This is a genomic window from Glutamicibacter uratoxydans, from assembly GCF_050753455.1.
Lineage (GTDB): Bacteria > Actinomycetota > Actinomycetes > Actinomycetales > Micrococcaceae > Glutamicibacter > Glutamicibacter uratoxydans_A.
Window position 1 is genome coordinate 2,979,525 of sequence record NZ_CP192736.1, and the last position, 55,499, is coordinate 3,035,023.

The window sequence follows — 55,499 nt, forward strand, 5'->3', positions numbered from 1 at the left end:
GGCGATGACCGCGCAGAGCCATGCCCACGCACGTTCCGACGATGCCAGCCTCCCCCAGTGGCGAATCAATCACCCGGTGGGCGCCATGCTTTTCCTGCAGGCCTTCGGTGATGCGGTAGACGCCACCGAGCTTGCCAATATCTTCGCCGATGAGGATCGCGCGCTCGTTGGCCTGTAGAACTTTATCCAGCCCGGCGGTGATGGCCTTGGCCAAGGTCATAGTGGTGGTCACGTTATTTGCTCTCGTTTCCGGCCTCATCGGCGAATCCTGCTTCGTACTCCAGATGCCACGCCAGCTCTTCCTTGATCAGCGGGTGGGCCTCGGCGTAGACGTGCTCAAAGGCCTCGGCCAGTGGTGGAACTGGGAAAGCCATCGCGTCCTTGCGGACCCGAGCGGCCATCTCATCTCCGTCGACGGCGAGTTGCGCGAAGAAGGCATCATCCACCAGGTTCTGCTCGCGCAGGTAGGTTTCCAGCCGGATCAGCGGATCCTTGGGATCCCAGGCTTCTTCCTCGGCGCTCTTGCGGTATTTGGTGGGGTCATCGGCGGTGGTGTGCGCCCCGAGCCGGTAGGTGATCGCTTCGATCAGCACCGGCCCCTTGCCGCTTCGGGCGTGTTCCAAGGCCCAACGGGTGGCGGCCAGCACGGCCAGCACGTCGTTGCCGTCCACCTGTATTCCCGGCATTCCGTATCCGGCGGCGCGCTTGACCAGCGGCACCTTGGACTGCACTTCGAAAGGCACCGAGATCGCCCACTGGTTGTTCTGACAGAAGAACACCACCGGGGCGTTGAAACTGGCGGCAAAAACCATCGATTCGTGAGTTTCCCCCTCGGTGGAGGAACCATCACCGAAATAGGCCAGCACGGCTTCCCCGTCGGCAGCACGCTTGGCCTCATCCCAACCGTGCTGTTCCAAGTTCAATGCCATCCCGTAGCCCGCCGCGTGCGGTAGCTGGGCGGCGAGCACCATGGTGTACATGTGGAAGTTGTTTTCCCGTGGATCCCAGCCGCCCCCGGAAATTCCTCGAAAGAGGCGCAACATCTCGGAGAAGGACACATCACGGGTCAGCGCAACTCCGTGTTCACGGTAGGTGGGAAAGATGTAGTCGCTGCGCCGTGTGGCACGGCCCGAGGCGATCTGCGCGGCTTCTTGACCGCGCAGTGGCACCCAGAGGCAGAGCTGGCCCTGACGTTGCAGCGCGGTGGCTTCGGCATCAAAGCGGCGAGTCAGCGCCATGTCGCGATAAAAATCGCGCAGCATCTGATCGTCCACATCTTGCAGGTAGGCATCGTAGAACTCATGAGAGTGCCGTGTACCTTCCGGAGTCAATAACTGAATGAACTCCGGCTCGGATGCCTCGGCTGCACTGTGCGGCATACGCTTCCCTTCAATTAAATATGCCCCACGCGGAATGTATTCCGCATGGGACATATACGTCATGTCCTAGTCACAAGCCTAGCGCCCGTCCACTGAGAAATGCGATATTTTGACTCGTTCTATGAGCTTAACAACCCGGCATTCTCTCGGCACAGCGCAAGGAAACGGTCGTTGGCTTCGACTTCGCCGATGGACACTCGAACTCCCTCGCCCGCGAATCCGCGCACGGACAAAGCACGGGCTTCGGCCAACTGAACAAAGTCCATGCTTTGCTCCCCCAACGGCAGCCATACGAAGTTCGCCTGGGTGGTGGGAATCTTCCAGCCCAGTTCCGTTAGCGCCGCCACCACGCGTTCGCGTTCCTCCACGAGCGAGTCCACCCGAGCCATAACCTTGTCCAGATTCGCTAGCGAGGCCATGGCCGCCTGCTGAGCCACGCTGGACACGGCAAATGGAGTGGCAATCAGCCGCAGGTAGCTGGTGATTTCTGGGTGCGAAACCGAATACCCGATGCGGAGGTTCGCCAGCCCGTGGGCCTTGGAGAAGGTGCGTAGCACCACAACATTGCGATGCTGCTGATAGGTCTTAATCCCGTCCACGGCCTCGGCATCGCGCACAAACTCGGTGTAAGCCTCATCAAGGACGATCAGCACATTCTTTGGCACGCGGGCGATGAAGTCGTCGACCTCACGCTGGGTCAGGATTGGCCCGGTCGGGTTATTTGGGGTGCACAACAAGATCACTGAGGTGTTTTCGTTGATAGCCTCGGCCATCGCGTCCAGGTCGTGGCGACCGTCGGACAGCAAGGGAATTTGCACCGGTAGCGCCCCGGCGGACTGCACCACGATTGGGTAAGCTTCAAAGGATCGCCAAGCGAAGATGACCTCGTCTTGCACCCCGTCCTCGTTCTGCCCGGCAAAAGTGGACAGAATCTGGGTCAGCGCGCCAAGCGAACCGGCACCAGTGACGATGTCCTCGGCCGGAACCCCTAAGACGAGAGCCAATTGGGCGCACAATTCGGTGGAGATGGTGTCCGGATAACGGTTGATTCCCAACGTCGCGGCAATCGCGGCGCGCACTTCGTCCAAAGGCTCAAAGGGGTTCTCGTTCGAGGCCAATTTATACGGGGTTAGACCCGGCACGTCCACCGGGGGTTTACCGGCGGCGTATTTGGGCAAGCGAGCCACCACGGGCCGTGGCTGAACGGGATCATGGTTCAAGTTATCAGTCATGAGGCCAGCTTATCGGTGACTCTGCGGGCACGGGGAGAAAATTTACAGGCTCCACGCGGAATCTTATGACAAGGTAGATTTCATGAACTTCTTGATTCGTGTGCTGGTCAATGCGCTAGCCCTAGCCGCGGCGGTGTGGATCGTGGGCGGTATTGAAATCAGCGGCCTCGGCGATGATCTGACGGGCAGGGTGTTCTCTTACCTGATTGTCGGACTAATTTTCGGTCTGATTAACGCGCTGGTGCGCCCGATCGTCTCGCTGTTCTCCCTGCCGATCACCTGTTTGACGCTGGGGTTATTTACCGTGATCATCAATGCGCTGATGCTGATGCTCACCTCTTGGGTTTCACAGTTCACTCCGGTGCGTCTGACCATTGAAACTTTCTGGTGGGATGCCATCGTCGGCACGCTGATTATTTCCATTGTTTCGGCGGTGCTGGGACTATTCGTCGGCAAGGAACGGCGTTAGAGCCTCTGCTTCCGGGACCAGTTTTCCCATTTTAAGTGAGACTCAACATGCCGTTGTGTACGCTAATCTTTCTGCATGGAAAGCCTGCGGAGTCCTTGATTCGAACATCGGTCACCGGCACGCGCTAGAACCACCGAAGACTTTTGGAAATAACGCGTGAGTCGACGTCGGATGTCGAATCCGTCTTTTAGTAGCCAGAGATTCGGGGCTAATGCGGCGGGTTGATTTCGCTGAGTTTGCGGTAATTCTTATCCCGACGGGTCGGGGTGGGTGCCGGTTTCTTCTCTTGACGCCGCAGCCGGAAGCTTCTGAGCTTAAGCGGCCCCGAATCGAAACGTAAGCCGTTGATAATTGGGAGGAGTTCTGGACCCGGCGACGCTTCCAGCCGCATGAGATGGTCGCGATAATTCTGTAACTGGTGGCCTTTGCCGAAGCCTTCCGAATCCAATGCTTCCGGATTAGTCGGCTTGGGAAAAGTGATGGTGAGTTGCCGGGGTTTGCGTCGATTCGGCCGCCCGTCCATCCCCGGTACCGGGTCTGTACTGTCTTCCAGATGCAGTGACTGCACATCATCGGGCAATTCAATGGGTGCAACCGGGGACCCGAGGGTGAGGACCGTCTTGATTTTGAATTTCCGTCGCAACAGTGGATGTTTGGCCAGATTCGCAATGTGAATCCCACCTTGGGAGTGCCCGCTGAGAATGACCTCACTGCCTTCGCGGGCGCCGGAAAACTCAAGGGCCTTGGCGAAAGCTTCGGCGTAGTTTTCCGAGTTATGCCCCAGCGAATCCAAAATGCCTCGCGGATCAAAGGGGTTATCATCCTTCCGCTGGGGTTGGGTACCGGGAACAATCACCAAAAATACCTCCCGGCCTTCGCTGAAAGTGCGGCCAATCAGTATCCGGGAATCTTCTTGACGGGTTAGTTCCTGCAGCCGGATGTAGCTCTCTAGGTTTCCCTCCAGCGGGATCGCATCAAGCTGTTCAACTGCTTCGATGCCGATCGGTTGGCGAGGTACGAGGTTCTGTGAATCCAAAAGTTCGCTGAGTTTGTGCATCACCTCCGGAACCCGTGCCCCGTCAAGTTCGTGGGCTTGCCAAGGCAGAATCTCCACATTCGCTAGCACTGCAAAAAGTTCGATTAAACGCTGCGTTTCCTCGCGCGGTGGCCGCCAGTCATTCTCCCGCGCCCCGGTAAAGCCATCGAGCAGCGTCTGAGGTGCACCCAGCAGGACAAACATGGCCCGGATCTTCTGTTCGGCAGCGCTAGCTCGTTCCATGGCAAGGACCACCTTGGCCGCTAAGGAGGTAGCCAGTGACTCGATCGCGCTGGCCCGGGCCGCCAACTCTTCTAACTGTTCACTCAACTCCCACAGCGCGCCTAACCTCGGAATCACCCCGGCCAGCTGTGCCCGCCAGGACGCTTCGACCCGGCAAGCTACCGCGTGCAGCAGAGATTGCGCGGCCGCCTGCTGGACTTGTTCTGCATGCCCGCAGACCGACCGGCACACCTGTGCGGCATGCGCGTAATCCTCGGCGTTGTAATTGATTTCATACCCCATCGCTACCCCGCTAGCTGGGCAATAATTTCTTCCTCGAGTTCGTCCAGCGCACGAGTGGCGGCCAGCAGCTGGGTGTGCGTCGTACCGATTTGTTCGCGCAATCGTTGAAGCATCTCGGCTAGCTCCGTCGTACGCTCGGTAAACTCTCTGCCCGCTACGGTTTGCCAAGTCAAACCGCTGATTTCGGTCAGTTCGGAAAGCGCGGTGGAGACCGCGTCCTGGGTTTGTCCCAGCCGAATTGCCACCGTATCCAAGGTTGCGTTGAACATGCCCTCGCCCTTCATAGTTCGTGCCCTTCCCGGTGAAGCCCCGGTTGACCACCAGCATGGGCAGCTTTCGGCCACAGTGAACCGGTTGATCGCCCGGATGTGGACTTGTCGTAAAGATGTGTCCGCCGCCAAGTGATGAAAGAATATGGGCATGTCTGAGAATGTGCGTACTTCCCTTGCAAATGAACCATTGGCACTTGGTGCACTCGATGGTCGTTACCGTTCCGCTGTGGCCCCGCTGGTGGACTACCTATCCGAGGCGGCTTTGAACCGTGACCGTGTCCACGTCGAAATCGAGTGGTTGATTCATCTCACCGAACACTCGGTGCTGCCGGGCACTGCCCCGTTGAGCGCCGAACAGGTGGCAGGTCTGCGTAAGATCGTCACCGACTTCGATGCCGATTCGGTCAAAGAACTGGCCGAGATTGAAGCGGTCACCGTGCACGATGTGAAGGCCGTGGAGTACTACATCGCCAATCGTTTGGAAGGCTTGGGCATCGGCCAGCTCAAGCCACTGGTGCACTTTGGCTGCACCAGTGAAGACATCAATAACCTCTCCTACGCGCTGGGTGTGCAGGGGGGCGTGACTCAGGTCTGGCTGCCGGCGGCCCGCGATCTGGTGGCACAGCTGACCAAGATGGCCGAGGATTCTCGCGAGGTGCCGATGCTCTCGCGCACCCACGGTCAGCCGGCCACCCCAACCACTCTGGGTAAGGAACTGGCCGTGCTGGCTTGGCGACTGACCCGCCAGCTGGACCGCATTGAGAAGACCGAATACTTGGGCAAGATCAACGGCGCCACCGGTACCTACGCCGCGCATTACGCCTCGGTACCCAACGCCGACTGGCAGCAGATCGCCAAGGGTTTCGTCCAGCATCTGGGTCTGACCTGGAACCCGCTGACCACCCAGATCGAATCCCACGACTGGCAGGCCGAGGTGTACGCGGACATCGCCCGTTTCAACTCGATCCTGCATAACCTGTGCACGGATATCTGGAGCTACATCTCCATCGGCTATTTCGCGCAGATCCCGGTGGCTGGGGCCACCGGTTCCTCGACCATGCCGCATAAGGTCAATCCGATCCGCTTCGAGAACGCTGAGGCGAACTTGGAGATCTCCAATGGTCTGCTCAATACTCTGGGCTCCACCCTGGTCACCAGCCGCTGGCAGCGCGACTTGACCGACTCCTCCTCGCAACGCAATATCGGTACCGCCATCGGCCATTCGGTGCTGGCGATTTCCAACGTTGCCAAGGGCCTGGATCGTCTGGATGTTGCCGAGGCCGTGCTGGCCGAGGATCTGGACCACAACTGGGAGGTGCTGGCCGAGGCCATCCAGATGGTGATGCGCGCCGAGGCCATCGCCGGGGTGGAAGGTATGGACAACCCGTACGAGCGGCTGAAGGATCTGACCCGCGGACAGCGCGTGGATGCTGCTCGGCTGAAGGAATTCGTCGGCGAGCTGGGCTTGTCCGCTGAGGCCGAGGCGCGCCTGCAGTCGCTGACCCCGGGCAGCTACAACGGTATTGCTTCGCAGTTGGTTGACCATTTGAAGAAGTAGCCTTCGCGCACAGCCCGTTCCCCTTGATCCGGGGAACGGGCTGTGCGCACTTCCGAACGAATTATTTGGGCCCTAGCCATCGCGGCCATCCACACCCTCAACGTACGCTACGCCCCGGCAGCCCACCAAGCGGTGCCGGTCAAAGAGATCGGCGAAGCTTGCCCCGTCCCCAGCACCGGCACGATGCAGCAGTTCCCGGTCACTGACCGGCGGTAAGTGGTTCATACCCTGTAATGTCCGCTATCCCTCTGTCGTTCCCTTACGATCCTCTTGAACTCTGATCTGGGGCGGCTGTGTTGAGGCGGTTCAGGCACGGCACCGCCCGCGCCAAGGATCGCCGTGCAACACTTGGACGGTGGACCTACAGATCATTTACACCATTATCGCCGGGCTCTTGCTCTTCGTCTCCGCCTTGGGAACGATCTTCCCGGTGCTACCCGGATCCCTGCTCACCATCCTGACTCTGCTCGGGTGGGGTTGGTTACTCGGCAGCGGCCCCGCTTGGTGGGCTGCCGGGTTGGGCATGCTGATCGCTGCTCTGGGGTGGTCGGCTTCCGCGGTGCTCACCGGCCGGAAGCTCAAGGAGCATCAAGTTCCCACCGGGTCCATCCTGTGGGCAATTCTTGGCGCGGTCATCGGCGCCTTTGTGATTCCGGTGCTGGGGCTCTTTATTGGTTTCGCCGTGGGTCTTTTTGCCGGTGAAGCCGCCCGCCGTCGCGAGCTGGGCGGGGCGCTGGCCTCCTCTTGGGCCGCGTTGAAGGCTATGGGCTTGGGGATAATTGTCGAGTTCGGCTGTGTCCTCCTGGCAACGTCGATCTGGGTGATCGGGATGATCACCCATTTCGTCACCCGCTAGAACTAGTCACGTGAGATAATCCTCGCATGTCACGACTGATACAACTCTGGCCGGCTGCCGGTTTGCGAGCCTCTAGCGGGAACTTAGAACTGCGTTGGATCACCGATGAGCTGATGGTGTTGCTCGCCGATGTGGCCGGCCGGGGTATCCACCACCCGGATCTCATGCCGTTCACCTTCCCGTGGACCCGCGGTAGCAACGAACAAGTGGCCCGCGGTCTACTCAGCTATCAGTGGTCGGCTCGCTCCACTATGGGCCCTAACGAGGTGGCGTTGGAAATGGCGGTATTGGTCGATGGTGAGCCCATCGGCGTGCAGGCAGCCGGCGGGAAAGACTTTTCGGTGTTGCGCACCGTGGAGACTGGGTCTTGGATGGGGCAGGAATTTCAGGGCCGCGGACTGGGCACCAAAATGCGGGCGCTGATGTTGCATCTGCTCTTCGACGGCTTAGGCACCCGGGTGGTGACGTCCACCGCCTATGCCGATAATCCGGCTTCGAACCGCGTATCGCTGAAAACTGGGTACGAACCCGACGGATCCTACGAGGTGGTGCGCGATCAGACGCCAACCGAATTGAACCGCTACGTGATGACGGCCCAGCGTTTTGCCACTCAACGAGAGGCGTTGGGCCAGCTGCTCGGTGCTCCAGTCACTTTGGAGGGTACCGAGGCGGTACGCAAACAACTGGCTGGCTAGATCCAGCCGCGCTCCTGGGCCACCCGAGCCGCTTCGATCCGGTTGGCAGTATGAGTTTTCCCGATGGCGCTAGACAGGTGGTTGCGCACGGTACCCGCGGAGAGGTGAACTTGTCGCGCGATCGCGGAGACCGGGTTTCCATCGGCCGCTAATAAAAGCACCTCACGTTCCCGTTCGGTGAGCGGATTAGCCGGGGACCCAACACTGGCCAACGCCATCTGCGGGTCAATGACTTTATCCCCGGCGTGCACTTTGCGCACCGCGGCGGCTAGTTCGGCTGGGGAGGCGTCCTTTACCATGAAGCCGTGGGCTCCCGCTTCGAAAGCTTGGCGGAAGTAGCCTGGGCGGTCGAAGGTGGTCACGATCAGTACTTTCACCGCCGGGTGTGCATCGCGCAATTGTGCAGCGGTGGTGAGCCCATCCTGTTGGGGCATCTGAATATCCAGGAGCACCACATCCACCTTGTGTTCGGTGACCGCGGCTGTCACCTGGTCCCCGTCGGAGCATTGAGCGACCACCGCGATATCCGGTTCGAGGTTCAGCAGAGCGGCTAGGGCGCCGCGTACTAGGTGTTGGTCGTCGGCAATGAGCACCCGGATCATTGGGCCCCCGTTCCGTTGAAGTCGATTAGCACTCGTGTTCCGCCCAGTGCGGACTGCCCCACTATACAACTGGCACCGAAGAGTCGGGCCCGCTGGCGCATGCCACGGATCCCGTGTCCTTCCGGCGCGCTGATCCCATCCCCGTCGTCGTCGATGCTGACTTGATCCGTAGCGAGGTTGACCCAAACCTCGGAGGCATGCGCGTGGCGGAGCACGTTGGTCAACGCCTCACGCAGCAACCAGGCCACATGGGAATGTAGTTCGGTGGGCACTTGCTCCGTGAGGCCGGTGATATTGAAACCTATCCCGTTATCTTCACAGGAGCGTTCCAGTTCGCGCAGTTCGGTATCTAGGTTGCCACGGGACATCCCGTGCACCGTAGTACGTACCGAGTCCAGTGCCGTTATCGCTAACTCGGAAAGTTGTTCCACCTCGGCGCGCGCCTGATCCAGTTGCCTCTCATCAAGCAGTCGCAGCGCCAGCTGAGCTTTCAGATGCAGCGCGGTCAGCGAGTGTCCCACCCCGTCGTGCACATCGCGCGCCATCCGTTCCTGTTCACTGACCACCAAGTAGTCGGTTTTCAGTTGATCCGCGGCCACTGAACGTTCGATGGCGGTGACGGTCACCGAGTACACGGCCATGAGTACCAAGTTCAAGCCCACCAGAAAGATCATCTCCAGCAGGGTTCCGAAGAGCAGCGGTAAGCCGATCGCCAAGGCCGTGACCACCGCGTAGGTTACATAAGCGACTTTTCGTCCCAGTAGGAAGGCCGCATAGGAAGAGAGGAAAGGCAGTAGCCCTAATGTTCCGGATTCCAGTACCGGGATGCTCAGCAGCACGATCAAGCACATTATCCCGAAGTAGACCCTGGCTTCGGTGGTGTGCGTTCCACCGTATCCGACAAACACGGAATAGCGAATGTAGCCGCGCAGGTACACTCCGGCGTAGACCGCCAAGAGCAGCAGGCCGATCACCCGCACCGCCGGCGGGTGCGGGTTCTGCACGAGGTCCAGAATGGGGAAGATCAGGAAGAAAAGCCAAACCCCGGAAACCCACCACCCGAACTTATTCCAGAACTCATCAACTCCCTGTACCGGATCTTTGGTCACTGGCGTGCCCGAACCTTTCGGGTGGCCAGCACGGCGAAGATCGCGAAGATGAGCGCCCAGGCCAGCAGATTAGTCACCGGCATCCACAAGGGGTCCACGCCGAACCCGGTTTCGGCCGGCACATCACGCAGTTGCATGTAGCGAATCAAGGCGACGTACCCGAACATCGGAGTAAAACGGGCGATGTCCAACATCAGCCCTTCCAGTGGCATGAACACGTTGCCGAAGAAGGCGAAGAACACCATCAGCCCGGCGGCCAGACCCAGCGCCGACTCGGATTTGAACAGCATGCCCACCCCGATACCGTAGCAGGCGAAGATCAGCGAACCGACAACGGTGATCGCAAAGGCGGCGGCCCAGATCCAATTCTGTGTTACATAGGCCCCGGTGGCGGCCCCGAGCGCAAACACTAGTGCACTGGAGATGGTCGCCACGGTAGTGGCTACCACCATCTTGGAGGAGACCAACGTGGTCGGAGACATCGGGGTCAGTGCCAGCTGCCGACCCCACCCCTGCATGGTTTCGGTGGCTACGGTGCCAGCAATGGACACGGTGGAAACCGCCGCACCATAGGCGGCCATCGAGACCATAATGTAGAACTTCACGTTGCCGAAGCCCAGTTCCTGGTCAGTGTAGGAGGGGATGTTGCCAAAGAGCAGGTACATGGCCATCGGCATCAGTAGCGCGAAGATCAGGTTGTATCCATCGCGCAGGTGGCGGGAGAACTCTATGCGCACGTAGGTGGGGTTCATGATGCGTCCTCGGTCAGCTGAATGAAGGCCTCTTCGAGGCTTGGGGAAAAAATTTCGAGGTCATAGGCACCCAGCTCAGTCAGTAAGAGACGGGCCAGCGTATCGGAGTCTTGGCAGCGGAAGCTCACTCGCAGGTCCTGCTGCTCCTCGATGCTGATCTGATCGTTGGTTGCCAATACTCGGTCGATGGAGTCGGTATCCGGCATTGTGGCGGTGAGTTTGCGCCCGGAGATCATCTGCCGCAGCTGGCCGGTGGCGCCGTCGGCCACCACCTGTCCGTGGCTGAGCAGGACGGTGCGTTCGGCGAAGTTCTGCGCCTCTTCCAAATAGTGGGTGGCGAAGATGATGGTGCGACCCTCGGTGGCCTCGGCACGCATGGTTTCCCAGAAATCACGACGGGTTCGCACATCCATCCCGGCGGTGGGTTCGTCAAGAATCAGCACGGCGGGATCTGGAAGCAGCGCGAGGGCGAATTTGATGCGTTGTTGTTCACCACCGGAACACTTGCCAACCTTCCGCTTGGCGATGCCCGTGAGCCCGGTGCGTTCCATGACCGGAGCAATCCGTTCGGGAGTCTTGTGCATCGAAGCGATGGCTGTGATGGTTTCCTGCACGGTCATGTCGCGCAGCAGCCCACCGGTTTGCAGCACCGCGGACACCCGGCCGCTGCGCACCGCTTGGCGTGGGGCCAACCCGAGCACCTCAACACTGCCGGAGGTGGGTGTGCTCAAGCCCAGAATCATATCCACGGTGGTAGTTTTCCCGGCACCGTTAGGTCCGAGCAAAGCTAGGATCTGGCCGCTGGGAACCGTGAAATCGATCCCCTTAACGGCTTGAACCTGCTTCTCCCCCGAGGCGAAGGTCTTGCTCACAGCGTGTAGCTTCAGCGCATCGGCAGTCGTTAGTGTCTTCATATTTTCAAGTGTGCTAGAGAGTTCGGGTGTTGCGAAGAGCCGAAAGTCACGAAATTTCCCATGACGATTGTCACGAGCCAAGCCTGTGACATTGCAAACAACCAGTCGCTGCGAGGTAGTTACCTGAAACGATCTCACGACAAAAGGCCGCGTCGAGGCACAAATGAGCGGTGCCGGGTGTGAAGTTCGTCGGGTGAGATTCGTCGTATCGGAGGGAAACTCTCAGATTAATCCCGTAATCTTCTTATCGTGCCTGATCTATCTTCATTAACTTCAACCGTGCTCGATGCCAGCGTGCTGGGTGCCGCCTTCCTGCCGGACTGGCTGGACCCGACGGTGTTCCTGTCCAACGAGGCGCTCGGACCGTGGGTTTTGGCCCTGGTCTGCGGCATTGTCTTCGTGGAAACCGGCTTGTTGGTGGGTTTCTTCCTGCCTGGCGACTCAATGCTGTTCACCGTGGGAATGTTCATTGCCACCGGTGTGCTGCAGATTCCGCTGTGGCTCTTCGCTGCCTGCATCTTTATTTGCGCGTTCGCCGGTGACCAAACCGGCTACATCATCGGGCGCAAATCCGGTCCGGCGATCTTTAAGAAGCCCGATTCGAAGTTCTTCTCGCAGAAAAACGTCGAACGAGCCCATGAGTTCTTTGAAAAGTACGGCGGACGTGCGGTGATTTTGGCTCGCTTCGTGCCGATCGTGCGTACCTTCGTGCCGGTGATCGCCGGCGTTGCGAAGATGAAGCACTCCACCTTCGTGGCCTACAACCTGATCGGCGCCCTGCTCTGGGGTGTGGGCGTGACCCTGCTGGGTTACTGGCTGGGCCAGTTCACCTGGATTGCCGAGAACATCGACCTGATCTTCGTACTGATCGTGTTCATCTCGGTGCTGCCGATCATCTTTGAAGTCAGCAAGGCTTGGCTGGAAACCCGCAAGCAGAAGAAGGCTGCGGTCTCTCCGAAGGCCGAAAGCAACTAGGCACTACGTCGGCGGAACTGTCCGCCACCCCATTGCACGCCGCGGCGCATCATCCACTGGTCACAGGGTTGAATGCTGCCGCGGCGTACTCCGTGGCAGAGAATATCGTCGCCCGCATCAAGTAATCGTGCCGCCTCAAGGCTGGCTGGGCGCACCGCATTCATCAGCACCTCGCAGTCGCAATACCCACCGAGCATCTGCACTTTGCGTTCCAGCGCGGTAGCCCGCGGCACCCGGGTATCACGGTAATGTTTCACAAAGCGTAACGACTGCTCGCAGGGGAATTGTCCACCCATGCGGTAGAGATAGCAGATCAGGCATTCATGGTCGACCGGTAGCGGTAGTTCGTTCATCGCCAGACTCCTTGGGCTGTGTCCGTTAGCCCAGCATCGCCCGCTTGGCTGACCCGTGCCACGAAGCAGCCGACCGATTGTGGAGAAGTTGCTATCCCAGATGTCTGCTCAAAAACTCCTGCACCCGCCCGATGGCACGCTGAACCTGCCCATACCCTGCGGCGAAGGACAGCCGGATGTACTGCTCCCCGGTGAACGGGTCGAAGTCCCCACCCGGGGTCAGCGCCACCTGCGCCTCGCCCAGCAGCTGAGTGCAGAACCCATGAGCCGAATCAAAGCGCGCCAACACCCGATCATTCAGTCGCCCGTAGAGGTAAAAGGCTCCGTCGGCCGGGGCAACCTCGCTCAACCCAAGTTGCTCCACAGAATCGAGAACTAGTGCACGGGTACGCGCGAACTCGGCCACCCGAGCTTTAGCCTCGGCATAACTGGACTCTTCAAACGCCGCCAACACCGCCTGTTGTGCGGGAGCCGGGGCACACAATGCCAAGCTGGAAGCCAGCGCATCCACCGCATCGACCAGATCATCGGGCAGCAACAGCCAGCCCAGCCGCCACCCGGTCATCCCCCAATATTTAGAGAAGGAGGAGACCACGATGGCGCTGGAGGAATACTTCAGCGCCGTCATCGAAGCGCGCGTCGGATCAAATTCAATGCCGTGGTAGATCTCGTCGCTGATCAACCGTACCCCGTTGGTGTGGCACCAGCTGGCGAGAGTTTCCAACTCGGCTTCGGAAAGCATGGTACCGGTGGGGTTATTCGGCGAGGCGATGACCAGCCCATCCAGTCTCCCATGGGCGGTGCGGGCCGCTTCTAACAGTTCGATGGTCGGCTGGTAGCGTTCGGCAGCGCCGGTGGGTAGGTCAATGACCTTCAGCCCCAGTGCACTAAGAATATTGGCGTAGGCCGGGTAGCCGGGCCGGGCCAGTGCCACCACATCTCCAGCATCGAAGGCTGCCAGAAACGCGAGCTGGAAAGCCCCGGAGGATCCGGTAGTCATCACGATGTTTTCCAGCTGCGGTCGAAGGCCGTAGCGGTGTTGATAGTGTCCTGCCAGCGCGAGCCGGGTGGAGGTCAAGCCGCGGGTGGGCGTGTACCCAAATTCGGACTGCTCTGCGTGCAAACGTGCTGCTAGCTCATTGACCGCGTGTGGTGCCCCACCGCCGGGTTCGCCTACGCACAGGGAGATGACATCTTGGCCTTCGGCGCGCATGGCCGTGACCTTATCGACGATGCTCATCACTTCGAAACCCGGGATCTGTGCCCGGGTGGCAACCTTCATTATTTCTCTCCGAGGGTGAACTCGCGGGCCCGGATCGGGTGGCGGGAGAGGATCGAAATGCGGTTAAAGGCGTTCATTGAAACCGCGATCCATTGAATCACCGAGAATTGTTTTTCGTCCAGCACCATCCGGGCACTGGCCAGCGCGGCCACGCGTTCCTCGTAGTTGGGCAGTTCGGTGGCAGCCTCGGCGATGGTCAGCGCCGCTTTCTCGGTTTCGTCGAACAGCGCGGTGTCCTCCCAGACATCCAGTAGCGAGATTCGTTGCATGGTTTCCCCTGCCGCTAGCGCCTGGCGGATGTGCAAATCCAGACAAAAGGCGCAGCCGTTGATCTGGGAAACTCGTAAGTTCACCAGTTCGGTCAGCCGAGTGCTGATCCCGGCCGCGCGGGCGGAGGCGGTGAGCTGCTGGGAGAAGGCACCCAGTGATTTCCACAGCTCGGGGTTGGTCTTGTCAAGAAACAGCGGATCAGAAAGGGCCATATGCCGAGTCTAGTACGGCATTCATACTCTGGCAGCGGAACCCGCAACGATCGAATATCACCAAGTTCCAGCTAACTGACATGGTCCCTGGCATGTCGGCTTCAACAGGGCCTGAAGCACCACAATTCCAGAGGGCGAAATATCCGCATGGGCGGTTGAGATTCGAACAGCGCGAGGACGCTCAGCGAAGCTAAGCCCGAGGTTCGATTCCAGTCGCCCACCTCAAAGCATTCCACATGCCAGAATTGAACGGTGCATTCCAAGGAGTGCACCTTGGCAACTCTCGTAGCCCCATCCTTCGGAATCGCTGGTGCGCTAGTAGCGCGCTCAGGAGCAGTACTTCGGCCCAAAAGAAAACTGCCGAGCGGATTCGCTCGGCAGTTCGCTTATTTGTCTCCGTCGGCGGCCAGCTGACCGCAGGCCCCGTCAATTTCCTTACCGCGGGTATCACGCAGTGTGGTGGGCACGCCCAGCTCATCGAGCCGGCGCACGAACTTGCTGGTGATATCGGGTTCGCTGCGGGTCCAAATGGAGCCGGGGACCGGGTTTAGTGGAATCGGGTTGACGTGCACCCAGCCGCGGCCGCGCTCATTGAGCTTTTTGGCCAGCAGTTCGGCACGCCACTCGTGATCGTTCATATCCTTGATCAGCGCGTACTCGATCGAGACGCGGCGTCCGGTCTTGGCATAGTACTCAAAAGCGGCATCTAGGGCCTCATCGACCTTCCAACGCGAGTTCACCGGGATCAGTTCATCGCGTAGTTCATCGTCGGGCGCATGCAGGCTCAGCGCGAAGGTCACCGGAACGTTTTCCTCGGCGAGCTTGCGGATCGCCGGAACCAGCCCCACGGTGGAGACGGTGATACCGCGAGCGCTCATGCCCAGTCCTTCGGGTGACTCGGCGACCATCCGGTGCACGGCGTTCATCACGCGCTTGTAGTTGGCCAGCGGCTCGCCCATACCCATGAACACGATGTTGCCGACACGCTCATCGGGATGCTTCTGGCCACCCAACCCGCCTTCGGCGATAACTCGGTTGGCTTGAACAATTTGGTCCAAGATTTCGGCGGTGGACATATTGCGTGTCAATCCGGCCTGACCGGTGGCGCAGAACGGGCAGTTCATACCGCAACCGCACTGCGAAGAAATGCATAGCGTAATGCGTCCCGGGTAACGCATCAGCACGGATTCCACGAGCGAACCGTCAAATAGTCGCCAGAGGAACTTTACGGTTCGCCCATCGTCGGTGGTTAGCCGCTTCACCTCGGTGAGCAGGGTCGGGAACATCGCCTCGACCAGCTCGGTGCGACCGTTTTTGGGCAGATCGCTCATCTTCTCTGGATCGGTGGTGTAGTGCTGGAAGTAATGCACCGAGAGCTGCTTGGCACGGAAGGCCGGCAGCCCCAGCTCTTTCAGCTTGGCCTGACGTTCGGTCAATGACAGATCGGCCAAATGTGTCGGTGGCTGAGATACGCGGCGCTTGGCGGCGAATTGCAACTGTGGGCGGCCGTCGGCACCCATCTCCTGCTTCCACCCCTCGGAGGTGGGGATCACCTGGGCGCGGCCCTCGGCTTTGGCCCGGGAGGTAGAAATGCGAAGTTGCTGGGCACGCTGCGCAGCGGCCTGGTCTTCACGCAGGGCCTTGCGCTCGGCGGCAGAAAGTGGGGTGGAATCCAGAGAAGTCATCTCCTTCATTGTTTCATGCATTTTCTGGTAATGGGCGGTGAGTTGTGGCACGCATAGCCTTCCGGCGCGATCCGACTTACCGAAATAATCTGAAAATAATCTGGGTCACATCTAGGTAATCTATTATTTTAGAGATAATCTACTTTTAATCGAGCAAAGGAGGCCACTATGGCATGGGGACTGATCCGCGAGATGGGCCACGTATCCATCCAGACCAACGACATCGAAGGATCCATTTTCGATGCAACCGCCCTGCTGGGCCTGCGTGTCACCGAGCGCACCGACAATGAGGTCTACCTTGCGGCGAACTCGGTGCACCACGAACTGATCTACGTGGAATCCGAGGTCAACGGCATCCATTCGCTAGGTCTGGTGGCCCGTGACGGAGACGCACTGCGTGAAATCCGCAAGCGCGTCGGCGCCGAGAACTTTGTCATCCTCTCCGAAACTCCGGTGAGTTCCGGAGTGCAGGATGGCTTTTCCTTCATCGGTCCCGAAGGCTGGATCTTTGAGGTCTACACCGACTTGCAGCATAACGACCGCGGGCTGATCGGCTTCGGCCCGGACCGCTATGGTCACATCAACTTCCACCCCCGCGATGTGCGCGGCATGATGGAGTTCCTGCGCCGGATCTTTGACTTCCGCCTCTCGGATGTCATCGGCGATGATTATGCCTACTTCATGCGTTGCAACCCAGACCACCACGGCATCGCACTCATCAAGGGTGAGGGCAAATTCCACCACCATGCCTGGCAAGTGCAGTCAGTGGGCGAGCTAGCCAAACTTGGCGACCGTCTCGGCGCTGCAGGCCGCGAACTGATCTGGGGTCCGGTACGTCACGGTGCCGGCCACAATATCGCCGCCTACTATGTGGAAGCCTCCGGCGCAGTAGTCGAGGTGTACACCGACCTAGAGCAGATCTACAACGATGCACGCGAACCGGTCATCTGGGGGCAAGAAGAAAACTGGTGGAACATGTGGTCTGATCGCCGCCCCGAGGATTTCCGCACCTTCGGCATCCCCACCGTCACCGATCTGAAGACCTTCCACTAAACCTACATTCACTGAGCACTACCGAAAGGCTAAACCCATGCAGTACCTATCCTTCCTCGCAGCCAACGGCACCGAAACCTGGGGCGTCTCCGTCGACGGCACCGTCTACGACCTGGGCCCCACCGGAAAAAATCTGGCCGCAACCACCCGTGAAGCCATCGAAAAGGGAATCTTCGGTAGCGAACTGGACCTAAGCGGTGCACCAACCGTGACCGAGTCCGAAATTCAGTTCCTGCCCTCGGTGACTAACCCGGGCAAGATCATCTGCATCGGTGTGAACTACCTGGCTCACCAGGAGGAATCAGGGAAAACCGGGCAGACCGCACCAACTGTTTTCACCCGCTTTGCCGACTCGCAGATGGGTCATCTGGCCCCCGCGGTGAAACCAACCTCCACCACCAAGTTTGACTACGAAGGCGAGATGGCACTGGTGATCTCCAAGGAAGCCTTCCACGTGGAGAAGGAGGAGGCCTGGGATTACATTGCCGGCTACGCCTGCTACAACGACTTCTCAGTGCGTGACTGGCAGAAGGCTGCCAGCCAGTGGATCCCGGGCAAGAACTTCCCGGACACCGGCGGCTTTGGCCCTTACCTGGTTCCGGCTGCGGATCTGGGCGATATCACCACAGCAGTGCTGGAAACTCGAGTGAACGGCGAGGTGCGCCAGAACGCTCCGGTCTCCAACCTCGTCTTCGACATCCCCACCCTGATCAACTACGTCACCGGCTTCACCAAGCTGAACCCGGGCGATGTCATCGTTACCGGAACCCCCGGAGGTGTGGGTCTGTTCTATGGTGAAAACGGCCTGTTGAACGACGGCGACGTCGTCGAGGTGGAGATCACGGGGCTAGGCATCCTGCGCAACACCGTGGTCGACGAGGCAGCACTCAACGCACCGGCGGCCACCGCCGCTGCCGCCACTGCTCGCTAAGACCAACGGCGTGGAACCCGCAGGTTCGGGTTCCACGCCAAGACAACACATCCACACTCGCATAAGGGAACATCATGACTGAACGCATTGAAACGGACGTATTGGTAATCGGTTCGGGCCCCACCGGTCTCACCGCGGCAAACCTGCTCGCCGACTATGGCGTTTCAGTCACCCTCATCGAGCGTAATCCCGGCAGTGGCGACGAACCACGCGCCATCAGCGCCACCGATGAAACCCTGCGAGTCATGCAACGGCTGGGCGTCATGGACGTGTTGGCCCCAGAAATGCTGATGGACACCGGCGCACGATACTTTGGTCGCGGCGGTAAGGTCATCGCCGATGTGCGCCCCGGCGCGGCGCGTCTGGGCCAGCCGGGCAAAAGCCAGTTCGACCAACCGGTCATGGAAGGCGCGCTCTATGAGGCGGCGGCCACCCGCGCAGCCATCGACCTGCACTACGCCACCGAAGCCATTCGCATCACCGAGCAGCAGGATTCGGTGACCGTCAGCGCCCGCCGGCACGGCGAACGCACCACCGGTCATAATGGAGCGCTGGCCGGTGATCAGGGGCTAGACACCACCATCGCCGCCGATGCCCCCACCCATGATCTAGAAATAACTGCCCAATGGGTGCTGGCCTGCGATGGTGGAAAGTCCTTTACCCGCCGCGAGCTGGGTGTGAAACTCATCGGCTCCACCCAAGTGGAACGCTGGATCGTCGTGGATCTGCTCGATGTGCCCGGCACTCCCGAGCCCTTCGCGTCCTTCCACGCCAACGGGGAACGCCCGGCCGTGGTGGTGCCCGGGGTCAAGGGACGCCGCCGCTACGAATTCATGCTCTTCGATCACGAAGACGGCGAGGCGATGATCACCCCCGAGGTGATCGCCGAACTCGTGGCACCTTACCAAGACATCTCCAAGGTGACGGTGCGCCGTGCCGCGGTCTACACCGCCCACCAACGGGTGGCCGAGAGCTACCGCCAGGGCCGGATCTTGCTGGCAGGAGACGCCGCACACTTGATGCCCCCGTTCGCCGGGCAGGGCTTGAATGCTGGTATCCGAGATGCCGCCGGCGCTGCTTGGCGCATCGCCGCCCATATTAAGGGAGCCGGTACTGAGGCGCTACTGGATGATTATCAGCTGGAACGTCGCCCGCATGCCGCGCAGATGGTCAAACTTTCCAAGCTCATCGGTTCGGTCGTGATGAACACCAACCCGGTGATCACCCGGTTGCGCGATGTGATCGTGCCAGCCACCCGAATCGTTCCGCCACTGAACCGCTGGCTCACCCAGATGCGTTTCTTGAAGCAGCCGCATTACCTCAACGGCACCGTATATTCCGATGTTTCAGGTGTACCCCCACTGGCCGCTGAGCTACTGGGCCGCTCACTACCGCAACCCACCGTACGTGTTGCGGATTCCGAGCATGCGCTGGATGAACTGCTGGGTACCGGCTGGGCTTGGGTTGACGTGGCCGGGCATCGCAAACTGGTCATCGAAACTGAATCCGGTGAGCGCACTGCCGCCGAAGATACCGCCGGAGTGTTCGAGCACGCCGCAGGCACCGTACTGCTGGTGCGCCCCGATGGTTACGTGGCCGCGGTAGTTCCCACCCTGCAGCGCGCCCGTGCCTTGGAAGGGCTGGCCGCCAAGCTTCCTGGCCTTTTCGCCGGGGCAAAGCTGGGCAACTAAGACGCAGCACGACAGCCTAAGTAGATAATTGGCGGATACTATGAATAAGATCAAAAATTATCCAGCCCGCCCGTCGGGGCAGTCGACACGAGGATCAATAGTGGCCAAGGCATCAACCCAGTCAGTCGAGGGGATTCGGCATACGATCCTCACCGGTCAGTGGGCGCCGGGTGAGCGACTTCAGCCGACGGTGCTCGCCGAACAATTCGGGACTAGCACCACTGTGATCCGCGAAAGTCTCACCCGTCTAGCTGGCGAGCATTTGGTAGTCATCAGGACCAACCGTGGCTTCTTCGTCCCCGAATTGGATCTGCAGGAACTGGCCGATATCACCGAGTTGCGTTGCGTCACCGAGGCCTTGGCCGCGCGGCTGGCGGTGGAACGTGGGGATGTGAACTGGGAGTCCGAGCTCATCGCCGCGCACCACAAGCTCTCGCGTACTCCGCGCCGTATGCCGCAGGATCCGCAGGCAACGAACCCGGACTGGTGGGTTGCCCACCGCGCCTTCCATCAAGCGTTACTTGCCCCGTGTGATTGCCAGCCGATGACTCAGCTGTCCACCAACCTGGCCAATTTCACCGAATTGTATCGACGTTGGGCGGCTCCTTCGCCAGCAGCCACCCAGCGTGATGTCGAAGCCGAGCACCAGCAGATTCTCGATGCCGCGTTGGCTCGCGATAGCGAGCTACTGTCATCCCTGCTGCGCAAACACTATGAAGCCACCGTGCAGGTGGTTATGGATTCGGGACTGGCCGAACACTAAGGTCGCTTCGCAAGCTAAGGCGTAGCAGCCTATCCGCTCGCGGAGGCCAAGGAGCGTGTCCGGATAAAAAGCTTATGGACTTCACGACCGAGGGTTGAGCGCAAAATCGTCCATGATGACTCCGATTGCCACCGATGCCCGTTGCCGCTTGAACCGCGTGTTCAAGTCATAGTTGTCAGTCCGGCCGCGGATCCAGCATGCCATGCTCGGCCGGAGCGCGGGATCAGCTGTGTATTACTCCCTTACCCACGAAGAACCCTCAGTTGTCATGGCGTGTGCTCATCACACATGCTAAAGGTTCGAGCCAGCGCATGCATGAATCTCGGTTGCCGGTTCAGCACCGAAAAGATCCCGTCGCGCAGTGGGACCAGTGGTGACGGTAGTGGCCTTCCCAGAAACATATTGACCTGTGCTTGCCGCGCGGCACGGCGAGCGCGAGCCAGCCGACGTGTGGAGAATTCGGCCAAACCCCGTGAGGTCACGGGCAACTCGCCGGTCAGCAGGTGGGCTAGTTCTTGGGCATCGAGCAGGCCCAGGGTCATCCCTTGCCCGCCAATCGGACTAATCTCATGAGCCGCGTCGCCGATCAGAATCACCCGACCGTGCACCATTGACGCGACTTGGCGATGCGCCGTACGAAATTCGCTGTACATGCTGCGTTCGCTTGGCAACTGATGCCCGGTGCGTTCGGCGACCAGTTGCTCCAGTTCTGGGGCCGGTCCGGAGCCCCGGCCGGCGTGCGCCACCCAGCGGCGTCGTCCCTGCGGCAACGGAAAGGATTCAACGATGCCTCGCGGATGCAGAAACAATGCGGCGGTAGCACCAAAATCGGTGCTCTGGGGGTAGTCCCCCATCAGGTACCGGTCACTGAGTGAGCGGCCGTGGAAATCTAGGCCCAGCTGCTGCCGAACCGTGGAGTCGGTACCATCGGCGGCGATGAGCCAATCGGTATCCCTGCTCTGTGTTGGCCCGGCTTTTTGACTGGTCACCTGAATCCGGGAACTAGCGGCGGCTTGCCGGTGATGCAGATATTTGGTGCCCAGTTCGAGGGCTCGCGGGGCCAGCTCATTCAGGCGTTGGCGTAAGAGCTGTATGGTCTGGTTTTGAGGCAGGCTCAGAATGTAGTTGTGCCGGACGGCGAGCTGCCCGAAGTCCACTTGGCCGATAGTTCGGTCTCGGGAGATACCGATCCCTTGGCTGATCCGGACTCCTTGGTCCAGGGCGCCGGATGCGACGCCCACCCGATCGAGCACCGCGAGCCCAGGCGGGTGGATACCAATGGCCCGTGAGTGTTCCCCGACTGTTAGCCGGTGTTCTACCACGCGCACTGTCCAGCCGGCCTGGACAAGTAGGATCGCACAGGTCAACCCGCTAGGTCCAGCTCCCACGATGGTTGCCTCAGGCATCTGACACCACGGGCTGGTAGCTGACTAGATTCCGGAAGGGGTGCGCGGCTTCGACGTGCCACCCTGCGGGCAGCCGCCGGGCTAGTTCCACACTGGTGTAGCTGCGGCGAATTGAGGTCAGCCCATCGCGGCGGGTGAGCGATGTTCGAGCCAAAGGCAACGTACCCAGCCCAAAGAGAATCGACGCGGCTCTGCTTCGACGAATATCTGAATGCAACACTAAGCCACTGGCGAGCTCGGCCGAATCCCGCCAGAGTCCCGCTAGTTCTTCCGGCGTCAGGTGGTGGATCAGGTGGTTGGAAATCACCACATCGAAGCGCTGCTGCGTATTGCACAACTCATGACTGAAAGCTTGCTTAAATTCCAGACGGCCCGGTGGGAGATTCGCTCGCTGCAGGCGTGTACGCGCGAAGGCTTGAGCGCGAGGATCCGGGTCTATGCCTACGATCTGTGCATCAATCTGATCGTTAACAGTCCAGTGGGCTAACGCCAAGGCGATGTCACCACCACCGGAGCCGATGTCTAAGATTCGGGCCGGCCGCTCTCGCGGAAGCCGGGGTCTGAGCCGACGCAGATAGAGGCCACGCCATCCCGAAACCACCCGGTTCACCCAAGGAAATTGCGCATAGGTCCGTTCGAGAAGTTGCGGATCACAGTCCGGATCATCCATCGCCTCGGTGGCCTGTTCCCAGCGGCGCATTAACCACGCTCGGGCAGCAGGGTCATCAGTGCGCTTTCGACGGTGAGCCCTGGTCCGAAGGCCATGGAACAGACCTGTTGGCCTTCGGGTGCTAACCCGCTCAGGTTCTCTTCCATAATCCGTTTCAGCACGAAAAGGACCGTCACGCTGGACATGTTTCCGTAATTCCGCAGCACGTGCCGTGCCGGTTCGAGCTGCTCCTCGCTTAGTTCCAAGCGTTTTTGCACCCTGTCGAGGATGGAACGACCCCCGGGATGGATACCCCAGAGCGGAATCTGTGCATAGTTTTCAAGATGCTGCCCGTTGCGTGCCAGCAAGGGTGCCAGCGCCCCGCTGATATGTTCGTCGATAATATGCGGAACATAGGTTCCCAGCACCATATCGAACCCGTGGTCGCCGATTTTCCACGCCATTGATTCTTCGCCCACCGGGGTGAGCGTCGATTCGAAAGCATCCATCCGCAAACCGGAGCGGCCGTGATCCTGGCCGGTGAGCAGCGCCGCAGCAGCACCGTCGGCGAAGAGTGCCGACCCCATAATGGTGTCCGGGTCATTGGAGGAATGCACGTGCAAGGTGCACAGTTCGGCGCACACCACCAGCACCACCGCATCGGGGTCAGCCCGACAGAAATCCGCGGCGGCCCGTAGCCCGGGGAAGGCCGCATAGCAGCCCATAAACCCCAAGTGATAACGCAGGGTGCTGGGCTTCATCCCCAGCTCGCGGACAATCTGATAGTCCGGACCGGGGTTATAGAAACCGGTGCAGGAGACGGTGATCAGGTGTGTCACGTCCGTGGCCTGTATCTCGGGGCAGGCATCTAAGGCTTTGCGCGCCGCCTCGATGAACAATGCCCCGGCCTGTTCGGCATAAACCTCGTTGCGGATCCCAGTGGTCGGGCGCAACAGCTCGTTACGTTCGGCGTCGTAGAACACTGGCTGGTCTTCGGACTCCAGGGAGGTGTCGAATTCCTTCACCACCGTACGCCGAGTAGAAATGTCGGCAGAATCGAAGGAGGTTTGGATCAAGCGTTGTCCCAGACGGGTTAGTCCGGCTTGGGCTGCGAAGACATCGCGCACCTCGTCTTGGTGCAACACAGTAGGCGGCAGAGCGGTTTGGATGGTTCTGAGCATGACCGGCATAGGTCGAGACTACGGTTGTATCCTCCACCGGTAAAGGGATCATCGATGATTCCCAGTGATCCCCCATCTCAGGTTCCGAGGCCGGTGGAAATGAGGAACAGCGTCACCGTGTTCCTGCTCGAGTGCGGCAAGCGGGGTGTCTTTACCGCGCTCCACTCGCTCGGCCACCAACGGCTCGATGATCACCGCGACAACCATCGCGTAACCGGAAAGGGTAGCACCCGGTTAATTCCTTCCGGCATCGCACGTGATTAACCGATAGAGCTTCTCGACAATCTCAAACGTGTATCGCGAGTTTGTCATCATCCGCGAAGCTCCCCTCGGCTCCAGCTGGAAACGTGGTGCGCTTAGCTTTGCGCCCGGCTGGACTGCACCGCGAGTAGCTCTTCGGAGGCCAGCTTTTCTTGGACGACGTCGAGCATGGCGGAGGTAGTGCGAATGAACGCGCTAATCCATCCGAAGAGAATCGCCACGGCCGCTAATTCGAATCCGGTGAGGTTGAAGTATTCCCATTCCAGCCACAACAGCATGGCCAGCCACATGCCGCCAAGCGCTGCGAAGGACAGTAGGTGAAAGATCATGGGGAACCCCGGAAAGAGGAACATCGAACCGCCCAGCATGACAATCAGTGCCGCTGCGGCCGCCCACACCCCGGCGGCATGCAGGTCACCTAGGGTGTTCACCGGCACCACCGCGGCGAGCATCACGCCTCCAGCCACCACCAGCAGACAGATGCGCACCATTTTAGGTCGAGGACGGAAGATCCGTGAAAGTTTCTGACCGCGTGCGGCTGCGCGGCGGGCGTGGGCCCGAGCCAATTGCACCAGATCGCGCAGCAAAAATTCGCTAAAGGTGGCCAGCACCAGACCGGTCACCAACAGCGTGGTGTTGAAAGTCCAGAAGGACAGCACCCCGCTGTCAAAGGTTCCCAGAGTGGAGAACATTGTCTGCCACCACACCGGGTTCTCGGCCAACAACATACTGAGCATGATTCCGGCCACCATAAAACCGCCGAGCACCACCGACAGGCTCTGCGCGGTGGTGCGTGCGGTCGCTTCCATAGCGATATAAGCGCTGACTCCGGCGGCTACCGCGACCAGCGCACTGCCGGCGAATAGATCCAAACGCAACCCGAGGAAAGAGCGTTGCATTAAATGGAAGAACACACTCAACCCCATCACCGCGATAGCCGCGTGCACCAAAATCAGCGAGAAAGAGATCAGCCCCCAACGCCAAATAGATAGACCCTGCAGCCACGGTTCGCGGCGGATCAGCAGGTACTTATATCCCCATGCGCTACTCCCGGCCGCGGCCACGGCTCCTGCGACCGCTGCCACCGATCCGATGGAAAGCCCACCATAGAGCGCCGGCTGTTGCCCGGAAAACAACATGAGCCCGACAGCCAAACCCAATACCGAGCAGATCAGCCCAGTCCACAGGGCGTGCCGTTCAATATCCAGTTCAACGCCCGCAGATCGCTGCGGTAATTTCCTCGTCTCTTGTTCCACCCATCCATTCTGCCATTGGCTACCGGCGCAGCGACGCGCGAAAACCGCCGATAGTATGATGATTGGAGAAACTCGTGAAGGGAGGGGTGAGGTGGCAGGACAAACAGGACAGCCGGGACGTTCGGTAATTTCCAAGGCTTTGAGCATCATGTCTTCCTTCGAATCTTTACCCGCTCCGATATCAATCCAGGATCTTGCCGAGCATGCGCGGGTACCACTGAGCACCACCCACCGCATTGTCAATGAGCTGATCGAATGGGGCGCCTTGGAACGCGACCAGAACGGCGGCGTTCATTTAGGTGGCCGACTGACCGCGCTGGCGGCCCGGCCAAGCGCCTCGATGCGCCGGTTGCTGCAACCACATCTGGAGGAGCTTTGCGCGGTTACCGGACACACCGTCTCGCTCGGGCTACGCGAAGGTGATCAGGTCCGGGTTTCCGAACGGTGCTATGGGCAGATCGAGACTCCGCGGCTGACCCGTGTGGGCAGTCGGGTCAATCTACATCTGACTGCGATGGGGAAAATCCTGTTGGCCCATGAACCGCAGTGGTTTCAGGACAGCTTCCTGAGCCGCGACTTAGCCTTATCAATTTTCGGCGAGGCCACCGATCCCGCAGAGCTGCGCGAAGAGCTCACCCAGATTGCCGCTGCCGGATATGTACACACCCAGCATTCCATTCCCGAAGAGGTCGAGGTGCTCGCGGTGCCGGTTTTCCACCACGAAAAGATCAGCTGCGCAATAGATCTGATGCGCCCCACCGATGCCCAGTCCCCCTTCAGCGATTTTCTTCCGGCATTGGAAGTTGCGGTCAGCCGGATCCAGAGCGAACTAGATCATTTCCGCACCCTCCCACCGTGGGATAACGACTGAACCCCATTGACATGATGCGCGTCACACTGTTGAGTATTAAGTAAATGACCCTTAACTGAAAAGCGGGTCGCTTCTTACCTCCACTCGATGGGAAGTGACTAATGAGTTCACCCACTCCACAGACCGCGCCACGGATGCAGCAACTGGTTTCAGAACTACACGAACGGCTGACCGAAACCGCCTTGGGCGGTAGCGCGGCGGCTCGGGAACGCCATGTTGCCCGTGGAAAACTCTTGCCGCGTGAACGCATCGACAGGCTCCTCGACGAGGGCTCAGACTTTCTTGAGCTCGCCCCACTGGCAGCCAATGGGCTTTATGAGGATGCCAGCCCGGGAGCGGGATTGATCACTGGGATCGGCCAGGTGGCGGAGCGCAAGGTGATGGTGGTGTGCAACGACGCCACGGTTAAGGGTGGCACCTATTTCCCGATGACGGTGAAAAAACACCTGCGCGCCCAGCAGGTAGCCCTCGAACACCGGCTGCCGTGCATCTATCTGGTGGACTCCGGTGGCGCATTTTTACCCCTGCAGGACGAGGTCTTTCCCGACCGTGAACACTTTGGTCGGATCTTCTACAATCAGGCGCAACTCTCGGCGCGAGGCATCCCCCAGTTATCGGCGGTACTGGGGTCCTGCACCGCCGGCGGCGCCTACGTTCCGGCAATGAGTGATGAAACCGTGATCGTGCGTGAGCAAGGCACGATCTTCCTAGGCGGTCCCCCGCTGGTGAAGGCTGCCATCGGTGAAGAGGTGAGCGCGGAGGAACTCGGCGGTGGGCAGCTGCATGCCCAAATTTCTGGGGTGGTGGATCATCTGGCCGAGAATGACGAACATGCCCTCGCGTTGGTGCGCGAGATGGTGAGCACCTTGGAACCGGCCCCAGCGGAACCCGCCCGCCAGTTCTGCGAACCGAGCCGGGACGCCGCGGAGATCTTGGAGATCCTCCCGGTTGACGTCAACACCCCCTACGATGTCCGCCAGATAATCGAGGCGCTGGTGGACGGCGGCTCGGTCAGCGAATTCAAACCGGAGTACGGCCAAACCCTTGTGACATGCTTCGCCAGCATTTACGGGATGCGGGTGGGGATTCTAGCCAATAATGGGGTGCTCTTCAGCGAGTCCGCGCAGAAGGGCGCACATTTCATTCAGGTCTGCGACCAGCGCGGGATCCCACTAGTGTTTTTGCAGAACATTTCCGGGTTCATGGTGGGTAAGGAGGCCGAGGCCGGGGGCATTGCCAAACATGGGGCCAAGCTGGTGACCGCGGTCGCTACCACCCGGGTCCCCAAGTACACGGTGGTGATCGGCGGGTCCTTCGGTGCCGGGAACTATGCAATGTGTGGGCGAGCCTACGCGCCACGCTTCCTCTGGATGTGGCCCAACGCTCGAATTTCGGTGATGGGCGGGGCTCAAGCCTCCGGAGTGTTGACCAGTATCCGCGCCGAAGCGCGGGCCGCTCAGGGAGAGCCGATGACCCCGGCCGAGCAGGAGCAGTTCGCCGCCCCCATCCGGGCCGACTATGAACGAATGGGCAGCCCCTACTACTCCACCGCCCGGCTCTGGGACGACGGGGTGATCGATCCGCGCGATACCCGCCGGATCTTAGGGATGGCCCTGTCTTTGGCCGACGGTGAAGAGTTGCCGCCGAGCAACTTCGGAATCTTCAGGATGTAGCAATGGAACTGTTTACTAAAGTGGTGGTGGCCAATCGCGGTGAGATTGCCGTGCGTGTCATCCGAACCCTTCAAGCCATGGGTATTCATGCGGTTGCTCTCTTCTCTGCGGCGGACCGGAACGCACGCCATGTCACCCAGGCCGATAGCTCCTACTATCTGGGTCCGGCACCAGCGGCCGAAAGCTATCTGAATATCGACTTGGTGGTGCGGGCCGCCCAAGTCACCGGTGCCCAAGCGGTACACCCGGGCTATGGTTTCCTCTCCGAGAATCTTGCCTTTGCCCAAGCCTTAGATGCGGCGGGTATTACCTTGATCGGCCCCAATCTCACGGCGTTGGAAGCCATGGCCGATAAGATCCGGGCCAAGGAACTGGTTGCGGCGCACGGGGTTCCTCTGGCCCAAGGTTTCTCCGCCGCCGGGCTAAGCGATGAGCACATCGCTGCCCAAGCTACCCAAACCGGGTTTCCGTTGCTGATCAAACCCTCCGCTGGTGGTGGCGGCAAGGGTATGGTGCAGGTGCATGAAGCATCCGAACTTCCGGCTGCGCTGGCCACCGCCCGGCGCGTGGCAGGCAAAGCCTTCGGGGATGACACCCTGCTACTGGAACGGCTGATCGACACCCCGCGACATATCGAGGTGCAAATTCTTGCCGACACCCACGGACACACCGTGTATCTCGGCGAGCGCGAGTGTTCCTTGCAACGCCGGCATCAAAAGGTGATTGAGGAAGCCCCCTCGGCACTCTTGGAGTCCCTACCCCACGGTGCGCAACTGCGCGAACGGCTGGGAGCTGCCGCGGTGGCGGCCGCCCGGTCGGTGAACTATGTCGGGGCCGGTACCGTGGAATTCTTGGTTTCCGCAGACAACCCGGATGAGTTTTTCTTTATGGAAATGAACACCCGGCTACAGGTGGAGCACCCGGTGACCGAACAGGTTGTGCGGATTTCCGGTGAGCCGCTAGATCTGGTGCGTTGGCAGGTGCGTATCGCCGCGGGTGAACAACTGGATTTCACTCAAGATCAGGTGCAGTTGCGGGGGCATGCCATCGAGGCGCGACTCTACGCAGAGGTTCCGGAGCGGGATTTCCTGCCCGATACGGGCATCATCACGCAATATCGAGAACCCGCAGGAGAAGAACTGCGTATCGATTCGATGCTCGCCGAGGGAATAGCGATCACCGCGCACTACGATCCGATGCTGGCTAAGGTCATCGCCACCGGTCGCGACCGGGACAGCGCACGGCAACATCTGCAAACTGCGCTGTGTGAGCTGCGAGTACATGGAGTGCGGACCAACCAAGAATTCCTGCACGATCTGCTGGATGATCCACAGGTTCGCGCGGGCACACTCGATACCGCGCTGATTAGCCGTTTCCTAGATCGTTGGGAACCTCGCAAGCCGGACTTGACGCATCTGGCCCGAGCCGCAGCGCACTGGTTGTGCGCTATCCCCAACGACGAGGGGCCTTGGGCCGGAACCGGTTTTAGTTTAAGCGGGCCCCGATCCCGGGTGATGCATCTGGAACACGAGGGAACGTACCACCGGCTCACTGCTCTGCCCATCCCGGAGGGTTGGGAGCTGTCCGACCAGAACGAACGGGTCCGCGTGGTGATTCTTGATGGCTGCGTCATCGTCGATGGTCAACCCCTAGAACAGCAACCGCCCGGTGAGACCCAGTGGCTGAGCTCGGGGGCCGCCACCTTCGCGGTGCGGCGAGTGAGCCGCGAGGAGATGCTCGGCAGACATTTAGAGGCCATCGAACGTTCCGCGTCCGAGTTGGATGCCCAGCTTCGCTCCCCGATGCCCGGAGCGATCTGTCTGCTCAACATTCGGGACGGGCAGCAGGTGGCCGCCGGGGAGGTGCTGCTGGCGGTGGAGGCGATGAAGATGGAGCATGAAATTACCGCACCGGCTGCTGGAAGGGTGCAGCTGCTCGTGGGAATGGGTGAGCAGCTCTCCGCCCGGCAACCGGTGGCCATCATGCACTACTATGCGCAGGAGGACTCATGACCGGGTCATTGGGACCAGCCTGGCTGTTTTGTCCGGGTGATCGTCCCGAACGTTTTGCTAAGGCCGCCGAGCGCTCAGATGTGGTGATTTTGGATCTGGAAGATGCGGTTTCGACGAAGAATAAGCCGCGCGCACGAGCTGCGGTCGCGGCTGCGCAACTTGATCCGGAACGCACGATAGTCCGTATTAACCCGGTCGACTCCCCCTACTTTGTGCCGGATCTACAGATGGTGCGCAGCAGCGGATATCGGATGGTAATGCTGCCCAAAACTGAGAGCACGGCAGCTCTAGAGACCCTCACCGGACTACAGATCTTCGCATTGCTCGAAACCGCTGCGGGCGTCTTAGCCGCCGAACAGGTGGCGGCCGCCGAGCACGTCCACGGATTGATGTGGGGGGCCGAGGATCTATTGGCATCGCTAGGTGGCACCTCTTCTCGGGCCGCCGATGGAAGCTATCGAGAAGTGGCCCGGTTCGCCCGCTCTCGGGTGCTGATAAGTGCCCGTGCCTTTGGCAAGCTCGCGATCGATTCGGTCTATCTCAATATCCCGGATCTGTCGGGGTTAGCCACCGAGGCTGCTGATGCGCGAGCCAGCGGTTTTTCCGCCAAAGCATTGATCCACCCCTCGCACGTGCCCATCGTGCGTGAGGCATTCACCCAATCCGACCGGCTCGCGTGGGCCACCCGGGTGTTGGAGCATGCGAAGCAGCATGGTGGGGTGTTTAGCTTTGAGGGGCAGATGGTCGATGAACCAGTGTTGCGCCAGGCTAGAGAGATCTTGGGGCAGAACTAAGCGTTGAGCTCTAGGAGCCCGTTGACCATCAAGGTCAATGCCCCGGCAAAGGCGATGATCACAACGAATGCCCGGCTGAGTTTCGGTGGAATCTTGGGTGCTAACCAGTTGCCGAGCAAAATTCCGCAGATCATCGCCACAGCGCATCCGGTCCACTGGATCCAGTGCAGCTGGGGCATCCCGCCCTTGGCGGTCAGCGACGCGATCGCCAGCACGAAGAAGTACAGCTGCACCGAGATCGCGAATTTCGCTTGGGGCCACCGGCTAGCCACCGCGTAGGCGGCTATCGCTGGACTAGAGACTCCGGCGGTTACCGACATAAACCCGGAGACGGCTCCGGCACCGATGGCGAGACCTTTTCCTTGCGAGGCTTTGAGGTTTCGGAGCAAGAAACTGCTGCTAAGGGCAAGAATCACCATGATGGCGATCCCAATGGATAGCATCGGTCCGCTCACACGGGCGGCCACCCAGGCACCCGGGATTGTCATCAGCATTGCCGGAACGAGAACAAGAAAAACTTTACGGAATTCAACCTGTTTGAAGACTTGCGCCAGAATCATGAAACTACTGCAACATCCGAGGAAGTTGACGAGCATGACACCTTGATGTGGCCCGAGGACCATCACCAGAAATGGCGAAGAGACTAGGGCAAAGCCCATGCCGCTGATGCGTTGGGTAGAGGCCCCCACAAAGGTTGCCCCGAGCAATGCGAATAGCGCGCCGCTGGCAACCATTGCTCGCCTCTGTCTTTCCCTCAACCTACTTCCACGCAGGTTTCGCATGGCTCTCAAATACTCTACAGGGTGTCAGTCGAGCTCAGGAGCTGCCCTAGGGTGGAGCGATCACGGCTCTTTGCAGCCACGTCAGTTAGCCAATTTCGTTAGTCGACTAGCCCAATTTTTCGGCAGCGGGCCAAGTACCGGATAGTAGCTGCGTCATAAGTGATCCTTGTTCTTAGTCTAGAGATATCCCGTAGTTTGACGGGCCATCACTTCACCTTCAGGAGACTTCGGATGACTTCCTCGCCAACTACACGCAAGCACACATCCCGCAAGGTCAAAGCCCTGCTCGCCGGCGGGCTTGTTCTCGGTGTGGGTGCTGCGGTGACTTTGGCCGCTTGGACGGATACCGAATGGGCCACTGGTAACTTTTCAGCCGGCACCTTCGGCATTGAGGGCAGCACCGATGGTGCTGCCTACGACGACCACGAGACAGTAGGCGAAGCTGCGACCCTAACTTTCAACCTCACCGGCGGTGAGAACCTCAGCCCGGGCGATGTAACGTCTGCCCCATTCGCGTTGCGCACTATCGTGGGTACCTCGTACGGCGCGTCAGTGGAGCTTACTTCGGCAGTCTCAGATGGCCCCAATGCCGCGAATCTGACCTACGGTATCGTGACCGTGGCGGACGCTGCGGCTTGTAATCCTGAGGCAACTGGAACCGCTATTGTGCCTGCCGGAACCGCTCTGGATAGCTTCGCAGGTGCCGCCACCTTTGACCTAGCAGCAGCCACCACGGAAGCCGCCGGAACCGCCGTCACGTTGTGCTTCCAGGTCGCCGCGGGGGATGATCTGATTCAAGGCGAAACAGCGAGCGCAAGCTGGGAGTTCATCGGCACTTCCGTCGAATAAACACGTTTGCGTCTAGGCCGAATTGATACCGCCTTACGCTCCGAAAGCCCGTACGACCACACCAAAGGACGTACGGGCTCCTCTTCGTAGGTTTCTGAAGATTCGTGCCTTTTTGGCTGGCGGTCTAGTGTTTGGAATCGGTGCCTCACTGACAGTGGCATCGTGGACCGATGCTGAACGCATCACCGCCGATTTTTCCGCCGGAAGCTTCGCCATCGAGGTGTCGGTCAATAACCAATGGAGCAGTGCATCTGAAATGACCTTTAGCAGTGCCGGCATGTTCCCGGGCACCGTCACTGCTGCCCCGGTGTTCGTCCGGACTACTCCAGATTCCACGACTGCTGGATCGCTCAGGCTCGCTGGAAACGGAGTCTCCGGGGCTAGCAGTGTAGCCAACCAGTTGTTATACCGCGTGACGGCTTCAACGATTACCCCCGCACAGGTTCAATCCTTCACCTGCCCGAATACCGGCACTCCCTCCGGAACCTTCGTCCTGGGATCGGCCGCGGAATGGGTCGCCTTAGCGGAAAGCCAAAGTGCCGACGTAAGTCAAAGAGTTAACGCTGCAGCTGGAAACGTCGTCGCCTACTGTTTCCAGATTCGACTCTCCCAGTCTGCGCCTAGTTCGGTTCAAGGGCTGAGTACAACTCACACCTGGGTTTGGAATGCTGAATCGCTGAGCGAAACAGGCACACCATGAAGCATAGAGCTCCAACTACCCGGCCATCGTGGGGTGCCCGCATAGGGGATTCGATTCTTACCCTTCTCGCAATTGCTGGATCACTATGCATGATCATGGTGATCCTCGGTTACTTCTTCAATATTTCCATCATGATGTTCCGCACCGGTTCAATGAGTCCGACCATCGAAGCGGGGTCCATTGCTTTAGTCAGAGAAGTACCGGCGACGGGGCTTCAAGAAGGGGATGTCGTCACGGTCGATCGCGGACCAGGTTTATTACCGGTGACGCACCGCGTTCTAGACGTTCAATCGATAGACGAGCAAACGGGGGTTGCGACCTTCACGATGAAGGGCGACGCAAATGCGACCCCGGATCCGATGCCTTACTCCGTGGACACCGTCCGAGAAGTAATCTTTTCTGTTCCGGGTATTGCTCCAGCGATCCAATGGTTCTCTAATCCGCTAGTGCTTGGCGGACTGACAATTTCCGCATCGTGTTTGGTGGTGTGGGCTTTCTGGCCACGGGAGCCGAAGCTGCCCGCCAATTCCGCACACACCGCGGTGACATTGGGCTTACTCCCGGTGCTTCTGCTGATGCCTCCATTCGGCACCCCCACCCCAGATGACCGCGGGCAGGCCCAAATCGAACACATTCACAGTGAGGTGCTCCAGCTTCGTTCGATCACCTACCCGCAAAGCATGGTAAATATGTCTCCAGGAGATTCTGCCATCTGGGTAGTGGATATCTGGGCCGAAGCACCCGAGTCCGGCACAATTGACGTGACTTTGAGCGCTCCAGAAAGACTCACACAGGATATCGGACCATTTCTCATCAGCGTTGATTCATGCACCCTAGAGTCACGTGCTGCCACCACGCGCTGTACCACCCCACTATCGACCTTGCTAGCGCCGGTTGCTGCAACGGAGTTGGCTCACGACCGGCAAGGTCTCCCACTACTCAGCTTTCCCACCGAACAAACGCGACGCTTTGTCGTCACTAGCTTTCTTCCGGAATCAACCGGGCTCGAACACACAACAAAAAATGCGACAATACGCTTGGCTGCAACTGGTTCGGGGGAAAAGCTCACGGTCGATCCGTATACTCCACATGCGCCCGAGTCACTGCCGAAAACCGGGGTCTCCACATGGCTAGCGGTCATGCTCTCCGTAGCGATTATCTTAATTCTCTGCGGAGTGAAAAGCATGCGGCGCAGGAGAGTGCGCCATGAGAACTAACAATAGCGGTAATTTCGCGCGCAGCCCACTAGTCCGCGCGGCATTAGTTCTTGCCTCGTTTCTTCTACTCATCCCTATTATTAGCAGCCAGATCAACCTCACCAGCGCGCATTGGATCGATGCTGAGAGCACGCATGGCTCCGTATCCGCGGGCACTCTCGAACCGGTGAATAACTTGGCATGTCGGGACAGTCAGCTCCTGTCCATCTCCTTGGGTCGGGATCAAGTCCAGATCGACTGGCAACGTCCGTCCAATGTTCCTCTTGAAATCCCCATCGAATATGAAATCCGGTGGACAGAAAATAGCCTACTCGGCGGAACGAATACTGGCACCCTAAGGATTCCAGGGGTGTCCTACACTCATACACGACAAACTACTGGGTTATTGTCTAACCTGTTGAGACTAACCATGACCATCGAAGTAACCCCCGTGATCCCCGGAACCAGTTGGGAGGGCCCACCACAGGCTGTCAGCGGTCGCATCCTGGATCTGTTCGGCCTGCTCGGTATCCGCCTGACTTGTAACTAGGGTGCAATAGCATCTAACGCCGACTGATGTTACGTCTCCTTTTCAGGCCGCTGCGGAGCCGAGGCGAAGAGGTTGAGTCCCAGTGCACGCGAAAGATGCCCAATAGCCAACTGCGAACGCACCGAGTTCCCGGCCTCGTCCAGTAGCGGGGAGAACGCCCCGATGGCGCCCTTGCCCGGCGCAATGGCCACAATTCCTCCGGAGACCCCCGATTTGGCCGGGATCCCGATTTCGAACAGCCACTCCCCGGACTTCTCGTAAAGCCCGTTGGCCGCCACAACGGCCAGCACATCCCGGCAAACATCCGCGGAAACCACACGTTCACCGGTCACCGGGTTGACCCCGCCATCAGCGAGGGTTGCGCCCATAATTGCTAGATCATGCGAGGTAACCTTCAGGGAGCACTGGCGGGTGTAGATATCCACGATCTCCAAGGGTTCGCCCTCCAACTGACCGTGTGCTTTGAGCAGGCGACCCAGCGCCTTATTCCGTTCGTTGCTGCGCGATTCGGAGCGGTACACCTCTCCGTCCATCCGCAGATAGCGCCCTGCAAAAGCCGACAGCCCCTCTCGGATGTTTTCCCACTTTTCGGCTGCGGTGAGCCCGGGCATGAGCGCCGAGGTGGCTAAGGCTCCGGCGTTGACCATGGGGTTCATCGGGTGGCCGTCATTGAGCTCGATGGCCATCACTGAGTTGAAGGACATTCCGGTGTTGTTCACACCCACGTGATCACGCACGGTGTCATGCCCCAGTTCTTGGAGCACCAGCGCGTAGACAAACATTTTGGAGATGGATTGGATGGAGAAGCTCTGCCCCACATCGCCCACGCCCTGGACGGTGCCACCAACATTGGAGAGCGACAGCGCAAAGAGCGAAGGATCTACTTCTCCGAGAATGGGAATGTAGTAGGCCAGCATGCCATCATCAACATCGACGTAGCGTTCATAAGCATCTTGCAGGAGTTCTTCAACTCGGGTTTTGGCGGGCAGTGAACCGGTCGAGACCTGCTGTGTCACGTCGCTGTAGTCGTTAGGAATCACTTACGCCTCCGCTTCGCTGCCGCTTGCAGGTCATTGTCACCGGGTGTCTGCCACCGTGTTGTGCTATCCACCCTGCTTCACATTCCACCATGTCTAGCGCCGTATTCAAAGATGCTGGTCACCTGCGCATTGTGTCATGCCCAACAGTATGGCGCACATGACTGCGCGCAACACGGAAGCAGAATAAAATCGAAGTATGGCTGAATCAATTACTTTTCATACTCGCAAGTGGGTCCGCCCGGAAGACCTCAACGCTAACGGCACGCTCTTTGGCGGTTCGTTGCTGCGCTGGATCGATGAGGAAGCGGCGATTTACTCGATCATCCAGCTTGGCAATAAGCACGTAGTCACCAAGTACATGTCCGAGATTAATTTCGTGGCCTCGGCCAAGGAGGGCGATCTGATCGAAATGGGTCTGACCGCCATTCACTTCGGACGTACTTCCATCACGCTGCGAGCCGCGGTTCGCAATATTTTCACTCAGGCCTCAATCCTGACTATCGACAAGCTTGTTTTCGTCAACATGGGCCCCGACGGCAAACCGGAACCACACGGCTACGATCACATCACCTACACCCGCGACCGTATTCCCTTGGAAATCACCAAGTCACTGGTCTAGCACATATCCGCTGAAGCTCAGCCAGCAGCACAGACAAAGGTCATTTCAGGCTTCCCGAATCGCTCCGATTCGGGAAGCTTTTCTTTTACCCCGCTCCTCCCAATAGCACCCAGTGTCTGGCCAGTGTTTTCCTCTTGACCACGGAATCAGTGGTTCTGTGCCAGCGCACCGGTATCGACGGGCCGGATCACTAGGAGGGTAAGCCGCCAACCGTAGGGTGGGTGCGATAGCCAACGGATTCGGGTATCGCACAGCGTGCATTGAGCCCCGCGCCGACGGCACTAAGCGTCATCGGCAACGAATTCGCGTTCAGTCAATGCTCTGGATTTAGTGATTCGTCGGCCAGTGGCGATCAGTCTGAGAATGTCAATACCGCAGCAAGGCCGTCAGGTTCGGGGTGCAGTAGGTAGCATTGAGCACGGCCGGGCGCTTTCAACGGTGGTTGAGTAGGAACTTTCATCCGGTGGGATTCGTTCCGCCGAAACCGCCGCCGCGATGATCGCCGCCGGGGCGACTCGGTTAGGGGTCTCCGGAACCCGAAACCTTCTGCAGGGTACGGAAAACACTTCAACTTACTAACAATTAGTTCAAGGGGACGCTACGGGAATCTTCCGTAGCGTCCCTTTGAACTCGGTGCGCAGAACACCCACCGGGCTAGTTCACCGGGGTGAAAACCCACTGTCCGGAGTTCTGTGCCACCGCGAATGCTTGGTTCCCCGGCAACGACTCCGCACTGAGTTGCCCGGCGCAGAAATCGACGTTGGACCGCGAAAGACGTAAGGCTTCCGTTCGATCTTCGCGAGCAAAAATAAACCATTGCGAAGATTCATCCATGAGGTCATGATCATCCTTGATCACTTGGGCGAACTTCGGTTCGAGGTCTTGAGTACTCGCATAGGGGCAAAGGATTACCATCTCATCCCAGGTTTCGAACGGGGTTCCGGCGCTGGGCAGACTCATGCCCCCGTCAAGGGCTTCGGCCTGAGCCACTAATGCCTGCTCAAATTCGACGCCCCCGGCGGCGCATGAACTAAGAACTCCCGCACTCATCACCGCGGCGAAACCGAGCACACCAATTCTCATCTGCTTAGTCTTCATGGGGTCTCATTTCTCCACGTCAAGTTCCGATAATCAGCGGGTTCAGGGATAGATTCTAGCCAAAAAACTTCCAAGACAGCGTCCTACTTAAGTTCTGTTCACATCCAAGTGGTACGCATTCTTAGTTGTTCTGCCCTGATTGTCGAAGGCAGGCCCCCGCGAGCTGTCAGGTGGGTGAACTACGGACTGGTTATTTTTCGCGGCCACACCGCGTCCCCGGCAGACAACGCGCTATGCAGGCGGAAGATCGCTGCGCATCGTAAGAATCGCAAGAAAGCACCGCACTTTTTCTCCCGAACTCTTGCCTCCGAGGCTGCTTCAGAGGAGAGTGTAACAGCTAGACCACCATCCGACGTTCCTCAACATAACTTGCGAGGCTGACCCTGAGCCGCATGATTTTCATCAACCTTCCCTCCAGCGATTTGGCTCGGACCGATAAGTTTTACGCCGCATTGGGTTTCACCAAAAACGAGACCTTCTCCGATGCAAACGCCAGCTCCTGGATGATCAGCGAGACCATCACCGTCATGCTATTGCACCGTGATTACTTCGCCAGCTTCATGGCGCAGGGCGATGCCCCGACCCTGGACGGTAAAAACCGCGAAGTACTCCATGCACTTTCGGCCGATTCACGAGAAGAAGTGGACCAGTTTGTCACCCGGGCCTTGGCCGGTGGGGGCAGCATTTACCGGGAGTCAGACGAACCTTTTCCCGGAATGTACCAGGCGGCGGTGCAGGACCCGGACGGTCATGTCTGGGAAATCGCGTGGATGAGCCCCGAGGTCATGGGCGAGCCGAGCTAGGCCGAATCAGCTAAACTCTTCAGGTTTTCCCTAAGTTTCTTCTCCGGGTCGCAGGCTACTGCACGGCAAGTCACGAACTCTAATGTTGAAGTCTGACAACAACAGCGACAGACACCACCGCACGGTCTGCGACCCGTCCACCACTCAGATTCTTTTATACTCTGCTGCAGTTAGCTCTTCTCGGTTCGGTGGGATTAGTGATTGTCTCACTGCTCCTAGGCTGGCTGGCTGCAGGCACGGGCTTGATCTTGCTTGCCGGCTTCGGTCTCGTGCTCCTGCTCGGCCTGCTCTACACGGTCTTCGGGCTGTCCTGGCTAGAGATCGAACGGGTGAGCCAACTCTACAATCTGCCGGTCGCCAGCCTGCGCTGGCGAGAACGCAACGCACCGGGGTTCAGCTCCTACATTCGCTCCGTGGGCCGGAACCTGGGTAACGGACGGATGTGGGCGGCCTTCGGCAACTTCGTGCTGGCCACGCTGCTGGGCGCCGGTATGCTCGGGGCTCTGCGCTGGAGTATCTCTGCGGCCATTTTGGCCTTTGCTCCGATGAGCAACACCAGCAGCGTCACCCTCGAAGGCTGGGAGCTCAGTTCGGCTCAAGCACCCTGGCTGATCCCGCTGGCCTTGGCTGGGGTAGGTGTGGTTGTCGCTTTGGTTTTTCTCCACCGGGCGATCAGCACCGCAATTATTGGCACCATCGCCCGGGAAACGGAGCTCGCGCAGAAGGCACAGACCAGCAGCGTGCAACGCGAAGGGGCGGTACGCGCCGCTGAGGTGGAGCGCACTCGGATCGAGTGCGATCTGCATGATGGCGTGCAACCCCGGTTAGTTTCGGTGGCCATGGCCCTGGGGCTGGCCCACCAACAGATCGACACCGAGCCGCAGCAGGCGAAAGAGCTAATTGCCGAAGCGCATACCTCGACCAAAGCAGCGATCACCGAACTGCGGCAGCTCACCCGAGGCATCTACACCTCCGTGCTGGAGGACCGTGGGCTCGATGCGGCACTGTCCGCGGTGGCGGGTCGCAGCCATATTCCGGTGCAGCTAGACATCCAATTGCCGAAGCGGATGGAGAAAAATGCGGAGGCCGCCATGTACTTCGCCATCGCCGAAGCGCTGACCAACGCCGCGAAACATTCGCGGGCCAGCTGGTGCCGTGTTACCGTCCGGGTGCGTGAATTCGAAGGCCACCCTTGGCTCTGGGCCCGGATCGAAGACAACGGCATCGGTGGGGCACATATTCAGCCAGGTGGCGGTTTGGACGGGATACATCACCGTGTGTTGGCCGCCGGCGGCACACTCCATCTAGACAGCCCGCAGGGCGGTCCGACAGCAGTGGAGGTGAACGTGCCATGCGCATCCTAATCTGTGAGGATTCGGTCCTGCTGCGTGAAGGTCTGGTGCGCTTGTTAGAACATTCAGGCCATGAAGTCACTGCGGCGCTACCCGACACTAGCGAGCTCTTTGAAACCTTGGAGCAGGTGTCCGCGGATCAATTTCCCGAACTATGCATCCTCGATGTGCGCCTTCCTCCGACGTACACTGACGAAGGAATCCGCGCGGCCTTAGAACTTCGCCGCCGCTATCCGCAAACCCCATTGCTGGTGCTCTCCCAATATGTGGAGGAACGCTACGCCGCGGAGCTGATTGCCACTCAAACCGGCGCCTTGGGTTACCTACTCAAGGACCGGGTGGCCGATGTCAGTGACTTCGTCCAATCTCTGGAGCAGATCGCCTCCGGCGGAACCGTGCTCGATCAGGAAGTGGTGGCTCAGCTCTTGACCCGCAGAAACCATGATGACCGCATGCAACGGCTCACCGATAGGGAACGCACCGTGTTGGCGGCACTGGCCGAAGGCAAGTCGAATCAGGCCATTGCGGCGTTACTCTTCCTCTCCGAAGCAAGCGTCGAAAAGTACATCACCTCCATCTTCCAGAAACTCGGCCTCACGGCCGATGGCACCGGTAACCGACGGGTGCTTGCAGCCCTGGCTCACATCCAAACCCTAGGTACCACTAACACAGACAGGACTTTGCCATGAGTACCAAGACCATGGATTCACCCCTTCCACAGGTTCCGGAACCACCGCGCCGCCCGCAAACTCTGACCTACCTCCTCGCTTCCTTCGGTGCGCTAATCCTGCTAGGGGTGGTGCTTGGAACCTCGTGGTCGGCACTTAACACCCTCTCCCGGGGCGATAGCTTTCTCAGCGCCAATGCGCAGGGCATCACCTCCGTGGAGGTCGACGCCGATGCCAGGGAATTTAACTTCGAATTCGCCGATGTGCCCGAAGCACAATTGGATATCCGTTCCTCCGACAACGGTTGGGAGCTGTCCCGGCAGGGCACCGCGCTGATCGTCGATTCGCCGGATGGCTGGGCGAACTGGTGCATTTTCGGATGCGATTCAACCCAGTCCACGGTGGTGCTCACCCTGCCGGAAGCGCTGAATGACGGCAGCTTAGATGTGGATCTAGAGCTCAGTGCCGGTGAGTTCTACGGTACGGGTCAGTTCAATTCTCTGGTTCTTGAGATGAGTGCCGGTCGGCTGGTGGCCAGCGGTTCAGCGAACTCGGTGGATGTCCGGCTCGGTGCCGGTCACGCCTCCCTTGAACTGGCAGATGTGCGCGAGGCCAGCTTCGAAGTCTCGGCCGGACGATTGGACGGCGTGCTGACCGGAAGCGTCCCAGCTTCCGTGTCCGGGGAGGTTAGCGCCGGCATGTTGGATCTGGCATTACCGACCGCCAGCTACGATGTCCGTTCCACGGTGTCTGCTGGCAATCTCGATAACCGGTTAACAACCGATCCTGCGGCAGCCAACAAGGTGCTGTTGGATGTCTCCGCGGGAAACGTGGTATTACGGGAGTCTTCCTAACCAATATTCTCTGACCGTCTCCCCGTCCTACAGTAGCTGTGCTCGTCTACTATAGGACGGGGTTCAGTCATTTAAGGGAATGTTCCAGTATGCAGCTGACCACCGTGACCGTTTCGGCTACTCTGTGATTTATGCGCACAAAAATAGTGGCCCGCCGGTCATTTTCGGTCCTGGCCACAGCGTTTATCCTCACGCTATTAATTTCCGGCTGCGGCGGGTCACTCGCGGGCGAAAGAACGACAGCTCCCTCGGCAACTCCGACGGTGAATGCCAGTACGCAGCCTGAATCTGCAGCCAACGATTCACCGAGCCCACGCCGTACGGAAACAGTCGAGACCAGTAGATCGTCGGTGAGCACCTTCGTCAAACTGGATCCATGGAATGATCCCGAGGTGCAGCTGCTCGAACCGGATGCACAGAGCAACACGGCTTTCGCCTGCGGCTCCCCCCTCGGTCCGGACAGTGCCACGGTTAGCTGCATAACCGATGCCCGCTGTGTCTTGAACCCAGCCTCCACCGAGGCGCTGTGTTTGGCCGATGAACGAGTGCTCGGGCTCGACGCCCCTTTTGACCTTTCCAAGTGGGTGCACAAATCGCTGGAGGAAAAGCACGCCGAACCAGCGATCTCCAGCAACGATGAGCGTGGCATGCTGATCGCCGTGGAACTGAAAGATGGGCGCATCTGCGTGGGTTCCAATGCCGGTGGCGCTGAACCACCGCCGGGGTTTAATGGGCTCTGGGGAGTGTGCGATGACAAGCAACTGATCTGGCGGCCCGGCGCCCCCGATCAGATCGATCTGAACGCACCGTTCCTCGACCCGGAGGCCGAGCGGCTGCGGGTTGCGGTGAGCGAAAACTATGCCGAAAACCCTAGCGAAGTAGAAGTTGAATCAGTTTTCTACTAAACAGCTACTAGGTAATGCTCCGACACCGCGGGACCGTAGTGGTTCTAGTGCTGCTTTTTCAGCGCAGCCAGTCGCGCTTCAATTTCAGAGAGCTGCGGATCTGCTTGTTTCAGTGCAGCAGGAGCTTCATCCACTACGTCCGGGGCCGGCTTCAGGGCGGCCAAGCGAGCCTCGATTTCGGCGTCCTGTCCCAGATCTTCTAGCGCTGCGAACTGCGCGTCCAGCGAGGAGGCGGCAAGTTCCGCTGCTCCACGGGCTTTGGCTTCGTCCTGCCGTACCTGCTGTTCGAAACGGCTGATTTCCGAGGTCGGGTTGTTGACGTCCAACGCTTTGAGCGCATCCATCATCTGACCTTGGGTCTTGGCGTTGCGGGCGCGAGCCACTAGCTCGTTACGCTTAGAAACCAACTCATGACGTTTGGTTTTCATGGTTTCCAGCCCAGTTTTCAGGCGGTCCACGACTTCCTGCTGGGTGCGAATGGTGGGTTCCAACGCCGCGGCAGCTTTTTCGCCGGCCAACTGCTTCTGCAATGCAACGGTGGCCAGCTGATTAAACTTCTGGGCATTGGCCGAATCTCCGGCAGCAGCAAATTCATCGGCCTTGTTCGAGGCGGCGAGCGCTTTGCCACCCCATTCCTGAGCCTCACGCAGGGCCTTGGCGTGATCTTCTTCCTGCATCCGTAAGTTTCCGATAGTCTGCGCGACCGCCGATTCGGCTTCCGAAATGTTCTTCGTGTAGTCCCGCACTGACTGGTCAAGCATCTTTTGCGGGTCTTCGACAGAATCCAGTGCGGCATGCGCATTGGATCGTCCGATACGGAATAGGCGGGCAAAAAACGACTGCTTGGCCATGGGGTCCCCTTCGATTGCTGCAACTTTAACTCTATGGCACGATCCGGCACAGGCTTAATTCCCACCGTTGTTTCACCCCGGCTACGAGCGAAATCCGGTTGTGGCGCTGAGCACTACACAAGAAAATACTTGAAGCATCAACAAATAAGGTTTAGGCTTAAAGCATGACTTCCTTTGATACCAAACCTCCGGTCCTATTCCTCTCCCACGGTGCCCCGCCCCTAGCCGACGACGCCACTTGGACCTCGCAACTGGCAGCCTGGTCCGGGAGCATGGAAAAGCCCAAGGAGATTCTGATGATCTCCGCGCACTGGGAAAATGCTCCGGTAACACTCAGCGCCACGCACCAAAAGCAGGAGTTAGTCTATGACTTCTGGGGCTTCCCCGACCGTTATTACGATGTGCGCTACGACGCTCCGATGGCTCCCGAGCTGGCCGACGAAGTGGCCCGGTTGACTGCTACTCACGGCCACCACGTGGAACGCGATGAAACCCGCGGCCTAGATCACGGCGCGTATGTCCCGTTAAAGGAAATGTTCCCCGACGCCGACATTCCGGTGGTGCAAATGTCGATGCCCACCTTGGATCCCGAAGGGTTATTCAACCTCGGTCAGAGCCTAGCTCCTTTGCGCGATCGCGGCACCATGATCATCGGTTCGGGGTTTACCACCCACAACTTGCGCTGGTTCAACCCAGCCGCCGGGCCAGATACCGCTCCGCCAACAGCTTCTAGCGAGTTCGATCACTGGGCCGAAGAAGCGATGGCCAAGGGCGATGTGGATTCGATCCTGAACTTCCTCGAAAAAGCTCCGGCCGCATTGGAAGCCCACCCCCGTTCCGAACACTGGGCACCACTTTATGTGTCACTCGGTGCGGCCTATGCATCCGGTGGCATCGAAGCTAAAACCGCGATCGATGGCTTCTGGTTCGGGCTGTCAAAGCGCTCCTGGACCCTGAGCTAAGAATGAGGCGCGCTATACCGGAGGAAGTCCCGGCTAGCGCGCCTCAGTACTATTCCTAAGCGGTGCAGGCTTCATTCGAGCACCCGGCATCGCGTGGCAAGTATTGGTCACTATCGTCAAGCTGTTCCCACACCACATGTCGGTGCTGGCCGCAACGTTCGCAGGAAGGGGCCAAATAGGTGGCGCGCTCTTCCATGGTGTATGCCCGAAAATCTCCCATCACGACCTCCTCAGTTGTGGCGGCCGTCCCGCAGGCCGGACTACGCCGCGTGCTTCTGGTGACCTCACTCTACGCCGGATGAGCGCATTGAACCAGATCGCCGCGTGCTGAGTTATCCAGCTACGGCTAACGATTCCGTTTGAGATCTTTTGCTGCTCAATTCAGAGCAAAGCAACGTATTGCGAGTTTCAGGTGGGCAGAGCACACTACCTGCCCGCCGAGTCATTGCTCGCGTTTTTGGAATATCTCGGCAGAAATCAGGAAGTTGTTTCCCAACTGTCCCCATTCCATACTGCCTCCGGATTCCAAAATCTTGCGCCGCAAGTTGCTCAGGCTGTCCCCACCGGTGAACTGGTTACCGCGTGCTCTTACCCCGTCGTTACGCACCGAAACATGCCACAGGTTGCGGTTTTGTTGTGGTGGTTGCGGTCGCAGGAAAATCACTAGATGCGTGGTGTCCGCGTGAATTACCGCGTTAGTGGCCGCTTCGCGCAGTAAGCGCATCAGCAAGATCGGTAGCCGATCATCAAGATCCACACCGGGGGCATTCATATCCACCCTGATCCCCGCATCACGCAAGCTCGACACCAGTTCTACGATATTGCCTAGCGAGCCCGCGGTGCGGCTCGACGCATCGGTGTCACTGAGCGAATCAACGCTGCGTCGCAGAATCATCAGGGCCTTCCGCGTGGACTCGCGGATATACTCCAGACTAACAATTGCTGGTTGCCCAGATTTGGCTTGCTCTAGGGCTGCGTTTCCATGCAGGGTGGCTACGGCCAAGTGGTGCGCCAGTTCATCCTGGGCATTGAGATACAGCCGGGAGCGCTCTTGCATCCATTGCCGGTCGGCATCGAATTTGATTCTGGCTTTCGATTTCAGGTCGTCGAGTTTTTGAGTGCTGGTGACTAGTTTGCGTTCGGCTGCCTCCGCTCGGCGGAGATACAGGACGGCTTGGGCGAGCACCATCGCCACCGCCGCCAGCCCAAGACTGGCCACGAGCTCGTAGCCCAGTACGGTATCCGGCTCCTCACCGGCGAGAATCCGCAGCACACTACTGACCAAGTAGATTCCCACAGCCACCGCCCCGGCAAAGATTTGGTGCCCGGCCATCACTACGGCAAAGAGGATCACCATCAGCGCCGGAGCCAGCGCGAGGCTTGGCAGACCAGCCGCGTAATAGCCCCCGGCCCCCAACGCGGCCAGGACCAGAGTTATCCGCGGAACACTGCGGCGAGCTAGACTCAGCGCGGCAAACCCCAAGGCGAAGCCACCGGTGAGCAGAAGGTGGGTGAGCCACTGCGGGTCAGACCAAGCGTGGGGTTCGGCCAGCAATGACAGCAGAATCATGGCAAGAAATATGACTACAGCCCACAGAATACCGGTGACGCGCCAACTGCCTGATTGATCCACGTTCCCAGTCTATGACTTTCACCGGCGTGAAGCGCAGACACCGGATGCTACTGGGAAGTATTTCTGTCATCGTCGGTTCGGTTAATGCCGCAGCTAACCTCGACGTGCCCTGCTTTCCTTCAAAAGCTGGATGTTCACCTCCGCAGCGCACCCCGCAGCTTTTGGGAAATTACACCCGCACGGGGCGATGATCCTCCACATAACGGGGCTTGCCTGCCTGTATCCCCGCCACGGTCTGGGCTACCATGAGAACACCCAAGAGCACAATGGGGGCGGTCCACGACCCAGTGATTTCGTGCAGCGCACCGACGGCAAAGGGTCCGGGGAAGGAAATCATGTACCCCACGGACTGCCCAAATGCCGAGAGCTTAGCCACCCCGGCGGCGGTATGAGCTTTCAATCCAATCATGGTCAGCGCTAGCGGGAAGTTTGCTCCGGCAATTCCTAACAAAATCGCCCAGAGCAGGGCACCCTGAGCTTGAAAGACCAGCAAACCAACAACCGCCAGCATTCCCGCCGTACCGGTGATCCACACGAGCGGACCTTGGTTGGTGAATCGGCCGGCCAACGCGGGCATGACGAAAGATAGCGGTACTCCCACCCCGAGCAGGAGAGCGAGCAGGAGACCGGAGATTTGTGGGTCCACGCCAAAGTCGGAGAAGATCTTCGGCGCCCAGCCCATGAAGATGTAGGCGGCGGAGGATTGCGTGCCGAAGAAAATCGCCACCCACCATGCCGTCGGATTCTTACGCATCGATCCCAGCTCGCCAGCGCCGGTCACCCGTGGCTTGATGGGTTGCTGCTGCTCGCGGATGTGTGCACGCAAGCCAAAGTAGATCACCACCCAAAGCACCAAGGCCACCAGTGCCGGCAAGGCCCAGATCGCCAGCCCTACACGCCACTGTCCACCCATGGCCTGGTTGAGAGGAACCGCCACACCGGCAACCGTTGCCGCGCCGAGCGCGACCGCCGTGGTGTAGCTGCCGGTGACTAGCCCGATCTTGTGTGGGAACCATTTTTTGACCAGTACCGGCATCAAGATGTTTCCCACCGCGATTCCGGCCAGCGCCAACGCGGTACAGAGCAGGAAGAGCGAGGTGGTCGGCGCCAGTGAACGCAGGAGGATGCCGGCAAGTATGGCACCCATAGCACCGAGAATCACCAGCTCCGGTCCACGTTTAGCGGCCAAGCGAGGTGCCAAGGGACCAAGCAGAGCAAAACACAAGGGTGGAACACCGGTGATGATCCCAGCCACGAAGCCGTTCATTTCAAGACCGTGAATCACCGGATCCAATAGGGCTCCGAGAGAAGTGACGGCTGGGCGCAGGTTCACCGCGGCCAGGATCATTGCCACTATGAGCAGCGGCGCAAACCCTCGGGGCAATATTGGCTGATTACTCTTCATTGAGCTCATCCTAAGACGTGTCGGTGTTTTAATCTCTGCCTGCCTTAGGACAGCTCGCCTGTTCACATGGTGGGTGGGTTACGTTTGAACTTGCGATAGTGGTTCACTGCGCTCAGCGCAATGTAGTACCAGCGTCGCGGGTCGGTTTCTTTGCGGTAGTTCAGTGGGTGGCTGTAGGCCTTGACTTTAATGAGCCGATTCACCAGTTGTCGCTGCTGCTCAGGGACGAAACGGCGCAGCAAACGCAATGGCAGAATCGTGTAGAGGTGTTCGTTAGTTGATTGCTCGAACTCTGCCGGTTCACGCAATCCACCTTCGAGGTATTCCTCCACGTAGAAGCGGGCTACGTTATGCCCAGCTGCGGAAATGTAGAAATGGTTGCGGCCCAAACGGGGGTTGAGCTCAAAGAAGCGGTAGCTGCCATCGCGCGGATCGAGTTTCACGTCAAACATTGAAAACCCGGTCCAGCCCAATTCGTTGAGGATCCGGATCCCGTCTTCAACCAGCGCCTCGTTGGGTTTGGCGATAATAGCGGCCGAGTTCCCCAAGGCGCCAGGAGCGTGCTCTTCGACAATCACGCTACCGCAGGAAGCAAAGCGGACCTTGCCCTGTTGGTCCGAGAAGAAGGTGGCGATATTCATAGCGCTATCTCCCCCGGGAACCAGGTCCTGCACCACTACCGTGTTACCGTAACCAGCCTGACTGGCCGTGTTGAGTAGCGAGCTAAGTTCGGCTACAGAAGCCACGGTGTGTACCTTTTTCTTGCCGCGGAACTCTGTCTCACCCCAAGCCACCCCATCGGACGGTTTCACGATCGCTGGAAATGCGATCCCTTCGGCTTCCAGAGCCGCTTCTAGGTCGCTGGTTGATGCCGTCGTGGCGCAGTCGTGCACGATGGTTCGCGGGAAGGGCACCTCCAGCTGGCGGCACAACTCGTAGAAGGCGTCCTTCCCCGTGGTCCGGTCCAGTAGGTCTTCCCCCACATAGGGCACGGTGAAGTGTTCGGAGAAATGTTGCGCATTGCGGGCGATAAAGCGAATGTGCGGATCGGCCCCGCCTAACAGCAGCAGTGGGCGCTTCCCGGTTTCCGTCGGCGAGAGTTCGGTACCCAGCTGGGTGACAAAGTCGCGGAATCCAGCTTCGTCGGATTGCTCAGCAAATGGTCTGGCATCAAGGATACGAGAATAACGGGTGATCCCGGTCAGTACCGAGGGAATGACCACCGAGACTACGTTGTACTGTTCGTGGAACTCACGGGCCAGTGAGTAGGTTCCGATATCTCCGCCCAGAATGACCGGGACGAAGGGCTGTTCAGCTGGAATGCGCATAGCCTAAAACTATCAACTGAGACATGCCGCACCGTGCATCTCCCCACGAGCGATACGCCACGTGCCGAAGCTGCCTTCGCTCTTATTTCCTACGACGCAGATTCGGAATGAACCGAGCCAATGGCCCGAGGAAGCTATCCAGCTCGGGGCTTCGGATCAGCCGCAACAGGATGAGGTAAACCACCAGCATCACCACGCCCACCACGGCGATGGAGATAAATGCGGCCGGGATTGAAGACCAAGCAAAGCCCCAATTGTAGCCACCTAGCAGGGCTAGGGTGAGGCCTCCGGCCACTGCTGAGATTGCGGCCATGACACCGATGCGAATGTATACGTCCATCACGTGTCGGCTGCCATAGTCTCCATACCTTTTGACTAGTAGCCGGTGCGCAATATACGCCGAGAGGATGTTTGTTCCGCCGTAGATCGCAGCCACTGCGGCCGCGATCTGGGTGGCTGGCAGGAACACCGACGCGGCGAAGGCCAGAATCACGCAGAGGCCGGCAATAATGCTTTGGATGATCATCGGTGTTTTGGTGTCTTCGTCGGCAAAGAAGACTCGCAAGATGAAAAAGTGCATGGACTTGAACGGCAGCCCGAGGGCCGTGAGGAGCAAGAGCTGCCCTATCGCGGCACCCTGCATCATGGAGGTTTCCGAGCTACCGGCGAAGAGTCGGCCGAGCGGGCCAGCCAGAACGATAAAGGCGACGCTAGCGAATATTACCGGCACCGCCGAGGTGCGTAACCCGCGCGAAAGCAGCGGCCCGATCTGATCCCGTCGCTGTGCTTGGAAGGATTTGGTGAACTCGTTGAAGTACATGGTGGCCAGTGCCAGCACGAAGATCGAATGCGGCAGGACGGTAATCAGTTGCGAGGTGTTCAGCGCGTACTCACCGGCCACCGAAGCGCCTCCGTCGGGCAGTTCAAGACGTGCCGGGGTGGCTGCGGAGACGAAGCGGGAATTGACCAGCGAGGCGATGTTGCCCACGGTCATTGAGCCCAGCGTCCAAGCCGCCAGTTTACCCACGTGGCGTAGACCCATACCCCGCCAAGAGAAGTCCGGGCGCAGTTTCAGTCCCAAGCGATGTAAAGGCCAGAACAACACTGCGGCCTGCAACACGATGCCTAACGTGGAACCGCCAGCCAATAACACGGTTTTAGCGGTAGTCCACTGAGCCAGCTGGTCCACATCCGCGGAGTAGGAACCAAAGAGCCCAATGAAAGCACCAATGACACCAATTTGCACCACGTTGTTGACCACCGGAGCCCACATGAACGCGGCGAAGCGTCCGTGAGCATTGAGCACCTGCCCCACTACCGCGAACACGCCATAGAAGAAAATCTGTGGCAAACACCAGTAGGCGAATACTGTGCCGAGGGTGAGCATCGCCGGAGTCCAGCCCAGTGTCAGGGCCTTAATAATCGGCCCGGCGAGCAGGGTCAGCAGGATCGTTGCCACGCCGATTACCACGATGGTCAGCGTCAGTAGCTTCGAGGTATAGGCTCGCCCATTGTCACTGCTCTTGGAAGCCTTGATCAACTGGGGAACGAGCACCACATTGAAGATGCCACCGGCCAGCAGCATGAAGATGATGGTCGGAATGACATTGGCTTTTTCGAAAATGTCGGCCATCGAGGTGGAGGCACCAATGGCGACCGCCAGCAAGGCGGTGCGCACGAATCCCAGAATTCGGGAAACCAAGGTACCCGAGGTCATTAGGGCATAGACCTTCGAGGAGTGTTTTCGCTGCCCGGATGCGTCCTTGGGCTCTGCGGCCTGTGCATCCTGGGTCTGGCTAGTTGATTCCTGGGACATGTCCTGTAAAAATTTCACCCTCTACTTCGACACCGTGCCCGGGGCATCCGTCTAGCCATAGTCGGCTGGCGGATTCGAGCAGCTTCGCGGGGGTTCGCTAAAACTGGCGCCTGCGGCGTCGATTGGTTTTTTCCAGTCGACGGTCACCGGTTCGGCCAGCGACATTCACTCATTGTAACGACCCTTGCGGCTCAGCATCTCACAGCACGCCCACGCAGTGGCACGAAGCGGATCACATTGCGACCCGAACCACAGACCAGTACCCTTGATAACCCATACCCCCTAGGGGTATATTGAGGGTATGGCAGAGCAGATCACCGACACCGAAGAGCAGCACACACACGGCTACGCCGGAGACAAGGACGCACTGCTGCGCCGCTTGAAGCGCATTGAAGGACAAGTACGCGGGGTGGCTCGCATGGTCAATGAGGATCAGTACTGCATAGACATCCTCACCCAGATTTCGGCTATCAATGCGGCCATGCACAAGGTCAGTGTGCAGCTGATCGGTGACCATATTTCGCATTGTGTGATCAACGCGGCCAACGAGTCCGTAGCCACAGGCAATGAGCAGATCGTTCAGGACAAGGTAGCCGAAGCTACCGCAGCCATCTCCCGGCTGCTGCGCTAAATTTCGACAATGACTATCCCAGAAGAGGCATCACAATGACTGAAAAGCAAGGCTGCGGTTGCGGCTGCTCCAGCGAGAACCAAGGTCTACAGATTTCTTCCCGCCCCAGCCAGGAGGGCGAAACTCAGCGCATTGAGCTGAGCCTCAGCGGACTCACCTGCGGCCACTGCGTCGCGTCCGTTACCGAGGAGCTGGAAGAGCTCGCCGGCGTCACCACGGTGGACGTTGATTTGGTCGCCAATGGAACGTCGAAAGCCACTGTCACCGCGACTTCCGCAGTCGATGATGCCACGCTACGCGGCGCTATCGATGAGGCCGGTTACCAGATCGTGGGGATCTCCCGCTAAACACTTCCGGCTCGCGAACCACAATTTTCTAAGGACTGATCCTCGTGTCTACGCCAACCAACGCCAAACCGCATGCTTCCGAGCGCATCGTCAACCTGGATATTCAGGGGATGACCTGTGCTTCCTGTGTGAACAGGGTGGAACGCAAACTGGGCAAGCTACCGGGTGTCACTGCCACGGTGAACCTTCCACTGGAAAATGCTCGGGTCAGCGTCCCAGAGTCTATTACCGATGAACAGTTGCTTGAAACGGTGGCCGCAGCTGGTTACCAAGCCCAAGTGCATCGCAACGAACAGCAGAACCATGATCACGGCGGGATGAAACACGTGGATCACGGCAACCTGCGCAACCGGGTCATCTTTTCACTGATCTTTACGGTTCCACTTTTCATCATCTCGATGATTCCCGGGGCACAGTTCCCGCACTGGGGATGGGCGGCGCTGGCACTGTCCACGCCGGTGGTGTTTTACGGGGCTTGGCCGTTCCACAAGGCCGCCGCGGTCAACGCACGACACCTGTCCAGCACCATGGACACGCTGGTGTCCATCGGTGTGCTCGCCGCCTACTTCTTCTCCGTCTTCGAGCTTTTCCGCAACCCGACGATGACTAGCCACACCGGTGGGGGGATGCATGATCACTCGCTGTATTTTGAAACCGCGGGCGTGGTGGCTACCTTCCTGCTGGTCGGACGCTACTTGGAAGACCGGGCAAAAAATCGCGCCTCAGATGCGTTGAAGAGCCTGCTGAATTTGGGGGCGAAAGATGCGGTAGTGCTACGCAACGGAACCGAAGAACGCATCCCGGCCGATCAGCTGAACCCCGGTGATCACTTCGTGGTGCGTCCGGGCGAAAAGATCGCGACCGACGGGATTGTGCGCCAAGGCGCCAGCGCAATTGACACCTCACTACTAACCGGCGAATCAGTGCCGCAACGTGTGGGCGAAGGAGACGAAGTCACAGGAGCCACGGTCAACACCTCGGGTCGGCTGGTCATTGAGACTACCCGAGTAGGCTCGGAAACCACTTTGGCCCAGATGGGGCGGCTGGTCTCCGAAGCGCAGTCCGGCAAGGCTCCAATCGCGCGTCTCGCGGACCGAATTTCCTCAGTGTTCGTTCCGATCGTACTGATCATTGCCGTGGTCACATTCCTCGCCTGGTGGCTGTTCAGCAATGACATGCTGGCTGCTTTTACCGCTGCGGTAGCCGTCTTGGTGATCGCCTGTCCTTGTGCGCTGGGTTTGGCCACTCCAATCGGGCTGATGGTAGGGACCGGTCGTGGTGCCCAGCTAGGCATCCTGATCCGCGGCCCAGAAGTTTTAGAAGATACCCGCAAGTTGGACACCATCGTGCTGGATAAGACTGGCACTGTCACCACCGGTGTGATGAGCTATTTGGGCACTGAAGCCACTAAGGGAGTCAACCCAGATCGAGTGCTGGCCTTGGCCGGTGCGGTCGAGCATCATTCAGAGCACCCAATTGCCCAAGCCATCGCCGGCGCCGCAGCGAAGATTGGCCCGCTGGCCGAGGTCAGCGACTTTGATTCGGATCCCGGTGGCGGTGTGAAGGGCATCATCGAAGGTCACAAGATCGTGGTGGGCCGCTACAGCTGGCTGGAGTCCGAAGGAACCACACTGGATGAAGCGGCGATGCAGAAACTGCATGAGGCCGAGGCATCCGGGGCAACAGCGATCCTGGTGTCGGTGGATAGTAAGTTTGTGGGCGTGATTTCCGTAGCCGATAAGGTGAAAGACTCCTCCGCGAAGGCGATCTCCCAACTGCAACAACGCGGCCTACGCGTCATGCTGTTGACCGGAGACAATATTCAAGTGGCCCGAAAGGTGGCCAGCGAGGTGGGCATCAAAACCGAAGATGTCTTCGCCGGGGTCTTCCCAGCCGACAAGGCCCACACCATTAGCAAGCTGCAGGCCGAAGGCAAGGTTGTGGCAATGGTTGGCGACGGGGTCAACGACGCCCCGGCACTGGCTCAAGCGGACCTAGGTATTGCCATGGGATCGGGAACCGATGTGGCCATTCAGGCCGCTGAAATCACCCTCATGGGTAACGACCTAGCTCAGGTGCATGAGGCGATCGCCTTGTCGGAAAAGACGCTGTCGACCATCAAAACCAACCTGTTCTGGGCCTTTGCCTACAACACCGCTGGCATCCCTATCGCAGCTTTGGGGTTGCTGAACCCCATGATTGCCGGGGCGGCGATGGCGGCAAGTTCGATTCTGGTGGTGCTGAACTCGCTACGGCTGCGCTCCTTCGGAAAATAACGAACACAGGTCCAGCGCGTTCCGGGTCAGTAGCGGGTATTTCCCGAGCGGCCCGGAGCGCGTCAACTTAAACGGGTCTTTACAAGGCAAAATGCCGCACTTCCGCTCCTCGAATAACTAGACTTAGTAAGTTCCTACGTTCGACTTACTTCGGGTATGACGTGCGTAAGAGGGAGTTTGCGGTGAATCGGCCGCCATCCAGACCGGATTTCCTCGTGAGTCTTTTATGACGAGCTTATGGCTCTTGAGCTTGCATTGTTGAGTACGCACCACGCATACTGTGAGCGCAGTCACAAACTGCGCGCCATTGAAGTTTGGCGGGAGAAATCCACCCCGGCCAGGGGCGGACACCGTAGGAGCAATTCCTCCCCAGGAAACTCTCAGGTACCCGTACCGCCAGAAAGAGGCACATCTGGAAAGCGGCAGGTTCATCCCCTGCCCACCGAAGGAGCAAGTCCCGGCCCGATTCGGCTTCGGACGAAAACTCTCAGGTTCGTCTACAGATGGGGAGGAGCCACGAATAGCGCAGCCTCGTAGCGCGCCGATTCGGAACACTCCTCCCAGAGTGCTTGACCCGCGGCAGTTATCGTACCGCGGGTAGCCAAGCCACACCGGGTTGCTTCCGTTTCCTGCGCTCCTGGAATCATCCCGAGCACTTTGGAAGGCGCAGTCATGAGCACCACCGACACTTCAGCCCACCTTGAACGTGGGTTATCCAACCGACACATTCAGTTGATCGCCATTGGCGGGGCCATCGGTACCGGCCTATTCATGGGGTCTGGCAAAACCATCAATGTCGCCGGCCCCTCGGTCATCTTCGTTTACATGATCATCGGTTTTATGCTCTTCTTCGTCATGCGCGCCATGGGTGAATTGCTGTTGAGCAATCTGGAATACAAGTCTTTCGCGGATTTCGCCGGCGATTTACTCGGACCCTGGGCCGCATTTTTTACCGGCTGGACCTACTGGTTCTGTTGGATCGTCACCGGCATCGCCGATGTGGTCGCCATTGCCTACTATGTGGCCTTCTGGTGGGGTGATCTACCACTGTGGATCCCGGCGCTGGCGTGTATTTTGCTGCTCTTTGCCCTGAATCTTCCGAGTGTGAAATCTTTTGGTGAAACCGAGTTCTGGTTCGCCCTCATTAAGATCATCGCTATCGGCGCACTCATTGTCACCGGTCTGGTTATGATCCTGACCGGCTTTGAGAATGCCGGTGCCACCGCTTCGTTCGCCAACCTCGTCCAACACGGTGGCATGTTCCCCACCGGATTTATGGGTTTTGTCGCAGGCTTCCAGATCGCTGTGTTCGCTTTCGTGGGAATCGAACTGGTCGGTACCACCGCGGCCGAAACCAAGAACCCTGAAGTCACCTTGCCGCGAGCCATCAACTCCATCCCCATTCGTATCCTGCTGTTCTATGTGGGCGCGCTGATCATCCTTTGTGCCGTGCAGCCGTGGAACACCTATAGTGCGGACGCTTCCCCGTTTGTGGGCATGTTTGCCCTAGCCGGTTTGGCAGCGGCAGCTGGAGTAGTGAACTTCGTGGTCCTCACCTCCGCCGCCTCCAGCGCGAATTCCGGGATCTATTCCACCTCACGCATGATTCGTGGTCTCGCTATGGAAGGTGATGCGCCGCGGACCTTTGCCAACCTCACTAAGCGCAAGGTTCCGCGCAATGCGCTGATGTTCTCCTGCACTTTCCTGCTGGCCGGTGTGGTGTTGCTCTACAGTGGCGACTCGGTGATCGAGGCCTTCACCATGGTGACCACGGTGGCCGCGGTTTGCTTCATGTTCGTTTGGTCTATTATTTTGGCCAGCTACTTGGTCTACCGCCACCGCCGTCCACACCTACACGCCAGCAGCAAGTTCAAGATGCCCGGCGGCCTATTCATGCCATACGTGGTGTTCGCATTCTTTGCTTTCATCCTCTGGACACTGACTACCCAGAGCGATACTTTATCGGCTCTGCTGGTCACCCCGATATGGTTCCTCATCCTAGCGATCGGTTATGGCTTGGTACGCCGCAACCCGTTACACGCAAAATTGCGGGCAGCCCATGAGGCCAAAGTAGCCGAGGAACGCGAGCTGGCCGCAGCATACCGGTCCGGCCGGCC

Annotated in this window: 55 protein-coding genes and 1 riboswitch (2 of these 56 cut by a window edge); of the genes, 29 read left to right on the forward strand and 26 right to left on the reverse strand. The window is 59.1% G+C overall.

The window, feature by feature from the left end; all coding sequences use genetic code 11:
• From ACQQZ8_RS13805 to ACQQZ8_RS13815, 3 genes are all read right to left on the reverse strand, one after another.
• Positions 1 to 259, reverse strand: the 5' portion of a protein-coding gene (locus ACQQZ8_RS13805) for an alpha-ketoacid dehydrogenase subunit beta (protein WP_431710377.1). It extends 746 nt beyond the left edge of the window; only the first 259 of its 1,005 coding nucleotides appear in the window; the start codon lies at positions 257 to 259; its stop codon lies beyond the left edge, outside the window.
• Positions 234 to 1,379 (reverse strand): pyruvate dehydrogenase (acetyl-transferring) E1 component subunit alpha, encoded by a 1,146-nt coding sequence (gene pdhA / locus ACQQZ8_RS13810; RefSeq protein ID WP_431710378.1) that lies wholly within the window; start codon positions 1,377 to 1,379, stop codon positions 234 to 236. The genes ACQQZ8_RS13805 and pdhA overlap by 26 nt, the downstream gene beginning before the upstream one ends.
• Before the next feature lie 119 nt (positions 1,380 to 1,498).
• Positions 1,499 to 2,611, reverse strand: a complete 1,113-nt coding sequence (locus tag ACQQZ8_RS13815) for a histidinol-phosphate transaminase (RefSeq protein ID WP_431710379.1) — start codon at positions 2,609 to 2,611, stop codon at positions 1,499 to 1,501.
• An 82-nt stretch (positions 2,612 to 2,693) separates the two neighbouring features.
• Between ACQQZ8_RS13815 and ACQQZ8_RS13820 the strand changes: the two genes are divergently transcribed.
• Positions 2,694 to 3,080 carry a phage holin family protein gene (locus tag ACQQZ8_RS13820; protein ID WP_431710380.1) on the forward strand — a complete coding sequence of 129 codons (387 nt, stop codon included), beginning with the start codon at positions 2,694 to 2,696 and terminating at the stop codon, positions 3,078 to 3,080.
• 208 nt (positions 3,081 to 3,288) lie between these two features.
• Here ACQQZ8_RS13820 and ACQQZ8_RS13825 read toward each other — a convergent pair whose 3' ends face one another.
• Both ACQQZ8_RS13825 and ACQQZ8_RS13830 read right to left on the reverse strand, forming a co-directional pair.
• The gene (locus ACQQZ8_RS13825) at positions 3,289 to 4,641 is read right to left on the reverse strand and encodes a hypothetical protein (protein ID WP_431710381.1); all 1,353 of its coding nucleotides are present in this window, start codon (positions 4,639 to 4,641) and stop codon (positions 3,289 to 3,291) included.
• A 2-nt stretch (positions 4,642 to 4,643) separates the two neighbouring features.
• The gene (locus ACQQZ8_RS13830) at positions 4,644 to 4,910 is read right to left on the reverse strand and encodes a hypothetical protein (protein ID WP_431710382.1); all 267 of its coding nucleotides are present in this window, start codon (positions 4,908 to 4,910) and stop codon (positions 4,644 to 4,646) included.
• A 151-nt stretch (positions 4,911 to 5,061) separates the two neighbouring features.
• Here ACQQZ8_RS13830 and purB point away from each other — a divergent pair, with 151 nt between their 5' ends.
• From purB to ACQQZ8_RS13850, 4 genes are all read left to right on the forward strand, one after another.
• Complete coding sequence (gene purB, locus ACQQZ8_RS13835) at positions 5,062 to 6,471, forward strand: adenylosuccinate lyase (RefSeq protein WP_431710383.1); 1,410 nt, start codon at positions 5,062 to 5,064, stop codon at positions 6,469 to 6,471.
• Positions 6,472 to 6,513: 42 nt separating this feature from the next.
• Entirely contained in the window at positions 6,514 to 6,687 is a 174-nt protein-coding gene (locus ACQQZ8_RS13840) for a hypothetical protein (protein ID WP_431710384.1), read from the forward strand.
• Between the two features lie 139 nt (positions 6,688 to 6,826).
• Positions 6,827 to 7,327: a DUF456 domain-containing protein gene (locus tag ACQQZ8_RS13845; RefSeq protein ID WP_431710385.1), complete on the forward strand. Its 501-nt coding sequence runs from the start codon at positions 6,827 to 6,829 to the stop codon at positions 7,325 to 7,327.
• A 26-nt stretch (positions 7,328 to 7,353) separates the two neighbouring features.
• On the forward strand, positions 7,354 to 8,022 hold the full coding sequence (locus ACQQZ8_RS13850; protein ID WP_431710386.1) for a GNAT family N-acetyltransferase: 669 nt from the start codon (positions 7,354 to 7,356) through the stop codon (positions 8,020 to 8,022).
• On the opposite strand, the gene ACQQZ8_RS13855 is transcribed toward ACQQZ8_RS13850, so the two are convergent.
• The 4 genes from ACQQZ8_RS13855 to ACQQZ8_RS13870 are packed head-to-tail and all read right to left on the reverse strand — an operon-like array spanning position 8,019 to position 11,399.
• A complete protein-coding gene (locus tag ACQQZ8_RS13855; RefSeq protein WP_431710387.1) occupies positions 8,019 to 8,624 on the reverse strand; it encodes a response regulator in 606 nt (201 codons plus the stop codon). The genes ACQQZ8_RS13850 and ACQQZ8_RS13855 overlap by 4 nt on opposite strands.
• Entirely contained in the window at positions 8,621 to 9,733 is a 1,113-nt protein-coding gene (locus tag ACQQZ8_RS13860) for a sensor histidine kinase (protein WP_431710388.1), read from the reverse strand. The genes ACQQZ8_RS13855 and ACQQZ8_RS13860 overlap by 4 nt, the downstream gene beginning before the upstream one ends.
• Positions 9,730 to 10,485 (reverse strand): ABC transporter permease, encoded by a 756-nt coding sequence (locus ACQQZ8_RS13865; protein WP_431710389.1) that lies wholly within the window; start codon positions 10,483 to 10,485, stop codon positions 9,730 to 9,732. The genes ACQQZ8_RS13860 and ACQQZ8_RS13865 overlap by 4 nt, the downstream gene beginning before the upstream one ends.
• On the reverse strand, positions 10,482 to 11,399 hold the full coding sequence (locus ACQQZ8_RS13870; RefSeq protein ID WP_431710390.1) for an ABC transporter ATP-binding protein: 918 nt from the start codon (positions 11,397 to 11,399) through the stop codon (positions 10,482 to 10,484). Before ACQQZ8_RS13870 ends, ACQQZ8_RS13865 begins: the two co-directional genes overlap by 4 nt.
• A 249-nt stretch (positions 11,400 to 11,648) precedes the next feature.
• On the opposite strand from ACQQZ8_RS13870, the gene ACQQZ8_RS13875 reads away from it, so the two are divergent.
• Complete coding sequence (locus ACQQZ8_RS13875; protein WP_431710391.1) at positions 11,649 to 12,374, forward strand: DedA family protein; 726 nt, start codon at positions 11,649 to 11,651, stop codon at positions 12,372 to 12,374.
• On the opposite strand, the gene ACQQZ8_RS13880 is transcribed toward ACQQZ8_RS13875, so the two are convergent.
• The 4 genes from ACQQZ8_RS13880 to rlmN all read right to left on the reverse strand — a co-directional run bounded on the left by ACQQZ8_RS13880 (position 12,371) and on the right by rlmN (position 16,176).
• Positions 12,371 to 12,727 (reverse strand): DUF2695 domain-containing protein, encoded by a 357-nt coding sequence (locus tag ACQQZ8_RS13880; RefSeq protein WP_431710392.1) that lies wholly within the window; start codon positions 12,725 to 12,727, stop codon positions 12,371 to 12,373. The genes ACQQZ8_RS13875 and ACQQZ8_RS13880 overlap by 4 nt on opposite strands.
• A 91-nt stretch (positions 12,728 to 12,818) precedes the next feature.
• A complete protein-coding gene (locus ACQQZ8_RS13885) occupies positions 12,819 to 14,009 on the reverse strand; it encodes a pyridoxal phosphate-dependent aminotransferase (RefSeq protein WP_431710393.1) in 1,191 nt (396 codons plus the stop codon).
• Positions 14,009 to 14,491 (reverse strand): carboxymuconolactone decarboxylase family protein, encoded by a 483-nt coding sequence (locus ACQQZ8_RS13890; RefSeq protein WP_431710394.1) that lies wholly within the window; start codon positions 14,489 to 14,491, stop codon positions 14,009 to 14,011. The genes ACQQZ8_RS13885 and ACQQZ8_RS13890 overlap by 1 nt, the downstream gene beginning before the upstream one ends.
• A 386-nt stretch (positions 14,492 to 14,877) precedes the next feature.
• Entirely contained in the window at positions 14,878 to 16,176 is a 1,299-nt protein-coding gene (gene rlmN, locus ACQQZ8_RS13895) for a 23S rRNA (adenine(2503)-C(2))-methyltransferase RlmN (RefSeq protein ID WP_431710395.1), read from the reverse strand.
• A 168-nt stretch (positions 16,177 to 16,344) separates the two neighbouring features.
• Between rlmN and ACQQZ8_RS13900 the strand changes: the two genes are divergently transcribed.
• The 4 genes from ACQQZ8_RS13900 (at position 16,345) to ACQQZ8_RS13915 (ending at position 20,614) form a co-directional block, all read left to right on the forward strand.
• On the forward strand, positions 16,345 to 17,229 hold the full coding sequence (locus tag ACQQZ8_RS13900; RefSeq protein ID WP_431710396.1) for a VOC family protein: 885 nt from the start codon (positions 16,345 to 16,347) through the stop codon (positions 17,227 to 17,229).
• 37 nt (positions 17,230 to 17,266) lie between these two features.
• Positions 17,267 to 18,160 (forward strand): fumarylacetoacetate hydrolase family protein, encoded by an 894-nt coding sequence (locus ACQQZ8_RS13905; protein WP_431710397.1) that lies wholly within the window; start codon positions 17,267 to 17,269, stop codon positions 18,158 to 18,160.
• A gap of 74 nt (positions 18,161 to 18,234) precedes the next feature.
• Positions 18,235 to 19,851 carry an FAD-dependent monooxygenase gene (locus ACQQZ8_RS13910; protein ID WP_431710398.1) on the forward strand — a complete coding sequence of 539 codons (1,617 nt, stop codon included), beginning with the start codon at positions 18,235 to 18,237 and terminating at the stop codon, positions 19,849 to 19,851.
• A 100-nt stretch (positions 19,852 to 19,951) separates the two neighbouring features.
• The gene (locus ACQQZ8_RS13915) at positions 19,952 to 20,614 is read left to right on the forward strand and encodes a GntR family transcriptional regulator (protein WP_431710399.1); all 663 of its coding nucleotides are present in this window, start codon (positions 19,952 to 19,954) and stop codon (positions 20,612 to 20,614) included.
• Between the two features lie 266 nt (positions 20,615 to 20,880).
• On the opposite strand, the gene ACQQZ8_RS13920 is transcribed toward ACQQZ8_RS13915, so the two are convergent.
• From ACQQZ8_RS13920 to ACQQZ8_RS13935, 4 genes are all read right to left on the reverse strand, one after another.
• Positions 20,881 to 22,020, reverse strand: coding sequence for an FAD-dependent oxidoreductase (locus tag ACQQZ8_RS13920; RefSeq protein ID WP_431710400.1), 1,140 nt, complete (start codon positions 22,018 to 22,020; stop codon positions 20,881 to 20,883).
• Positions 22,013 to 22,720: a methyltransferase domain-containing protein gene (locus ACQQZ8_RS13925; protein ID WP_431710401.1), complete on the reverse strand. Its 708-nt coding sequence runs from the start codon at positions 22,718 to 22,720 to the stop codon at positions 22,013 to 22,015. The genes ACQQZ8_RS13920 and ACQQZ8_RS13925 overlap by 8 nt, the downstream gene beginning before the upstream one ends.
• Positions 22,720 to 23,859 carry a type III polyketide synthase gene (locus ACQQZ8_RS13930; protein WP_431710402.1) on the reverse strand — a complete coding sequence of 380 codons (1,140 nt, stop codon included), beginning with the start codon at positions 23,857 to 23,859 and terminating at the stop codon, positions 22,720 to 22,722. The genes ACQQZ8_RS13925 and ACQQZ8_RS13930 overlap by 1 nt, the downstream gene beginning before the upstream one ends.
• Positions 23,860 to 24,206: 347 nt before the next feature.
• Positions 24,207 to 25,367 (reverse strand): hypothetical protein, encoded by a 1,161-nt coding sequence (locus tag ACQQZ8_RS13935; protein ID WP_431710403.1) that lies wholly within the window; start codon positions 25,365 to 25,367, stop codon positions 24,207 to 24,209.
• Between the two features lie 91 nt (positions 25,368 to 25,458).
• Between ACQQZ8_RS13935 and ACQQZ8_RS13940 the strand changes: the two genes are divergently transcribed.
• From ACQQZ8_RS13940 to ACQQZ8_RS13955, 4 genes are all read left to right on the forward strand, one after another.
• A complete protein-coding gene (locus ACQQZ8_RS13940; RefSeq protein WP_431710404.1) occupies positions 25,459 to 26,238 on the forward strand; it encodes an IclR family transcriptional regulator in 780 nt (259 codons plus the stop codon).
• Positions 26,239 to 26,339: 101 nt separating this feature from the next.
• Positions 26,340 to 27,911, forward strand: a complete 1,572-nt coding sequence (locus tag ACQQZ8_RS13945; protein WP_431710405.1) for a carboxyl transferase domain-containing protein — start codon at positions 26,340 to 26,342, stop codon at positions 27,909 to 27,911.
• 2 nt (positions 27,912 to 27,913) lie between these two features.
• A complete protein-coding gene (locus ACQQZ8_RS13950; RefSeq protein ID WP_431710406.1) occupies positions 27,914 to 29,923 on the forward strand; it encodes an acetyl/propionyl/methylcrotonyl-CoA carboxylase subunit alpha in 2,010 nt (669 codons plus the stop codon).
• Complete coding sequence (locus tag ACQQZ8_RS13955) at positions 29,920 to 30,717, forward strand: HpcH/HpaI aldolase/citrate lyase family protein (protein WP_431710407.1); 798 nt, start codon at positions 29,920 to 29,922, stop codon at positions 30,715 to 30,717. The genes ACQQZ8_RS13950 and ACQQZ8_RS13955 overlap by 4 nt, the downstream gene beginning before the upstream one ends.
• Here the strand turns inward: ACQQZ8_RS13955 and ACQQZ8_RS13960 are convergent.
• Positions 30,714 to 31,451, reverse strand: a complete 738-nt coding sequence (locus tag ACQQZ8_RS13960; RefSeq protein ID WP_431710408.1) for a sulfite exporter TauE/SafE family protein — start codon at positions 31,449 to 31,451, stop codon at positions 30,714 to 30,716. The genes ACQQZ8_RS13955 and ACQQZ8_RS13960 overlap by 4 nt on opposite strands.
• A gap of 279 nt (positions 31,452 to 31,730) precedes the next feature.
• Here ACQQZ8_RS13960 and ACQQZ8_RS13965 point away from each other — a divergent pair, with 279 nt between their 5' ends.
• From ACQQZ8_RS13965 to ACQQZ8_RS13980, 4 genes are all read left to right on the forward strand, one after another.
• Positions 31,731 to 32,348, forward strand: coding sequence for a SipW-dependent-type signal peptide-containing protein (locus ACQQZ8_RS13965; protein ID WP_431710409.1), 618 nt, complete (start codon positions 31,731 to 31,733; stop codon positions 32,346 to 32,348).
• A gap of 154 nt (positions 32,349 to 32,502) precedes the next feature.
• Positions 32,503 to 33,048 (forward strand): hypothetical protein, encoded by a 546-nt coding sequence (locus ACQQZ8_RS13970; RefSeq protein ID WP_431710410.1) that lies wholly within the window; start codon positions 32,503 to 32,505, stop codon positions 33,046 to 33,048.
• 89 nt (positions 33,049 to 33,137) lie between these two features.
• Complete coding sequence (locus tag ACQQZ8_RS13975; protein ID WP_431710411.1) at positions 33,138 to 34,265, forward strand: signal peptidase I; 1,128 nt, start codon at positions 33,138 to 33,140, stop codon at positions 34,263 to 34,265.
• A complete protein-coding gene (locus ACQQZ8_RS13980) occupies positions 34,255 to 34,794 on the forward strand; it encodes a hypothetical protein (protein ID WP_431710412.1) in 540 nt (179 codons plus the stop codon). Before ACQQZ8_RS13975 ends, ACQQZ8_RS13980 begins: the two co-directional genes overlap by 11 nt.
• Positions 34,795 to 34,823: 29 nt before the next feature.
• Here ACQQZ8_RS13980 and glsA read toward each other — a convergent pair whose 3' ends face one another.
• Positions 34,824 to 35,834 carry a glutaminase A gene (gene glsA / locus ACQQZ8_RS13985; protein WP_431710413.1) on the reverse strand — a complete coding sequence of 337 codons (1,011 nt, stop codon included), beginning with the start codon at positions 35,832 to 35,834 and terminating at the stop codon, positions 34,824 to 34,826.
• Between the two features lie 196 nt (positions 35,835 to 36,030).
• On the opposite strand from glsA, the gene ACQQZ8_RS13990 reads away from it, so the two are divergent.
• Complete coding sequence (locus tag ACQQZ8_RS13990) at positions 36,031 to 36,453, forward strand: acyl-CoA thioesterase (protein ID WP_431710414.1); 423 nt, start codon at positions 36,031 to 36,033, stop codon at positions 36,451 to 36,453.
• 654 nt (positions 36,454 to 37,107) lie between these two features.
• Here the strand turns inward: ACQQZ8_RS13990 and ACQQZ8_RS13995 are convergent.
• Positions 37,108 to 37,551: a hypothetical protein gene (locus ACQQZ8_RS13995; protein ID WP_431710415.1), complete on the reverse strand. Its 444-nt coding sequence runs from the start codon at positions 37,549 to 37,551 to the stop codon at positions 37,108 to 37,110.
• Between the two features lie 392 nt (positions 37,552 to 37,943).
• On the opposite strand from ACQQZ8_RS13995, the gene ACQQZ8_RS14000 reads away from it, so the two are divergent.
• The 5 genes from ACQQZ8_RS14000 (at position 37,944) to ACQQZ8_RS14020 (ending at position 42,133) form a co-directional block, all read left to right on the forward strand.
• The gene (locus ACQQZ8_RS14000; protein WP_431710416.1) at positions 37,944 to 38,354 is read left to right on the forward strand and encodes a VOC family protein; all 411 of its coding nucleotides are present in this window, start codon (positions 37,944 to 37,946) and stop codon (positions 38,352 to 38,354) included.
• 188 nt (positions 38,355 to 38,542) lie between these two features.
• Positions 38,543 to 39,718 (forward strand): sensor histidine kinase, encoded by a 1,176-nt coding sequence (locus tag ACQQZ8_RS14005; protein WP_431710417.1) that lies wholly within the window; start codon positions 38,543 to 38,545, stop codon positions 39,716 to 39,718.
• The gene (locus ACQQZ8_RS14010; protein WP_431710418.1) at positions 39,706 to 40,395 is read left to right on the forward strand and encodes a response regulator transcription factor; all 690 of its coding nucleotides are present in this window, start codon (positions 39,706 to 39,708) and stop codon (positions 40,393 to 40,395) included. The genes ACQQZ8_RS14005 and ACQQZ8_RS14010 overlap by 13 nt, the downstream gene beginning before the upstream one ends.
• Positions 40,392 to 41,228 carry a hypothetical protein gene (locus ACQQZ8_RS14015; protein ID WP_431710419.1) on the forward strand — a complete coding sequence of 279 codons (837 nt, stop codon included), beginning with the start codon at positions 40,392 to 40,394 and terminating at the stop codon, positions 41,226 to 41,228. Before ACQQZ8_RS14010 ends, ACQQZ8_RS14015 begins: the two co-directional genes overlap by 4 nt.
• 350 nt (positions 41,229 to 41,578) lie before the next feature.
• Positions 41,579 to 42,133 carry a hypothetical protein gene (locus tag ACQQZ8_RS14020; protein ID WP_431710420.1) on the forward strand — a complete coding sequence of 185 codons (555 nt, stop codon included), beginning with the start codon at positions 41,579 to 41,581 and terminating at the stop codon, positions 42,131 to 42,133.
• A gap of 44 nt (positions 42,134 to 42,177) precedes the next feature.
• Here ACQQZ8_RS14020 and ACQQZ8_RS14025 read toward each other — a convergent pair whose 3' ends face one another.
• Positions 42,178 to 42,984 carry a PspA/IM30 family protein gene (locus tag ACQQZ8_RS14025; RefSeq protein WP_431710421.1) on the reverse strand — a complete coding sequence of 269 codons (807 nt, stop codon included), beginning with the start codon at positions 42,982 to 42,984 and terminating at the stop codon, positions 42,178 to 42,180.
• 164 nt (positions 42,985 to 43,148) lie between these two features.
• Between ACQQZ8_RS14025 and ACQQZ8_RS14030 the strand changes: the two genes are divergently transcribed.
• A complete protein-coding gene (locus ACQQZ8_RS14030) occupies positions 43,149 to 43,946 on the forward strand; it encodes a dioxygenase family protein (RefSeq protein WP_431710422.1) in 798 nt (265 codons plus the stop codon).
• Between the two features lie 55 nt (positions 43,947 to 44,001).
• On the opposite strand, the gene ACQQZ8_RS14035 is transcribed toward ACQQZ8_RS14030, so the two are convergent.
• The 5 genes from ACQQZ8_RS14035 to murJ form a co-directional block, all read right to left on the reverse strand.
• Positions 44,002 to 44,166 carry a hypothetical protein gene (locus ACQQZ8_RS14035; RefSeq protein ID WP_431710423.1) on the reverse strand — a complete coding sequence of 55 codons (165 nt, stop codon included), beginning with the start codon at positions 44,164 to 44,166 and terminating at the stop codon, positions 44,002 to 44,004.
• 222 nt (positions 44,167 to 44,388) lie between these two features.
• Entirely contained in the window at positions 44,389 to 45,579 is a 1,191-nt protein-coding gene (locus tag ACQQZ8_RS14040; protein ID WP_431710424.1) for a sensor histidine kinase, read from the reverse strand.
• A 169-nt stretch (positions 45,580 to 45,748) separates the two neighbouring features.
• Positions 45,749 to 46,984 (reverse strand): CynX/NimT family MFS transporter, encoded by a 1,236-nt coding sequence (locus tag ACQQZ8_RS14045; RefSeq protein WP_431710425.1) that lies wholly within the window; start codon positions 46,982 to 46,984, stop codon positions 45,749 to 45,751.
• Between the two features lie 62 nt (positions 46,985 to 47,046).
• Entirely contained in the window at positions 47,047 to 48,312 is a 1,266-nt protein-coding gene (locus ACQQZ8_RS14050) for a carbamoyl-phosphate synthase (RefSeq protein ID WP_431710426.1), read from the reverse strand.
• Positions 48,313 to 48,394: 82 nt separating this feature from the next.
• Positions 48,395 to 50,128 carry a murein biosynthesis integral membrane protein MurJ gene (gene murJ, locus ACQQZ8_RS14055; RefSeq protein WP_431710427.1) on the reverse strand — a complete coding sequence of 578 codons (1,734 nt, stop codon included), beginning with the start codon at positions 50,126 to 50,128 and terminating at the stop codon, positions 48,395 to 48,397.
• A gap of 301 nt (positions 50,129 to 50,429) precedes the next feature.
• Here murJ and ACQQZ8_RS14060 point away from each other — a divergent pair, with 301 nt between their 5' ends.
• The 4 genes from ACQQZ8_RS14060 to cycA all read left to right on the forward strand — a co-directional run.
• Positions 50,430 to 50,759: a metal-sensitive transcriptional regulator gene (locus ACQQZ8_RS14060; RefSeq protein WP_431710428.1), complete on the forward strand. Its 330-nt coding sequence runs from the start codon at positions 50,430 to 50,432 to the stop codon at positions 50,757 to 50,759.
• A 35-nt stretch (positions 50,760 to 50,794) separates the two neighbouring features.
• A complete protein-coding gene (locus ACQQZ8_RS14065) occupies positions 50,795 to 51,106 on the forward strand; it encodes a heavy-metal-associated domain-containing protein (RefSeq protein ID WP_431710429.1) in 312 nt (103 codons plus the stop codon).
• Between the two features lie 110 nt (positions 51,107 to 51,216).
• Positions 51,217 to 53,382, forward strand: coding sequence for a heavy metal translocating P-type ATPase (locus tag ACQQZ8_RS14070; RefSeq protein ID WP_431712202.1), 2,166 nt, complete (start codon positions 51,217 to 51,219; stop codon positions 53,380 to 53,382).
• A 308-nt stretch (positions 53,383 to 53,690) separates the two neighbouring features.
• A riboswitch (glycine riboswitch) is annotated at positions 53,691 to 53,788 on the forward strand.
• Positions 53,789 to 54,054: 266 nt separating this feature from the next.
• Positions 54,055 to 55,499, forward strand: partial view of a D-serine/D-alanine/glycine transporter gene (cycA, locus tag ACQQZ8_RS14075; protein WP_431710430.1) — the 5' portion only. The gene runs 37 nt beyond the window's last position; the window shows 1,445 of its 1,482 coding nt (coding positions 1-1,445); its start codon is at positions 54,055 to 54,057; its stop codon lies off the right edge, out of view.

What these genes read in the sequence shown, in the direction of transcription:
- ACQQZ8_RS13900 (WP_431710396.1), top strand. Translation starts at nt 16,345, where the DNA reads ATGGCATGGGGACTGATCCGCGAGATGGGCCACGTATCCATCCAGACC.
- ACQQZ8_RS13925 (WP_431710401.1), bottom strand. Translation starts at nt 22,720, where the DNA reads ATGCGCCGCTGGGAACAGGCCACCGAGGCGATGGATGATCCGGACTGT.
- ACQQZ8_RS13815 (WP_431710379.1), bottom strand. Translation starts at nt 2,611, where the DNA reads ATGACTGATAACTTGAACCATGATCCCGTTCAGCCACGGCCCGTGGTG.
- ACQQZ8_RS13890 (WP_431710394.1), bottom strand. Translation starts at nt 14,491, where the DNA reads ATGGCCCTTTCTGATCCGCTGTTTCTTGACAAGACCAACCCCGAGCTG.
- ACQQZ8_RS13880 (WP_431710392.1), bottom strand. Translation starts at nt 12,727, where the DNA reads ATGAACGAACTACCGCTACCGGTCGACCATGAATGCCTGATCTGCTAT.
- ACQQZ8_RS13905 (WP_431710397.1), top strand. Translation starts at nt 17,267, where the DNA reads ATGCAGTACCTATCCTTCCTCGCAGCCAACGGCACCGAAACCTGGGGC.
- ACQQZ8_RS14010 (WP_431710418.1), top strand. Translation starts at nt 39,706, where the DNA reads ATGCGCATCCTAATCTGTGAGGATTCGGTCCTGCTGCGTGAAGGTCTG.
- ACQQZ8_RS13950 (WP_431710406.1), top strand. Translation starts at nt 27,914, where the DNA reads ATGGAACTGTTTACTAAAGTGGTGGTGGCCAATCGCGGTGAGATTGCC.
- ACQQZ8_RS13855 (WP_431710387.1), bottom strand. Translation starts at nt 8,624, where the DNA reads ATGATCCGGGTGCTCATTGCCGACGACCAACACCTAGTACGCGGCGCC.
- ACQQZ8_RS13980 (WP_431710412.1), top strand. Translation starts at nt 34,255, where the DNA reads ATGAGAACTAACAATAGCGGTAATTTCGCGCGCAGCCCACTAGTCCGC.
- murJ (WP_431710427.1), bottom strand. Translation starts at nt 50,128, where the DNA reads ATGTCCCAGGAATCAACTAGCCAGACCCAGGATGCACAGGCCGCAGAG.
- ACQQZ8_RS14030 (WP_431710422.1), top strand. Translation starts at nt 43,149, where the DNA reads ATGACTTCCTTTGATACCAAACCTCCGGTCCTATTCCTCTCCCACGGT.
- ACQQZ8_RS14060 (WP_431710428.1), top strand. Translation starts at nt 50,430, where the DNA reads ATGGCAGAGCAGATCACCGACACCGAAGAGCAGCACACACACGGCTAC.
- purB (WP_431710383.1), top strand. Translation starts at nt 5,062, where the DNA reads ATGTCTGAGAATGTGCGTACTTCCCTTGCAAATGAACCATTGGCACTT.
- ACQQZ8_RS13965 (WP_431710409.1), top strand. Translation starts at nt 31,731, where the DNA reads ATGACTTCCTCGCCAACTACACGCAAGCACACATCCCGCAAGGTCAAA.
- ACQQZ8_RS13945 (WP_431710405.1), top strand. Translation starts at nt 26,340, where the DNA reads ATGAGTTCACCCACTCCACAGACCGCGCCACGGATGCAGCAACTGGTT.
- ACQQZ8_RS13870 (WP_431710390.1), bottom strand. Translation starts at nt 11,399, where the DNA reads ATGAAGACACTAACGACTGCCGATGCGCTGAAGCTACACGCTGTGAGC.
- ACQQZ8_RS13955 (WP_431710407.1), top strand. Translation starts at nt 29,920, where the DNA reads ATGACCGGGTCATTGGGACCAGCCTGGCTGTTTTGTCCGGGTGATCGT.
- ACQQZ8_RS13960 (WP_431710408.1), bottom strand. Translation starts at nt 31,451, where the DNA reads ATGGTTGCCAGCGGCGCGCTATTCGCATTGCTCGGGGCAACCTTTGTG.
- ACQQZ8_RS13930 (WP_431710402.1), bottom strand. Translation starts at nt 23,859, where the DNA reads ATGCCGGTCATGCTCAGAACCATCCAAACCGCTCTGCCGCCTACTGTG.
- ACQQZ8_RS13990 (WP_431710414.1), top strand. Translation starts at nt 36,031, where the DNA reads ATGGCTGAATCAATTACTTTTCATACTCGCAAGTGGGTCCGCCCGGAA.
- ACQQZ8_RS14050 (WP_431710426.1), bottom strand. Translation starts at nt 48,312, where the DNA reads ATGCGCATTCCAGCTGAACAGCCCTTCGTCCCGGTCATTCTGGGCGGA.
- ACQQZ8_RS13995 (WP_431710415.1), bottom strand. Translation starts at nt 37,551, where the DNA reads ATGAAGACTAAGCAGATGAGAATTGGTGTGCTCGGTTTCGCCGCGGTG.
- ACQQZ8_RS14000 (WP_431710416.1), top strand. Translation starts at nt 37,944, where the DNA reads ATGATTTTCATCAACCTTCCCTCCAGCGATTTGGCTCGGACCGATAAG.
- pdhA (WP_431710378.1), bottom strand. Translation starts at nt 1,379, where the DNA reads ATGCCGCACAGTGCAGCCGAGGCATCCGAGCCGGAGTTCATTCAGTTA.
- ACQQZ8_RS14025 (WP_431710421.1), bottom strand. Translation starts at nt 42,984, where the DNA reads ATGGCCAAGCAGTCGTTTTTTGCCCGCCTATTCCGTATCGGACGATCC.
- ACQQZ8_RS13825 (WP_431710381.1), bottom strand. Translation starts at nt 4,641, where the DNA reads ATGGGGTATGAAATCAATTACAACGCCGAGGATTACGCGCATGCCGCA.
- ACQQZ8_RS14015 (WP_431710419.1), top strand. Translation starts at nt 40,392, where the DNA reads ATGAGTACCAAGACCATGGATTCACCCCTTCCACAGGTTCCGGAACCA.
- ACQQZ8_RS14070 (WP_431712202.1), top strand. Translation starts at nt 51,217, where the DNA reads ATGACCTGTGCTTCCTGTGTGAACAGGGTGGAACGCAAACTGGGCAAG.
- ACQQZ8_RS13830 (WP_431710382.1), bottom strand. Translation starts at nt 4,910, where the DNA reads ATGTTCAACGCAACCTTGGATACGGTGGCAATTCGGCTGGGACAAACC.
- ACQQZ8_RS13975 (WP_431710411.1), top strand. Translation starts at nt 33,138, where the DNA reads ATGATCATGGTGATCCTCGGTTACTTCTTCAATATTTCCATCATGATG.
- ACQQZ8_RS13865 (WP_431710389.1), bottom strand. Translation starts at nt 10,485, where the DNA reads ATGAACCCCACCTACGTGCGCATAGAGTTCTCCCGCCACCTGCGCGAT.
- ACQQZ8_RS13920 (WP_431710400.1), bottom strand. Translation starts at nt 22,020, where the DNA reads ATGCCTGAGGCAACCATCGTGGGAGCTGGACCTAGCGGGTTGACCTGT.
- ACQQZ8_RS14065 (WP_431710429.1), top strand. Translation starts at nt 50,795, where the DNA reads ATGACTGAAAAGCAAGGCTGCGGTTGCGGCTGCTCCAGCGAGAACCAA.
- ACQQZ8_RS13820 (WP_431710380.1), top strand. Translation starts at nt 2,694, where the DNA reads ATGAACTTCTTGATTCGTGTGCTGGTCAATGCGCTAGCCCTAGCCGCG.
- ACQQZ8_RS13850 (WP_431710386.1), top strand. Translation starts at nt 7,354, where the DNA reads ATGTCACGACTGATACAACTCTGGCCGGCTGCCGGTTTGCGAGCCTCT.
- ACQQZ8_RS13910 (WP_431710398.1), top strand. Translation starts at nt 18,235, where the DNA reads ATGACTGAACGCATTGAAACGGACGTATTGGTAATCGGTTCGGGCCCC.
- ACQQZ8_RS13885 (WP_431710393.1), bottom strand. Translation starts at nt 14,009, where the DNA reads ATGAAGGTTGCCACCCGGGCACAGATCCCGGGTTTCGAAGTGATGAGC.
- ACQQZ8_RS14045 (WP_431710425.1), bottom strand. Translation starts at nt 46,984, where the DNA reads ATGAAGAGTAATCAGCCAATATTGCCCCGAGGGTTTGCGCCGCTGCTC.
- rlmN (WP_431710395.1), bottom strand. Translation starts at nt 16,176, where the DNA reads ATGACTTCTCTGGATTCCACCCCACTTTCTGCCGCCGAGCGCAAGGCC.
- ACQQZ8_RS14035 (WP_431710423.1), bottom strand. Translation starts at nt 44,166, where the DNA reads ATGGGAGATTTTCGGGCATACACCATGGAAGAGCGCGCCACCTATTTG.